The sequence below is a fragment of the Phenylobacterium sp. genome, assembly GCF_035475775.1.
GTDB lineage: Bacteria > Pseudomonadota > Alphaproteobacteria > Caulobacterales > Caulobacteraceae > Phenylobacterium.
Genome location: NZ_DATIMC010000011.1, coordinates 1 through 55,497, shown reverse-complemented (window position 1 = coordinate 55,497; position 55,497 = coordinate 1). Strand labels below are relative to the sequence as shown.

The 55,497-nt window shown below is 70.6% G+C and carries 54 protein-coding genes, 1 tRNA gene and 1 pseudogene (1 of these 56 only partly in view); 23 read left to right on the top strand and 33 right to left on the bottom strand.

Translation table 11 applies throughout. The annotated features are described in order from the left end of the window. The 9 genes in view from VLI41_RS01755 to VLI41_RS01715 are tightly spaced (at most 16 nt apart) and all read right to left on the bottom strand, a layout consistent with a single transcriptional unit that may run on beyond the window. Nucleotides 1–932: the 5' portion of a substrate-binding domain-containing protein gene (locus VLI41_RS01755; RefSeq protein ID WP_325266332.1), read on the bottom strand. The gene continues 46 nt to the left of window position 1, outside the view; the window shows 932 of its 978 coding nt (coding positions 1–932); its start codon is at nt 930–932; its stop codon lies beyond the left edge, outside the window. A 10-nt stretch (nt 933–942) separates the two neighbouring features. Further along, nucleotides 943–1,728, bottom strand: a complete 786-nt coding sequence (locus tag VLI41_RS01750) for an ATP-binding cassette domain-containing protein (protein WP_325266331.1) — start codon at nt 1,726–1,728, stop codon at nt 943–945. Then, nucleotides 1,725–2,768 carry an ABC transporter permease gene (locus VLI41_RS01745; RefSeq protein ID WP_325266330.1) on the bottom strand — a complete coding sequence of 348 codons (1,044 nt, stop codon included), beginning with the start codon at nt 2,766–2,768 and terminating at the stop codon, nt 1,725–1,727. The genes VLI41_RS01750 and VLI41_RS01745 overlap by 4 nt, the downstream gene beginning before the upstream one ends. 16 nt (nt 2,769–2,784) lie before the next feature. Beyond that, nucleotides 2,785–3,585, bottom strand: coding sequence for an inositol monophosphatase family protein (locus tag VLI41_RS01740; RefSeq protein ID WP_325266329.1), 801 nt, complete (start codon nt 3,583–3,585; stop codon nt 2,785–2,787). Then, nucleotides 3,585–4,931, bottom strand: coding sequence for an MFS transporter (locus tag VLI41_RS01735; protein WP_325266328.1), 1,347 nt, complete (start codon nt 4,929–4,931; stop codon nt 3,585–3,587). The genes VLI41_RS01740 and VLI41_RS01735 overlap by 1 nt, the downstream gene beginning before the upstream one ends. Next, nucleotides 4,928–5,740: a 5-deoxy-glucuronate isomerase gene (iolB, locus tag VLI41_RS01730; RefSeq protein WP_325266327.1), complete on the bottom strand. Its 813-nt coding sequence runs from the start codon at nt 5,738–5,740 to the stop codon at nt 4,928–4,930. The genes VLI41_RS01735 and iolB overlap by 4 nt, the downstream gene beginning before the upstream one ends. A 1-nt stretch (nt 5,741) precedes the next feature. Continuing rightward, entirely contained in the window at nt 5,742–6,641 is a 900-nt protein-coding gene (iolE, locus tag VLI41_RS01725) for a myo-inosose-2 dehydratase (protein ID WP_325266326.1), read from the bottom strand. A gap of 2 nt (nt 6,642–6,643) precedes the next feature. After that, a complete protein-coding gene (gene iolD, locus VLI41_RS01720; RefSeq protein ID WP_325266325.1) occupies nt 6,644–8,479 on the bottom strand; it encodes a 3D-(3,5/4)-trihydroxycyclohexane-1,2-dione acylhydrolase (decyclizing) in 1,836 nt (611 codons plus the stop codon). Beyond that, nucleotides 8,476–10,401, bottom strand: coding sequence for a bifunctional 5-dehydro-2-deoxygluconokinase/5-dehydro-2-deoxyphosphogluconate aldolase (locus VLI41_RS01715; protein ID WP_325266324.1), 1,926 nt, complete (start codon nt 10,399–10,401; stop codon nt 8,476–8,478). Before VLI41_RS01715 ends, iolD begins: the two co-directional genes overlap by 4 nt. Before the next feature lie 94 nt (nt 10,402–10,495). Here VLI41_RS01715 and VLI41_RS01710 point away from each other — a divergent pair, with 94 nt between their 5' ends. Together VLI41_RS01710 and iolG are read left to right on the top strand one after the other, a co-directional pair. Continuing rightward, a complete protein-coding gene (locus VLI41_RS01710) occupies nt 10,496–11,494 on the top strand; it encodes a Gfo/Idh/MocA family protein (RefSeq protein WP_325266323.1) in 999 nt (332 codons plus the stop codon). Further along, nucleotides 11,491–12,477 carry an inositol 2-dehydrogenase gene (gene iolG, locus VLI41_RS01705; protein WP_325266322.1) on the top strand — a complete coding sequence of 329 codons (987 nt, stop codon included), beginning with the start codon at nt 11,491–11,493 and terminating at the stop codon, nt 12,475–12,477. The genes VLI41_RS01710 and iolG overlap by 4 nt, the downstream gene beginning before the upstream one ends. Before the next feature lie 42 nt (nt 12,478–12,519). Here iolG and VLI41_RS01700 read toward each other — a convergent pair whose 3' ends face one another. From VLI41_RS01700 to VLI41_RS01695, 3 genes and pseudogenes are all read right to left on the bottom strand, one after another. Next, on the bottom strand, nt 12,520–13,122 hold the full coding sequence (locus tag VLI41_RS01700; protein WP_325266321.1) for a DUF416 family protein: 603 nt from the start codon (nt 13,120–13,122) through the stop codon (nt 12,520–12,522). 109 nt (nt 13,123–13,231) lie between these two features. Then, nucleotides 13,232–13,843: pseudogene (locus tag VLI41_RS16810) on the bottom strand (RHS repeat-associated core domain-containing protein); the annotation flags it as partial. 15 nt (nt 13,844–13,858) lie between these two features. Then, complete coding sequence (locus VLI41_RS01695) at nt 13,859–14,476, bottom strand: hypothetical protein (RefSeq protein ID WP_325266320.1); 618 nt, start codon at nt 14,474–14,476, stop codon at nt 13,859–13,861. A gap of 59 nt (nt 14,477–14,535) precedes the next feature. Here VLI41_RS01695 and VLI41_RS01690 point away from each other — a divergent pair, with 59 nt between their 5' ends. Both VLI41_RS01690 and VLI41_RS01685 read left to right on the top strand, forming a co-directional pair. Beyond that, the gene (locus tag VLI41_RS01690) at nt 14,536–14,871 is read left to right on the top strand and encodes a Gfo/Idh/MocA family oxidoreductase (RefSeq protein ID WP_325266339.1); all 336 of its coding nucleotides are present in this window, start codon (nt 14,536–14,538) and stop codon (nt 14,869–14,871) included. Between the two features lie 148 nt (nt 14,872–15,019). After that, on the top strand, nt 15,020–16,270 hold the full coding sequence (locus tag VLI41_RS01685) for a hypothetical protein (protein ID WP_325266319.1): 1,251 nt from the start codon (nt 15,020–15,022) through the stop codon (nt 16,268–16,270). Here the strand turns inward: VLI41_RS01685 and VLI41_RS01680 are convergent. Both VLI41_RS01680 and VLI41_RS01675 read right to left on the bottom strand, forming a co-directional pair. Next, entirely contained in the window at nt 16,267–17,352 is a 1,086-nt protein-coding gene (locus VLI41_RS01680) for a serine hydrolase domain-containing protein (protein ID WP_325266318.1), read from the bottom strand. The two genes, VLI41_RS01685 and VLI41_RS01680, sit on opposite strands and share 4 nt — an antisense overlap. A gap of 20 nt (nt 17,353–17,372) precedes the next feature. Continuing rightward, the gene (locus VLI41_RS01675) at nt 17,373–18,164 is read right to left on the bottom strand and encodes a helix-turn-helix domain-containing protein (RefSeq protein WP_325266317.1); all 792 of its coding nucleotides are present in this window, start codon (nt 18,162–18,164) and stop codon (nt 17,373–17,375) included. A 128-nt stretch (nt 18,165–18,292) separates the two neighbouring features. Here VLI41_RS01675 and VLI41_RS01670 point away from each other — a divergent pair, with 128 nt between their 5' ends. The 5 genes from VLI41_RS01670 (at nt 18,293) to VLI41_RS01650 (ending at nt 24,020) form a co-directional block, all read left to right on the top strand. Further along, nucleotides 18,293–19,090, top strand: a complete 798-nt coding sequence (locus tag VLI41_RS01670; protein ID WP_325266316.1) for an alpha/beta hydrolase — start codon at nt 18,293–18,295, stop codon at nt 19,088–19,090. Between the two features lies 1 nt (nt 19,091). Beyond that, on the top strand, nt 19,092–19,874 hold the full coding sequence (locus VLI41_RS01665) for an SDR family NAD(P)-dependent oxidoreductase (protein ID WP_325266315.1): 783 nt from the start codon (nt 19,092–19,094) through the stop codon (nt 19,872–19,874). Between the two features lie 168 nt (nt 19,875–20,042). After that, a complete protein-coding gene (locus tag VLI41_RS01660) occupies nt 20,043–20,984 on the top strand; it encodes a peptidylprolyl isomerase (protein ID WP_325266314.1) in 942 nt (313 codons plus the stop codon). Further along, a complete protein-coding gene (locus tag VLI41_RS01655; RefSeq protein ID WP_325266313.1) occupies nt 20,981–21,991 on the top strand; it encodes a HupE/UreJ family protein in 1,011 nt (336 codons plus the stop codon). The genes VLI41_RS01660 and VLI41_RS01655 overlap by 4 nt, the downstream gene beginning before the upstream one ends. Before the next feature lie 43 nt (nt 21,992–22,034). Then, nucleotides 22,035–24,020: a DUF3604 domain-containing protein gene (locus VLI41_RS01650; RefSeq protein WP_325266312.1), complete on the top strand. Its 1,986-nt coding sequence runs from the start codon at nt 22,035–22,037 to the stop codon at nt 24,018–24,020. 69 nt (nt 24,021–24,089) lie between these two features. On the opposite strand, the gene VLI41_RS01645 is transcribed toward VLI41_RS01650, so the two are convergent. The 4 genes from VLI41_RS01645 to VLI41_RS01630 all read right to left on the bottom strand — a co-directional run bounded on the left by VLI41_RS01645 (nt 24,090) and on the right by VLI41_RS01630 (nt 29,460). Then, on the bottom strand, nt 24,090–26,318 hold the full coding sequence (locus VLI41_RS01645; protein WP_325266311.1) for a TonB-dependent receptor: 2,229 nt from the start codon (nt 26,316–26,318) through the stop codon (nt 24,090–24,092). 493 nt (nt 26,319–26,811) lie between these two features. Then, a complete protein-coding gene (locus VLI41_RS01640) occupies nt 26,812–28,218 on the bottom strand; it encodes a hypothetical protein (protein WP_325266310.1) in 1,407 nt (468 codons plus the stop codon). 202 nt (nt 28,219–28,420) lie between these two features. Beyond that, complete coding sequence (locus tag VLI41_RS01635; RefSeq protein ID WP_325266309.1) at nt 28,421–29,299, bottom strand: DUF6538 domain-containing protein; 879 nt, start codon at nt 29,297–29,299, stop codon at nt 28,421–28,423. Between the two features lie 85 nt (nt 29,300–29,384). Continuing rightward, a tRNA-Ile gene (locus tag VLI41_RS01630) sits at nt 29,385–29,460 on the bottom strand. A gap of 109 nt (nt 29,461–29,569) precedes the next feature. Here VLI41_RS01630 and VLI41_RS01625 point away from each other — a divergent pair. After that, nucleotides 29,570–30,298 (top strand): SIMPL domain-containing protein, encoded by a 729-nt coding sequence (locus VLI41_RS01625; RefSeq protein WP_325266308.1) that lies wholly within the window; start codon nt 29,570–29,572, stop codon nt 30,296–30,298. 10 nt (nt 30,299–30,308) lie between these two features. On the opposite strand, the gene VLI41_RS01620 is transcribed toward VLI41_RS01625, so the two are convergent. Together VLI41_RS01620 and panD are read right to left on the bottom strand one after the other, a co-directional pair. Further along, on the bottom strand, nt 30,309–30,761 hold the full coding sequence (locus tag VLI41_RS01620) for a hypothetical protein (protein ID WP_325266307.1): 453 nt from the start codon (nt 30,759–30,761) through the stop codon (nt 30,309–30,311). Continuing rightward, nucleotides 30,761–31,117, bottom strand: a complete 357-nt coding sequence (gene panD, locus VLI41_RS01615) for an aspartate 1-decarboxylase (RefSeq protein ID WP_325266306.1) — start codon at nt 31,115–31,117, stop codon at nt 30,761–30,763. Before panD ends, VLI41_RS01620 begins: the two co-directional genes overlap by 1 nt. Nucleotides 31,118–31,282: 165 nt before the next feature. Between panD and VLI41_RS01610 the strand changes: the two genes are divergently transcribed. Both VLI41_RS01610 and VLI41_RS01605 read left to right on the top strand, forming a co-directional pair. Further along, nucleotides 31,283–31,822: a YbhB/YbcL family Raf kinase inhibitor-like protein gene (locus VLI41_RS01610; RefSeq protein ID WP_325266305.1), complete on the top strand. Its 540-nt coding sequence runs from the start codon at nt 31,283–31,285 to the stop codon at nt 31,820–31,822. Between the two features lie 79 nt (nt 31,823–31,901). Continuing rightward, a complete protein-coding gene (locus VLI41_RS01605; protein WP_325266304.1) occupies nt 31,902–33,152 on the top strand; it encodes a serine hydrolase domain-containing protein in 1,251 nt (416 codons plus the stop codon). 30 nt (nt 33,153–33,182) lie between these two features. Here the strand turns inward: VLI41_RS01605 and VLI41_RS01600 are convergent, their stop codons facing one another. Beyond that, nucleotides 33,183–33,551, bottom strand: coding sequence for a hypothetical protein (locus tag VLI41_RS01600; RefSeq protein WP_325266303.1), 369 nt, complete (start codon nt 33,549–33,551; stop codon nt 33,183–33,185). A 153-nt stretch (nt 33,552–33,704) separates the two neighbouring features. Between VLI41_RS01600 and VLI41_RS01595 the strand changes: the two genes are divergently transcribed. Beyond that, nucleotides 33,705–33,929, top strand: coding sequence for a flagellar basal body rod C-terminal domain-containing protein (locus tag VLI41_RS01595; RefSeq protein ID WP_325266302.1), 225 nt, complete (start codon nt 33,705–33,707; stop codon nt 33,927–33,929). A gap of 30 nt (nt 33,930–33,959) precedes the next feature. On the opposite strand, the gene VLI41_RS01590 is transcribed toward VLI41_RS01595, so the two are convergent. The 4 genes from VLI41_RS01590 to crcB all read right to left on the bottom strand — a co-directional run bounded on the left by VLI41_RS01590 (nt 33,960) and on the right by crcB (nt 36,281). Then, the gene (locus VLI41_RS01590; protein WP_325266301.1) at nt 33,960–34,796 is read right to left on the bottom strand and encodes a DUF6644 family protein; all 837 of its coding nucleotides are present in this window, start codon (nt 34,794–34,796) and stop codon (nt 33,960–33,962) included. Beyond that, the gene (locus VLI41_RS01585; RefSeq protein WP_325266300.1) at nt 34,793–35,425 is read right to left on the bottom strand and encodes a DUF6644 family protein; all 633 of its coding nucleotides are present in this window, start codon (nt 35,423–35,425) and stop codon (nt 34,793–34,795) included. The genes VLI41_RS01590 and VLI41_RS01585 overlap by 4 nt, the downstream gene beginning before the upstream one ends. A 114-nt stretch (nt 35,426–35,539) precedes the next feature. Next, nucleotides 35,540–35,881, bottom strand: coding sequence for a DUF190 domain-containing protein (locus VLI41_RS01580; protein WP_325266299.1), 342 nt, complete (start codon nt 35,879–35,881; stop codon nt 35,540–35,542). Between the two features lie 4 nt (nt 35,882–35,885). Continuing rightward, the gene (crcB, locus tag VLI41_RS01575) at nt 35,886–36,281 is read right to left on the bottom strand and encodes a fluoride efflux transporter CrcB (protein ID WP_325266298.1); all 396 of its coding nucleotides are present in this window, start codon (nt 36,279–36,281) and stop codon (nt 35,886–35,888) included. 71 nt (nt 36,282–36,352) lie between these two features. Between crcB and VLI41_RS01570 the strand changes: the two genes are divergently transcribed. Then, complete coding sequence (locus tag VLI41_RS01570; protein ID WP_325266297.1) at nt 36,353–37,561, top strand: MFS transporter; 1,209 nt, start codon at nt 36,353–36,355, stop codon at nt 37,559–37,561. A 36-nt stretch (nt 37,562–37,597) separates the two neighbouring features. Here the strand turns inward: VLI41_RS01570 and VLI41_RS01565 are convergent, their stop codons facing one another. Next, nucleotides 37,598–38,053, bottom strand: a complete 456-nt coding sequence (locus VLI41_RS01565) for a DUF6152 family protein (protein WP_325266296.1) — start codon at nt 38,051–38,053, stop codon at nt 37,598–37,600. A gap of 138 nt (nt 38,054–38,191) precedes the next feature. Beyond that, the gene (locus tag VLI41_RS01560) at nt 38,192–39,076 is read right to left on the bottom strand and encodes a hypothetical protein (RefSeq protein ID WP_325266295.1); all 885 of its coding nucleotides are present in this window, start codon (nt 39,074–39,076) and stop codon (nt 38,192–38,194) included. Between the two features lie 135 nt (nt 39,077–39,211). Here VLI41_RS01560 and VLI41_RS01555 point away from each other — a divergent pair, with 135 nt between their 5' ends. Then, nucleotides 39,212–39,832: a TIGR02466 family protein gene (locus tag VLI41_RS01555; RefSeq protein WP_325266294.1), complete on the top strand. Its 621-nt coding sequence runs from the start codon at nt 39,212–39,214 to the stop codon at nt 39,830–39,832. A 5-nt stretch (nt 39,833–39,837) separates the two neighbouring features. Here the strand turns inward: VLI41_RS01555 and VLI41_RS01550 are convergent, their stop codons facing one another. The 5 genes from VLI41_RS01550 to VLI41_RS01530 form a co-directional block, all read right to left on the bottom strand. After that, a complete protein-coding gene (locus VLI41_RS01550; protein WP_325266293.1) occupies nt 39,838–40,899 on the bottom strand; it encodes a 2OG-Fe(II) oxygenase in 1,062 nt (353 codons plus the stop codon). A gap of 179 nt (nt 40,900–41,078) precedes the next feature. Continuing rightward, entirely contained in the window at nt 41,079–41,333 is a 255-nt protein-coding gene (locus VLI41_RS01545; RefSeq protein ID WP_325266292.1) for a hypothetical protein, read from the bottom strand. A 30-nt stretch (nt 41,334–41,363) separates the two neighbouring features. Then, nucleotides 41,364–43,304, bottom strand: a complete 1,941-nt coding sequence (gene rpoD, locus VLI41_RS01540) for an RNA polymerase sigma factor RpoD (RefSeq protein ID WP_325266291.1) — start codon at nt 43,302–43,304, stop codon at nt 41,364–41,366. Nucleotides 43,305–43,773: 469 nt separating this feature from the next. Then, on the bottom strand, nt 43,774–45,408 hold the full coding sequence (locus tag VLI41_RS01535; protein ID WP_325266290.1) for an acyl-CoA dehydrogenase family protein: 1,635 nt from the start codon (nt 45,406–45,408) through the stop codon (nt 43,774–43,776). 127 nt (nt 45,409–45,535) lie between these two features. Beyond that, nucleotides 45,536–48,496 carry a class I SAM-dependent DNA methyltransferase gene (locus tag VLI41_RS01530; RefSeq protein WP_325266289.1) on the bottom strand — a complete coding sequence of 987 codons (2,961 nt, stop codon included), beginning with the start codon at nt 48,494–48,496 and terminating at the stop codon, nt 45,536–45,538. Between the two features lie 176 nt (nt 48,497–48,672). Between VLI41_RS01530 and VLI41_RS01525 the strand changes: the two genes are divergently transcribed. From VLI41_RS01525 to VLI41_RS01515, 3 genes are read left to right on the top strand one after another with little or no spacing between them, the layout of a single operon-like run. Further along, a complete protein-coding gene (locus VLI41_RS01525) occupies nt 48,673–48,921 on the top strand; it encodes a DUF4160 domain-containing protein (protein ID WP_325266288.1) in 249 nt (82 codons plus the stop codon). Next, complete coding sequence (locus VLI41_RS01520; protein WP_325266287.1) at nt 48,914–49,309, top strand: DUF2442 domain-containing protein; 396 nt, start codon at nt 48,914–48,916, stop codon at nt 49,307–49,309. The genes VLI41_RS01525 and VLI41_RS01520 overlap by 8 nt, the downstream gene beginning before the upstream one ends. 47 nt (nt 49,310–49,356) lie before the next feature. Beyond that, on the top strand, nt 49,357–49,530 hold the full coding sequence (locus VLI41_RS01515; RefSeq protein ID WP_325266286.1) for a hypothetical protein: 174 nt from the start codon (nt 49,357–49,359) through the stop codon (nt 49,528–49,530). Nucleotides 49,531–49,576: 46 nt separating this feature from the next. On the opposite strand, the gene dnaG is transcribed toward VLI41_RS01515, so the two are convergent. Continuing rightward, on the bottom strand, nt 49,577–51,487 hold the full coding sequence (gene dnaG, locus VLI41_RS01510; protein ID WP_325266285.1) for a DNA primase: 1,911 nt from the start codon (nt 51,485–51,487) through the stop codon (nt 49,577–49,579). Nucleotides 51,488–51,692: 205 nt separating this feature from the next. On the opposite strand from dnaG, the gene VLI41_RS01505 reads away from it, so the two are divergent. The 5 genes from VLI41_RS01505 to VLI41_RS01485 form a co-directional block, all read left to right on the top strand. After that, complete coding sequence (locus VLI41_RS01505) at nt 51,693–52,448, top strand: enoyl-CoA hydratase/isomerase family protein (RefSeq protein WP_325266284.1); 756 nt, start codon at nt 51,693–51,695, stop codon at nt 52,446–52,448. After that, nucleotides 52,448–52,780 carry a DUF7508 domain-containing protein gene (locus tag VLI41_RS01500; protein WP_325266283.1) on the top strand — a complete coding sequence of 111 codons (333 nt, stop codon included), beginning with the start codon at nt 52,448–52,450 and terminating at the stop codon, nt 52,778–52,780. Before VLI41_RS01505 ends, VLI41_RS01500 begins: the two co-directional genes overlap by 1 nt. An 8-nt stretch (nt 52,781–52,788) precedes the next feature. Beyond that, nucleotides 52,789–53,955, top strand: a complete 1,167-nt coding sequence (locus tag VLI41_RS01495) for an acyl-CoA dehydrogenase family protein (RefSeq protein WP_325266282.1) — start codon at nt 52,789–52,791, stop codon at nt 53,953–53,955. Further along, nucleotides 53,955–55,157 (top strand): CoA transferase, encoded by a 1,203-nt coding sequence (locus tag VLI41_RS01490; RefSeq protein WP_325266281.1) that lies wholly within the window; start codon nt 53,955–53,957, stop codon nt 55,155–55,157. Before VLI41_RS01495 ends, VLI41_RS01490 begins: the two co-directional genes overlap by 1 nt. Before the next feature lie 113 nt (nt 55,158–55,270). After that, on the top strand, nt 55,271–55,497 hold a 227-nt coding region (locus VLI41_RS01485), incomplete at its 3' end, for a hypothetical protein (RefSeq protein WP_325266280.1).

Here is a 55,497-nt window from a genome sequence, read left to right as displayed (position 1 = left end):
CTCCTGTCGACGAAGTAGGGGCCGGTCAGCACCGCGGCCCCGCCGCCCAGCACGTTGCCGTTGGTCTTCTGCAGCCACAGCGAATCCACCGCGAGATAGCCCTGCAGGTAGGGCTGCTGGTCGATCGCCCATTGCAGCGCGCCGGAGCGGATGACGGCGGGGATCTGCGGGTTGGTGTCGAAGGTCGCCACCTTGGCGCGGCTGCCGGCGTCCTTGACCGCATCGATCGCCGCCAGCGCGAACGGCGCGCCGAGCGTCACCACGAGATCGATCGAGGGGTCCTGCCGGAGCTTGGCGGCGATGGTCGAGCGGACCGAGGGCATGTCGGTCCCGAGCACGTAGAGCTTGTCGTAGCGCCCCGAGCCGAAGCCGCGCTTCAGCCCGTCGCAGCGGGCCTCCAGGGCCACGTGGCCCTGCTCCTGGGAAACGCAGAGGAGGTGCTTCGCGCCCTCGGCGGCGGCGCGCCGGCCCGCGATCTCGCCGGCCAGGTCGTCGTCGGAGCCGAAGTAGCTGAGCGCGCCGTCCGCCTTCCACCGGTCGATGCCGGCGTTGAACACCACGACCGGCGTGCCGGCCGCTGCCGCCTTGCGCACCGCCGGGCCCACCGCGTCGGGCTTGGCGAGGGTGACGGCGATGGCGTCGATCTTGCTGTCGAGAGCGTTCTGCACGAGCGTCGCCTGGCCGCCGCCGTCCGGATCGCTGGCGTAGCGCAGGGTGACCCTGTCCTTGGCCGCCGCCGCCTCGGCGCCGCGCCGCACGATGTCCCAGAAGGTGTCGCCGGGTTGGGCGTGGGTGATCATGGCGATGGTCATCGGCGAGGCGGCGGACCTGGCGACCGCGGCGCCCTTCCCGCCCCTGGCGCTGCAGCTCGCGAGCGCCAAGGCGGCCAGCGCCGCCAGGCCGACGGGTGCGAGTTTCCGTTTGCGGTCCATCAGCGCCTCGTCATCCGGGGGTCCCCTCGCCCAGCGCCTCGGCCAGCCGGTCGAGCTCAGCGCCGCCGGCCATCCGGCGGGCCAGCTCGTCGACCCCGATCTCTTCCCTGGCGAAGCAGCCGTGGCTGCGGCCGCGCTGCAGCAGCAGGAAGCGGTCGCCCAGCGCATGGGCGTGATGCGGATTGTGGGTGACCAAGACCACGCCCAGGCCGCGCGCCTTGGCGGCGGCGATGTAGCGGAGCACGACGCCGGCCTGCTTGACGCCGAGCGCGGCGGTGGGCTCGTCGAGCACCAGCACCCGGGCGCCCACGTCGATGGCGCGGGCGATCGCCACGCACTGGCGCTCGCCGCCCGAGAGCGCCCCGATCGGCCGCTCGACGTCGGGCAGGTCGACGCCCATCCCGGCGAGCTCGCGGCGCGCGATCTCGCGCATCGCGGCCACGTCCATGCGCGCCAGAGGACCGCGGCCGATCAGCCGCTCCCGGCCCAGGAAGAAGTTGGCCCAGACCGGCATCAGGGGCGCGATGGCGAGGTCCTGGTGCACGGTGGCGATGCCGAGCGCCAGCGCCTGGCGCGGCGAGGCGAAGCGCACGGCTCGGCCATCCACCTCGAGGCGGCCCTCGTCGGGCGCATGCAGCCCGGCGATGATCTTGATCAGCGTCGACTTGCCGGCCCCGTTGTCGCCGAGCACGCAGGCGATCTCGCCGCCCGCCACCTCCAGGTCGACGCCGGCGAGCGCGGTCACCGCCCCGTACCGCTTGCCGATGCCCGTGAGGCTGAGAAGCGGCGGGCTCATCGGCGCAGCGCCTGCCAGCGTCGCACGCCGGCGTTCAGCAGGATGACGATCAGCAACAGCGCGCCCACGAAGAACTTGAACCAGTCCGGGTTCCAGCCGGCGTAGACGATGCCCTGGGTGGTCATGCCGAAGATCAGCGCGCCCAGCACCGCGCCCCAGGCCGAGCCGGCGCCGCCGGTCAGCAGGCAGCCGCCGACCACCGCGGCGATGATGTAGTAGAACTCCTTGCCGACGCCCTCGCCCGACTGGACCGTGTCGAAGGCGAACAGCTGGTGCATGCCGACGAACCAGGCGGCGAAGCCGACGCCCATGAACAGCGCGACCTTCACCCGGCGGACCGGCACGCCCGCCGCCCGCGCCGCGGCCGGCGCGCCGCCGACCGCGAAGATCCAGTTGCCGTAGCGCGAGCGCCGCAGGAGCCAGGCCGCGCCCCCTGCGAACGCCAGCCACCACAGGACCGTCACGCGCAGCCCGATCCCGCCCACGGCGAGGCTGGAGGCGAACAGGGCGCGGGCGGCGGCGAAGCCGTCCATGTCGGAGATGTCGTGGGTGGCGACGCTGCCGGTCGCCAGCCGGGTGACGGCGAGGTTCAGCCCGCCCAGCATGAAGAAGGTGCCGAGCGTCACCAGGAAGCTCGGGATGCCGGTGCGGATCACGACGAGGCCGTTCAGGGCCCCGATGGCCAGGGCTGCGATCAGCGACAGGCCCACGCCTGCCCAGACGTTGGCGGTGAGCTCGAAGCTCAGCATCGAGGCGAGGAGCGCGGCGGAGACCACCGCAACGCCCGCCGACAGGTCGAACTCGCCGCCGATCATCAGGAGCGCCACCGCGAGCGCCGGGATGCCGTAGATCGAGCTGACGTAGAGCACGCTGGCCAGCGAGGCGAGGTCCCGGAACGGCGGCGCGACGGCGAAGAAGAAGGCATAGACCGCGATCGCGCCGACCAGCGCGCCGGCTTCGGGGCTCGCCCAGCGCCGGGCGGCGCGCCCTGCGGGGGCGCTGGCCTGCACGGCCGGCGTGTGCCCGACCTGCGCCGTCATGGCGGGCGCGTCCCGCTCACGGCTGGGCCTCCTCGATCGGGCGAAGCACCTCGAGCAGGGCCGCGTGGATTCCGGGCGTCGCGTTCAGGCAGGCGCCGCCCATCAGGTCGAGCGGGCCGCCCAGCGTGTCGGTGACGACGCCGCCCGCCTCACGCACCAGCACCGCGCCCGCGGCCATGTCCCAGGCGGCGACGGACTGCTCCCAGTAGGCGTCGAACCGGCCGCAGGCGACATAGGCGGTGTCCAGCGCCCCGGCGCCCAGGCGGCGCACATTGGTGACGCGCGGCGTCAGCTGGGCGATCTCGTGGGCGAACTGGGCGTGGCGCGGCTTGCTGGAGAACGGGATGCCGATGGCGACCACCGCGTCCTCCAGGCGCGCGACCTGCGAGACGCGGATCGGCTCGCCGTTCAGGAAGGCGCCGCAGCCCGCCTCGGCCCAGAACATCTCGCCGGACATCGGCGCGTAGGTGACGCCTGCCACCACCTCGCCGGCGCGGGCCAGCGCCACATTGACCGCGAACAGCGGCACGCCGCGCAGGAAATTCACCGTGCCATCCAGCGGATCGACGACCCACAGATGCTCCGGATCCTCGCCCGCGACCGCGCCGCCCTCCTCGCCGAGGAAGCCGTAGGCCGGCCGCGCCTGATGCAGCAGGCGCTGCAGCGTGGCCTCCGCCCGAAGGTCGATCGCCGAGACCGGATCGGCCGGGCGCTTGAACGTCACCTCCACGTGGGCGGCGGTTGCGAAATCCTGGCGCAGGCGCTCGCCGGCGATGCGGGCCGCCTCGATCATGATCTCCAGCAGGGCCGAGGCCATCAGTCCCTCAGCCTGGCGCGCCAGAGGCTGGTGGCGAGCACCAGGGAGACCACCGAGCCGCCGATCCAGAAGGCGATGGCCGGGCCGAAGTCGTAATGCCGGACGCCGCCCACCAGGGTCGTGCCACGGTCCACCAGCACGCCGGAGACCTGCTCCTGGATGGCCGCGCCGAGATAGCTGAACACCCCGATCAGGCCCATGGCCGCGCCGGCCACCTTCTTGGGGCAGATGTCGGTGGCGAACAGGCCGCCCACCGAGGTCACGAGGCCGGTCATGCCGAGCCCGAACAGGATCATGCCGGCGAGCAGCACGGGCGTGTTGCTCGGGCCGAAGAAGATCACCCCCAGGCCCGCCAGCTCCATCAGCCCGAACAGCAGGTTGGCCGGCGGCCGGCGGGCGCCGAACAGCCGGTCGGAGATGTAGCCGAAGGCGATCGCGCCCACGATCCCGGCCATGGTCGAGGCGAACAGCAGGCTGCCGGCCGCGGGCAGGCTGTAGCCGCGCGCCTCCTGCAGGTAGAGCACGCCCCAGCTGTTCATCGCGTAGCGGGTCACGTAGATGGCGGCGCTGGCCAGCGCGAGGATCCACACCGTCGGGATCTTCAGGATCGAGAGCTGGGTGGCGAGCACGCCCGCCTCCGGCTTGGCCGCGGCGGGGCCCTCCCAGTGGTCGTTGCGCCAGTCGGCCACCGGCGGCAGCCCGAGCGTGGCCGGCGATTCGCGGACCCAGGCGTAGACGCCGGCGGCGACCAGGATGCAGAGCGTCGCCGGCACGAAGTAGCCGAACCGCCAGCCGAACACCGCCACGATCGAGCCGATCACCAGGAAGTTCAGCCCCTCGCCCAGCGAGTGGGCGGTGCTCCAGACGCCGTACATCCGCCCACGCTCGCGGTTGGAGAACCAGGCGGTGAGCGCCACCACGCTGGCCGGCGCGGCGATGCTCTGGAACCAGCCGTTCAGCCCCCAGAACAGGGCCGCCGGCAGCACCGCGGTCGAGCCGCCCATGCCGAAGTTGCACAGCGCCGAGGCGAAGATGCCGAAGGCGAGGAACCGGCGCACGTTCACGTGGTCGGACAGGAAGCCGTTGAACAGCTTGCCGAAGGCATAGGCGAAGAACAGCGCCGAGCCGATCTGGCCGAGCTCGGTGGCGGTGAAGATCCCGTGGTCGATCAGGGGCTTCTTCACCACGCCGATGGTCAGCCGGCAGGTGTAGGAGAGGCCGTAGCCCAGCGTCAGGGCGACCATCAGGCGGAAGCGGTTCCGGCGATAGAGCGCATCGACGCTGCCGTCCTCGACGGCGGACGGGCTCGCGGCGGTGGGCGCGAACAGGGCCGCGAGCGCGTTCACGCCGGCGCCTTTCGGGCGATCCAGTCGTGGGCCGGATCGTTGCGGAAGATCCACCGACGCTCGGGCCCGGCCATGACGTTCAGGTAGTAGAGGTCGTAGCCGTGCGGCGCGCCCACCGGATGGTAGCCGCGTGGCACCATGACGACGTCGCCGTCCTGCACGGCCATGGTCTGATCGAGGCTGCGGTCGTCGGTGTAGACCCGCTGGAAGGCGAAGCCCTGCGGCGGGTCGAGGCGGTGGTAGTAGGTCTCCTCGAGCGCCGTCTCCTGCTCGGCCGTCGCGGTGTCGTGCTTGTGCGGCGGATAGCTCGACCAGTGGCCGCCCGGGGTGATCACCTCGACCACGAGCAGGCTCTCGGCGGGCTCGCTCTCCGGCAGGATGTTGCGCACGTGGCGGGTGTTGGTCCCCTGCCCGCGCACCTCGCGGCTCATCCGCCCAGGCGCGATCGCCCGCGGCGCGCCGCCGCCGGTTCCGGGCGCGGTGCAGACGGCGAGCTCGACGGGGGTCCTGGCGGTGACGGTCCAGCGCGCGCCGGCCGGCGCATAGACCGCGCCCGGCGCCTTGTCCTCGAAGACGCTGGCGCGGCCGCCCAGCCCTGCGAAGCTCTCGCCGCCCACCGCGATGTCGGCGGTTCCGCTGAGCACCACGAGGCAGGCCTCGCGGCCCGGTTCGCCGCCCTCGGCCCGCGCGCCCGGCGCCAGCTCGACCGCCTTGAAGCCGACGTGACACCAGCCGGCGCTCTCAGGCGTCACCTCCACAACCACGCCTGTGGGATCGGGCGCATGCTTGCGGACCAGGAGGTCGGTCATCTCAGGCAGCCTTCTGCAAGCCGGCGGCGGCGGCGGCGCGCTCCAGCGTCGCCAGGCCCAGCTTAGCGTACCGGCGCGGATCGGCGAGCGCCGGATCCTGTTCGGCCTCGACGACGATCCAGCCGGCGTAGCCGATCTCGGCCAGCGCCCGCATGAGCTCGGCGAAATCCAGCGCCCCGTCGCCGGGCGCGGTGAACATGCCGGCCAGCACGCCGTCCAGAAAGCTCGCGTCAGCGGCGCGGACGCTCGCGAACACCTGCGGCCGCACGTCCTTGCAGTGGACGTGGGCGATCCGCTCGGGGTGGGCGCGGATGACCGCCGCGGGATCGATGCCGCCCAGCGCCGCGTGGCCGGCGTCCAGCGTCAGCCCGACCGCCTCGCCCGTGGCGCGCAGGAAGGCGTCGAGGTCCTGCGGGCGTTCGACCACGGTGCCGAGGTGATGATGATAGGCGAAGCGCAGGCCGTGGCCCGCGACATGCTCGGCGAAGGCGGTGAGCCGCCGGCCGAAGGCGGTCCAGTCCGCGGGATCGAGGCGCGGCGTGCGGCTGAGCGGGGTTCCGCGATCGCCGTGGATCGCATTGCTGGTCTCGGCGTGGATGAAGACGCGCGAGCCCATGGCCTTCAGCAGCGCCAGGTGATCGGCGGCCGCGGCGATCTCGGCCTCGACGTCGTGCGCCAGCAGGTTTCCGCTGAACCAGCCGCCGACCAGGTCGAGGCCGTAGCCGGCCAGCAGCGGCTTCAGCGCCGCCGGATCGCGCGGGAACTTGCCGCCGAGCTCGATCCCGGCAAAGCCCAGGTCGCGGGCGTCGGCGAGCGCCCTTTCCACGGGCGTGTCGCCGCCCAGCTCGGGCATGTCGTCGTTGATCCAGGCGATCGGGCTGACCCCGAAGCGGACGGGCACGGTCAGTCCCCCCGCCGCTGGCTCTGCAGGGCCGCCTCGTAGGCCGACCGCGCGGCGCGCACCTCGGCGCGCTCGGAGACCTCGGGGACCGCCACGTCCCACCAGGCGCCGCCGGCCTCGGTGGCGAGGCTCGGATCGGTGTCGATGACGATGACGTGGGTGCGATCGCTGGCCCTTGCCCGCACCAGGGCGGCCGGGAGCTCGGCGAGGCCGGCGACATGCTCGGAGGTCGCGCCGAGGCTGGCCGCGTGGGCGGCGAAGTCGATGCGGGGCGCGGCCTCCTCGAAGAGGTTGTTGAATGGCGCGCCGCCGGTCGCCTGCTGCAGGCGGCCGATGCAACCGAAGCCGCGGTTGTCGAGCACCACGATCACCAGCTTGGCGCCCATGGCCACCGAGGTCGCGATCTCGGAATTGAGCATCAGGTAGGAGCCGTCGCCGACCATCACGACCACCTCGCGATCGGCCTCGGCGAGCTTGACCCCCAATCCGCCGGCGATCTCGTAGCCCATGCAGGAGTAGCCGTACTCCAGATGATAGCCGCCGGGCCGCCTGGGCCGCCATAGCCGGTGCAGCTCGCCGGGCAGGCCGCCCGCGGCGCAGACCACGACAGCATCGGCCTCGAGGCCGCCTTGCACGGCCCCGATCACCTGGGCGTCGGACGGGCGCTCGGCCCTGGTGGCCGCCATGGCTCGGTCCGCTTCCGCGGTCCAGGCCGCGACCGCCTGCGCATTGCGCGCGGTCCAGCCGGTCGGCGCGCGCCAGTCGCCCAGCGCCGCCGCCAGTCGGTCGAGAACCATTCCCACATCGCCGACGACCGCGAGCGCGCCGTGCTTGTGGGCGTCGAAGGCCGCCACATTGACCTGCGCGAGCCGCCGCCCGGGGTTGGCGAACAGGGCCCGCGAGCCGGTGGTGAAATCCTGCAGCCGAGTGCCGAATCCCACCACCACATCGGCCTCCGCGGCCGCCGCATTGGCCGCCGACGTGCCGCTCACCCCGATCCCGCCCAGCGCCGCCGGATGATCCCAGGCGAGCGCGCCCTTGCCGGCCTGGGTCTCGGCGACGGGGACGCCGGTCCGGGCCGCGAACGCCGCGAGCGCCGCCTCGGCGCGGCCATAGAGCACCCCGCCACCGGCCACGACCAGTGGGGCCTTGGCGCCGCGCAGCAGATCCGCCAGGGCCGCCACCTCGCGCGGACCGGCGGGCGGGCGGCGGATGGCCCAGGTCCGCCGCCGGAAGAAGCCCTCCGGCCAGTCGCAGGCCTCCGCCTGCACGTCCTGGCAGAAGGCCAGCGTCACCGGGCCGCACTCGGCCGGATCGGTCAGCACCGCCAGCGCCCGCGGCAGGGCGGCGAGCAGCTGCTCGGGCCGGGCGATCCGGTCGAAGTAGCGCGAGACCGGCCGGAAGCAGTCGTTGGCGCTCACGGTCCCGTCGCCGAAGGCCTCCACCTGCTGCAGCACAGGGTCGGGGCCGCGGCCGGCGTAGACGTCGCCCGGCAGGAACAGCACCGGCAGCCGGTTGACGTGCGCCAGGGCGGCGGCGGTCACCATGTTGGTGGCGCCCGGGCCGATCGAGCTGGTGCAGATCATCGCCCGCTCGCGCCGCATCTGCTTGGCGTAGGCGATGGCCGCGTGCGCCATGGCCTGCTCGTTGTGCGCGCGGTAGGTCGGCAGGCTCTGGCGGGCGGCATGGAGCGCCTCGCCCAACCCCGCGACGTTGCCGTGGCCGAAGATCGCCCAGACGCCGGCGAAGAACGGCGTGGTCCCGCCGTCCAGCTCCACGTCCTGCGCTGCGAGATAGCGCACCGCGGCCTGGGCGGCCGTCAGGCGGAGCGTGGTCATGCCGCCTCGCCCACCGCGGCGCGGGCCCGCCGCCAGGTCTCGACGAGGCGGCCGAAGCGCTCGGCCAGCGTCCGCACGGCGGCGGCGTCATCGATCTCGCCCGCCAGCCACGCCCGCGCCGCAGCCCCCCAGACGGTGCGGCCCACCGCGAAACCTTTGACGATCGAGCAGCCTGCCGCGGCGGCGAAGGCGGCGGCCAGCGCCTCCATCGGCTGCGAGAGGCCAAGCACGAGGACCCCGCGGCAGCAGGGATCGGCCGCCTCGATGGCGGCTTCGATATTGCGCCAGGCGGCGGGGTCCGTGGCCGGCTCGAGCTTCCACCAGTCGGGCTTGATACCGTTCGCGTAGAGGCGCTCGATCGCGCGCGCCGTGGTCCGGGCGTCAGCCGGCAGGTCAGCGGGCAGGACGATCTCGACCAGCAGCTCGTGGCGGGTCTTGCGGCAGGCGTCGAACAGCCTGAGGAGCTGTCGCTCCTGGCGCGCCCGCAGCTCCGGCTCATCGTCCGGATGGCTGCGGACCAGCACCTTGACGATGTGGGTGAGCGGCCATTCGGCGAGCTCCGTCGCCACGTCGGCCGTGCTCTCGAACGCCAGCGGCCGCGAGCCCGGAACCTCGATCGGCCGGCCGGTCCAGTAGCGGAAGTCCGCGGCCTGGCAGAGGGCTTCGAAGCCATGCCGCCCGTCCAGCAGGATGCCGAACCGCGGGTCGCCGCCGGCCACCTGGTCGAGCGCCCGCAGCGCCAGGCGCTTGAAGTCCGAGATCGCCGAGGCGCCCGCGCCCAGCTCCTGCGCCAGGGCCTCGAACTGGCTGCGGTGGTCGATGGCCAGGACCATGAGCTCGTCGTAGGTCCCAGATCGCGTCGTCGCCCAGTGGATATGCTCCAGCTCGGCGTCCTCGCGCAGGCGATGCGGCCGGTCGGGTCTGGCCAGGAAGGCCTGCATCTCCGGCCAGGTCGGCATGGCCGGCGCGCAGCCATGGCGCGAGACGACGATCGCCCCGGCCGCATTGGCGAGCTCGCAGCAGCGCTCCAGGGGCTCGTCGCGAAGCCAGCCGCGCAGGAACCCCGCCATGAAGGCGTCGCCCGCCCCCAGCACGTTGAACACCTCGACGCTGAAGCCCGGCCCCGTCACGCCCTGGTCGAGGCTCGGCGGGATCGCCCCCGGGAACGCCGCGCAGCCATGCGGCCCGCGCTTGCAGACGATGAGCGCGGGCGTCCGCTCGCGGATCGCGCGCAGCGCGGCCATGGTGTCGGTCGAGCCGCCCAGGATATGGATCTCCTCCTCGGTGCCGACGATCAGGTGGCAGAGCGGCAGCACCGCCTGGAGAGCCGTTGTCACGGCCGCGTCGGCCACGAAGCGGTTCTCGCCCGCCTCCCTGGCCGTCAGCCCCCAGAGCACCGGGCGGTAGTCGACGTCGAAGACCACCTTGCCGCCCGACGCGCGGGCGAGCTCGGCGGCGCGGACGGAGCAGGCGCGGACGCCGGGTTGCGACAGGTGGGTGCCGCTGATCAGCACGGCGCGGGCGGCGCGCACCTGCGCCTCGTCGACGTCGGCCTCGCTCAGCGCCATGTCGGCGCAATTGTCGCGATAGAAGATCAGCGGAAAGGTCTCCCGGTCGCGGATGCCGAGGATCACCAGCGCCGTCGGCCGCGCCGGATCGGTCAGCACCGAGGCGACGTCGAGGCCTTCACGCGCCAGCTGCTCGCGGATGAAGCGGCCCATGTGGTCGGCGCCCACGCGGGTGAGCAGGGCGCTCCCAAGGCCGAGCCGCGCCGCGCCGACGGCGGTGTTGGTCGGACTGCCGCCGACGTACTTGGCGAAGCTCGCCATGTCCTCCAGCCGGCCGCCCACCTGCTGGCCGTAGAGGTCGACGCTCGACCGGCCGATGGCGAGGAGGTCCAGCGTTTTGCCGTCCTCGGCCAAGTCCGTCCTCCTCCCGCGACGCTCTGCGGCGTCCTGGCGACCATCCGGGACACGGCTTCTTGTCACGGTCAAGGTCCGGTCCCTACAAGGGGCGATGCACAGGATCGCCCAGATCGGCGCGGGACGCATGGGCTCGGTCCATCTGCGCAACGCGGCGCGAAATCCCCGACTGGATCTGGCCTACCTGGTCGATCCGCGGCCGGACGCGGCTGAGATCGCCGCCTCGGTCGGCGCGCGGCTCGCCAGCCTCGATGAGGTGCTGGCCGACGCAGGCGTCGAGGGCCTGATCGTCGCCGCCTCGGCCGATGCGCACCTGGCGCTGGCGCGCGCCGGGCTGGCGGCCGGCAAGGCGGTGTTCTGCGAGAAGCCGCTGGATCTCGACCTCGCGACGCTGAAGAGGGCCGAGGCGGAGTTCATCCGGGCGAAGGCGCCGCTGTTCGTGGCCTTCAACCGCCGCTTCGATCCGCACTTCCGAGCGCTCGCCGAGCGCCTCCAGGCCGGCGAGATCGGCGAGCTGGAGAGCCTGCAGATCGTCAACCACGACCCCGCCGCCCCGCCCGCGCACTTCATCCCGACCAGCGGCGGCCTGTTCAAGGATTTCACCATCCACGACTTCGACACCGCCTCATGGCTCGCGCCCGAGCCGTTCGTCGAGGTGTTCGCCTGGGCGAGCTGCCTGGTGGACCCGGCGATCGCCGCGGCCGGCGACGTCGACACCGCCCGCGTGCTGCTGCGCGACGCCAAGGGGCGGCTGGTGGTGATCAGCAACACCCGCCGCTCCGGCTGCGGCTACGACCAGCGCATCGAGGCGTTCGGCTCGGCCGGGATGGCGCGGGCCGGCGACTTCGGCCGGGACTCGGTGGAGGTCTGGGGCGAGCCGGGCGCCAAGGCCGCGCCGCGCCATCCGGGCTTCATGAGCCGCTACGCCGAGGCCTACCGCAACGAGATGGAGCACTTCGCCGACGTGCTGGCGGGGGCCGCGCAGCCCGCGACCGGCTATGCGGCCAGCGTGCAGGCCCTGGCGCTCGCCGAAGCCGCGGCCCGCTCGGTCGCCACGGGCGCGCCGGTGCGGCTGGCGGAGGCGCGGGCATGAGCCCCCGCGAGCTCGCCCTGATCGGCGCCGGCCGGATCGGCCAGATCCACGCCGCCAACATCGCCGCCCATCCGGACCTGGCGCTCGCCTGGATCGTCGATCCGGTGGCCGAGGCCGCCGAGGCGCTGGCCCGCCGGACCGGCGCCCGGACGGGAACGCTGGAGGCGGCGCTCGCCGATCCGGAGGTCGCCGGGGTGGTCGTCGCCAGCGCCACCGACACCCACCTCGACATCTGCCGGCGGGCGCATGCCGCGGGCAAGGCGATCTTCTGCGAGAAGCCCCTCGACCTCGACCTGGCGCGGGCGCGACAGGCGGCGGCGGAGCTCGCGGGCGCGCGCCTGCTGCTGGGCTTCAACCGCCGCTTCGATCCCAACTTCGAGGCGCTGAAGGCGCGGCTCGATGACGGGAGCATCGGCGGGCTCGAGACGCTGCAGATCACCTCCAACGATCCCGGCCCACCGCCCATCGCCTACGTCGAAGTCTCGGGCGGGCTCTTCAAGGACATGGCGATCCACGATTTCGACATGGCCCGCTGGCTGATGGGCGAGGCGCCCACCGAGGTGTTCGCCTGGGGGAGCTGCCTGGTCGATCCGGCGATCGGCCAGGCCGGCGACGTGGACACCGCCCGCACGGTGCTGAGGACCGCCTCGGGCCGGCTCTGCGTGATCGCCAACTCCCGCCGCTCCGGCTTCGGCTACGACCAGCGGATCGAGGCCTACGGCTCGGCCGGCATGGTGCGCGCCGACAACGTCACCGAAAGCACCACCCGCGTGTGGACGGAAACGGGGGCGCAGGCCGACCGCTTCCAGAACTTCTTCCTGGAGCGCTACCGCGAGGCCTACCGCCAGGAGATGGCGCACTTCGCCGAGATCGTGTGCGGCCGCGCCGAGCCGCGGATCGGCTACGCCGACGGCCTCGCCGCGCTCGCCCTGGCGGAGGCCGCCGCGGAGTCGGTCAGCACCGGCGGGGTGGTGCGACTTTGACAATCCACTGCCGGTACGCGGCCACTCCAATGTTAATACTCGTCATATGGCAGCGAATTGAGCCAAACGCCGAAGATCATCTACGGGTAGCGCGCTCGCTGCGGTGGACCTTTCATGAAGTTCGCGCGCAAGATCAGGCAACATTTCGTCAGTCGAACGCACCAATACATCTACGTCAATGCATTGTCTCTCAAGTTCCATCTGAACAACTGGATGAGAGAGGACATTTCTTTCGACCACGTCGGTGAATTCTGTAATGTTGAATGACAATCCAGCGAATCGATCCACGGTTTCATACAGTCTTCTGCCACTGTAAACTGCGTTCTGCACGCCCAGGCCTGAGGCCGCTTGAATGGCGTAAGCGGTGGCTGCCAATGCGTCATCGATGACACAATGACCAAAGGTGAGGTTAATGTCCTCGTCAGGAATGGCGGCGACCAGTTGAATAGCTAGGGCTTTCCATTCGGCTTGCTCCCCGACCTCAACGAAATTCCATAGTCTATCAATGGCTGGTCTGAGCAAGTTACCACCAAGAGGGGCAATCTCTTCTTGGCAAGTTTCATATGGCGCTAGAAGACGAGAAGCACAACACGCCGCAAACACTACACTAGCTTTCTGACTTACAGCCGCCAGTTGCGCTTTCAATATTTCTTCTCGGAATCGCAACATCTCCGCCTTACTCAGCCGCCGCCATTAACAACCGGCGGTGGCCTGGGCTGGGAATTTTTCGGCCATTCCGCTGTACGTGCGCCAGTCAAGCGTCCCCCAGACACTTTTCAATAGCTTGGGCGCAGGCAGGGCAGATTGCGCGACTCGTGCCCAATGCCTGCGGCTTGGCACCTATCGCAGCTGCATGCTCCAAAGCAGTTACTTCCGCATGTTGTTCCTTCAGCTTGGCTGCGGTCTCGCCCGATTTTAGCATGGCGCGCTGAGCTGGCGCTAGGTCATGGCCGCCGGCCGCGACTACACGTTGCCCGCCAGACGTTACGAGTACAGCAGTCGTTCGTTTCGATTGCGCAATATCGTCAAGTGCCCCTTGGATTTCGCCGGCGCGCGCAGCAGCTTGCTCGGCTGTCATAGTTGCGGCCCGGCCGCCGGAAACGACAGCGGCCCCAGGCAGCTCGGCAAAAGCGCCACCCTGGATTCCATCCCAGAGCTCGCCCGCAACCCCTCGGACGTAATCCTGGCCGTTGTCTTCGCGCCCGCCAGACAGTGCCAGCCAGAAGTCTTGCGATAATGTTAGGCCGGAAAGGCCGTTCGGATCCGTCTTGCTCTCAGGGTCCTCTCCTACATAGGCATAAAGATTAGTGTCGCCCGCCTCGTAGCCGATCGGGTCCGTCTGCAGGAACCGTCCGAGCGCGGGCGAATAGAGCCTGGCCTTTTAGTAGTAGAGGTTGCTCTCGGACCAGAACGCCTGGCCGGTGTAGCCGAACCTCGGCATGTTGGCGGTGGAGGATTCTCCGTAGGGTCCGTAGTTGGCGGTGCGGTTGATGCCCGTACCCGTCACCACGCCTGACGCATCCGACCACGCGATGATCGAGCCTTCGCGATCGGCGTGCAGCCAGTAGGGCGTGGTCCCCTCGTACCAGACGATCGGTTCGTTCTGCCCCGGCACGTAGACATAGCGCCGAAGCGGAGGGTTGGCCGGGTTGCCGCCGGAGGAAATGAGGCCGTTTGCGTTGTACTCGGCGATCAGGTGATCGCCCTCCTCGAGCATGTACACCTGGCCCACGACGGAGGTGTTGCGCGCCCGGATGCGGCCCAAGGGATCGTAGGCTTCAATCGTGGTCACCGGGCCCGTCGGAATGCCCGTCAGCCGGTTCTCGTCGTCGTAGGTGTAGGTCCGGACGCCATCTTTGGTCAGGTTGCCATTGGAATCGTACCCGCCCGCGAGCGTCGTGAACCGCGAGACGCGGTTCAGCCCATCGGCCGTGTCGTTGGTGGCGGTCGAGGGCTGGCCTTTCCAGACGAACGGATCGAAATGGGTGAGCGAGGACACTTGTCCAGCAGGGTGACCCGGAAGCGCGGCCGCACGCCCGCGGGCCAGAGTAAAGTGCACTGTCACGTGGTCGGGGGCGCTGCGATAGCCGCCGCTCCGGCTTCGGCTACGACCAGCGGATCGAGGCCTACGGCTCGGGTGGCATGGTGCGCGCCGACAACCTCACCGAGAGCACGACCCGCGTGTGGACGGAAACGGGGGCGCAGGCCGACCGCTTCCAGAACTTCTTCCTGGAGCGCTACCGCGAGGCCTACCGCCAGGAGATGGCGCACTTCGCCGAGATCGTGCGCGGCCGCGCCGAGCCGCGGATCGGCTACGCCGACGGCCTCGCCGCGCTCGCCCTGGCGGAGGCCGCCGCGGAGTCGGTGCGCACGGGCCGTCCCGTGCGCCTCTGAGCCGGCCAGGGCGGGCGCTCGGCGCGAGGGATTGCCCGGATCTCCGCTGGATGCGACGAAGCCGCGAAGACGCATGGCGGAGCGCATGAGGAGACGAGGTGGAGCGGGCCCATCCCGAAGGGGGTTGCTGGCAGGGAGCGCGGCGGCGATGACGGCCGGCCCGCCCGGCGCGGCCGCCCCGGCGTCCAGCGTGTTCGCCATCCAGCCGATGACTCACGACCTCGACCGCTACCTGGCCTTCGGCGTGAAGCGTTCGGGGGGCGCGGGCGACCAGGCCTGCGGCGCATGGCTCGAAGGTGAACTGAAGACGGCCGGCCTGCGGGTCGAGCGCCAGGTCTTCGAGGCGCCCTATTTCGAGGCCGACACGGCGACCCTGGAGGCGGGCGGAGCCCGCGCCGCGGTCATCCCCCAGCCGATCGTGAGCCCGACCGGACCCGGAGGCCTGGCCGGTCCGCTCGCGGTCCGTGCGCCCTGGACCACGCCGGAAACCCGCTGCGACGACGCGATCGCCCTTGTCGTCCTCCCCTACCGCCGCTGGTCCACGGCCACGGCGCCGGATGTCAAGGGGCCGGCGCTGGCCGCCTTCGCCGCCGGCGCGGCCGCAGTCATCTTGGTGACCACGGGACCGACCGGCGAGGCGATCGCGCTCAATGCGCCGGCCGAGCCGCTGTTTCCCGGGCCGGTGGCGATCCTCGCCCCCAAGGACGCGGCTCCCTTCCTGGCGGCGGGGCAGCGGGGCGAGCGAGGCAGACTGACCGTCGCGGGCCACGGCGGGCGCAGGCCCGCGTTCAATCTCGTCGGCCGGCTGGAGCGCGGGGCGGGGCGGCCGCTGGTGGTGTCGACACCGCGCTCGGGCTGGTTCGGATGCGCCGGCGAGCGGGGCGGCGGCGTCGCCGCGTGGCTGGCCCTGTTGCGCTGGGCGCCGGCCGCCCTGCCGCGCCACGACCTGGTGTTCCTGTGCACGTCGGGGCACGAGTACGAGAACCTCGGCTCCGGCGGCTTCCTGGCCGCCGCGGCGCCGCCGCCGTCCGAGACCGCGCTCTGGCTGCACCTGGGCGCGAACGTCGCCGCGCGCGACTGGAACGCGCTCGCGGCGCTGACACCGCTGCCGGGCGCCGATTCGCAACGCATCCTGATGGTGACCGAGGATCTCGCCGGCGTGGCGGCCGAGGCGTTTCGCGGGCAACCTGGGCTGGAGCGGCCGTTCATCGCCCATCCGGGGCGCTCGGCCGGCGAGCTGACCGGCATCCTCGCGAAGGGCTATCCGCGGGTGGCCGGCGTGTTCGGCAGCCACCGCTTCCATCACGTGGCGTCCGACGACGCCCGCTGCTTCGCGCCCGAGGCGACACTGGCCGCCGCGGTCGGCTTCCGCGAGCTCGTCGCCCGCGCCCTGGCCTAGGCGCGTGTCGCCGAGGCGCACACCGCGGCCAGCAGGGTCGCGAGCATGGCCGGCGCCGGCGCATATCCCTGGCGGATCACCACCAGATCGCGCGAAGGCGCGACCATGACCGCCTGGCCGCCGGCCCCCAGCGCCGCAAAGGCGTCGCGCGGCGCGCCCTCGAAGATGTAATGCGGCGCCTGTTCGCTGGGCGCCGCGCCGCGGCCGGGCTCGGCGTTCTCCCACCACAGCAGCCCGTAGGCCGGATTGAGCGCCTGCGAGGGTGAGACAGCCGCGCGCATGTAGGCGGCGCTGACCAGCTGGCGATCGTTCCAGCGGCCGCCGCGCAGGGCGAACAGGCCGAACCGCGCCAGGTCGCGGGCCGAGCACGAGGCCGTATAGTAGTTGGTCACCGGCCCCATCGCGCCCTGCCCGGCGCCGGTCACCCAGGTGGTGTCGGCCATGCCGAGCGGACCGATCAGCGTGCGCTGGGCGAAGGCCTGGAACGGTTCGCCGGTGGCCCGTTCCAGCACATGGTAGAGCAGGTGGAACATCGGCGTCGCATAGGCCCAGACGGTTCCCGGCGGCGCGATCTGCGGCGCGGCGGCGTCGAGGGCGAACTGGTCGCCCGTGATGCCGCGCACCTTCAGGCCGCGAATATCCAGCCCGCTGGTCATGGTGAGCAGGTGGCGCAGGGTGATCGCCGCCTTCGGCGTGCCGCGCCACGCCGGGATGAAATCGGCCGCGCTCTGCTCGAGGCCGCGGATCCTGCCTTCGTCGATCGCGACGCCGACCAGCACCGAGACCACGCTCTTGGCCGCCGAGGCGATCTGGTGCGGGGAGGCGGGCCCGGTCCCCTGCGCGTAGCGCTCGGCGACGATGCGTCCGCCGCGGAGCACCAGCAGGCCGACGCTGCGGTCCGCCATGGCCGCGTCCAGGGCGGCGGAGAGGCGCGCGGGGTCCATGCCGGCCTCACCGGGCGCGGCCTTGGCCCAGTCGGAAGCCCCCGGCCAGTAGGCGCCCCGGGCCGCCGCCTCTGCGCCCGACGCCGCGGCGGCCGCCAGACCGGCTCCCGTGGCCAGCAAGTCCCTGCGTGTCGGCATTGCGCGCCCTCGCCTGCGGCTCAGGCCGCCTCGGCGCTTTCGCAGAACCGCGCCAGCTTGGCTACGATCTCATCGGCCAGCTGGCGGACGGGGGCCAGGTAACGCTCCACCGCCTGGGCCTCGGTCATCGCCGACCGGTAGTAGAAAAAGGTCACCGCCCCGACCGGACTGCCGGTTTCGGGGTGAATCAGCGGCACCGCGAAGCTCTGGGTCGGATTGGATCTCGGGCGGCGGATGGTGGCGTAGCCGCGCGCCCGGGTCCGCGCCACGATGGCGGCGAGATGGCCGGCGTCCTCCTGGATCGCGAGCTCGTCGCCCGAGGCGCGCAGGACGCCCAGGATATAGCCGCGCTCCTCCTCCGAACAGAACGAGAAGTAGGCCCGGCCCACCGCGCTCTGGATCATGTGGACGCGGCGGTTGAGGAAATTCTGCTCGCGCGAGAAGGGGCTGATGTGACGCGTCGTGAACCGCACGACCATGCTGTCGCGCTCGGCGGTGGCCAGCGACACCTGCCATTTGTGCTGGCGGGTGAAGGCTTCCATCAGCGGACGGGCGAGATCGACCACCACGTCGCGATGGCGCAGGCCCGAGGAGAGCCGCAGCACGGCCTCGGTCAGGGCATAGCCGTCCCGGCGCGAGACCCTGACGACGTAGCCCGCCTGGATCAGCGTCTCGAGCAGGCGCACCAGCGAGGACTTCGGCAGCCGCGTCGCCTCGTGCAGCGCCGCGAGCGGCATGACGCGGCTCTGGTTCAGCGCCTCCAGGATCGCCAGCGCCTTGGCGACCGTGTGGACCTGAGCATCCTTGTCCATGACGAGCCGATCCGATCGAAGACCGATCACTCAAATTCCGCCTCTTGGAATAACGCCATTTCGTTTCGCGGAACAGCCGCGTTTCGGCTAGCTGTCGCGGCTGAACCGGCGCGGAGGGAGGACCGGAGGTGACGGGCCGCAGCGGTCATCTGCTCGCGCCGGACGGCGCCCGCATCGCCTGGCGCCTGGACGGACCTTCCGAGGCTCCGGTGGTGGCGCTGTGCACCATGGCCACCGCCGCGATGAGCATCTGGGACGGCCTGGCCGCCGACCTCGCCGACCGCTGGCGCGTGCTGCGCCACGACCGCCGCGGCGAAGGCGACAGCGACCCCGGCGCGCCCGAGACGCACAGCTTTGCGACCTACGCCCGCGACGCCCTGCTGGTGTTCGATGCCTGCGGCGCGCGCGCCGCGCACGTCTGCGGCATGGCCTTCGGCTCGCGCGTCGCGGTCCGCATCGCGCTCGACGCGCCGGGCCGGGTGCGGAGCCTCGCCCTGTTCGATGCGACCGCGGGGCCGCCGGCGCCGGATGCCGCGCGCAAGGCGGGCAGCGCGGAAGCGGCGCAGCTGCGTCTCGCGGCGGGCCTCGCACCGAGAGCCGTGGACCGGCTTTGGTTCGCACGCCGCGATCCGGCCGGCGCCGGGCTCGCCGCCCTGGCGCTGCGGCGCGAGCCGCCGTGGACCGAGGGCCTCTCCGCCATCGCCGCGCCCACGCTCGTGGCCTGCGGCGAACAGGATCCCAACCTCGCCGGCGCCCGGCGGATGGCGCGGGAGATCCCCGCCGCCCGCTTCGAGGCGATGCCGATGACCGGGCACGGCTCGATCCTGGACCGGCCCGATCTCGTGGCGCAGCTGTTGCGGCGGTTTCTCGAGGACGTGGAGGCCCGCGCCGATGGGGCTCGGGCCGGCCCGCCAGGAGGCGCTTGAGATGGAGACGGCGGTTGTCACCGGGGCGGGATCGGGGATCGGCGCCGCCGTCGCCGAGCGGTTCGCCCGCGGCGGCGCCCACGTGGGCGTCCTGGATGCGAGCGAGGCCGGCGCGCAGGCGAGCGCCGAACGCCTGCGCGCCGGCGGCCTGAGCGCCGAGCCGCTGGTCTGCGACGTCACCGACGCGAGCGCTGTCGAGGCCGCGATCGGCGGGCTGGCCGAGCGGCGCGGAGGCGTGGACGCCGCGGTCTGCGCCGCAGGCGTCGCCAGCCGGCACACCATTCCGCAGATGGACGCCGCGGCCTGGCGGCGGGTGATCGACGTCAACCTGACGGGCGCCTTCCTGAGCCTGAAATCGGTGGCGGCGCACGCGTCCCCGGCCGGCGCGTCGATCACCATCGTCTCGTCCGTGGCGGCCGAGCACGTGGCCTATCTCAGCGGCGTGCACTACGCCTCCAGCAAGGCGGGGATCACCGGCCTGGTGCGCCACGCCGCCTTCGAGCTCGGCCGGCGCAACATCCGGGTGAACGCGGTGGGCCCGGGTCCGATGTCCAACCGCATGGGCGGCGGATCGGTCGATGCGGCGCAGCAGCAGGCCGCCGCGCGCAACCTGCCGCTGCAGCGCGTCGTCGAGCCGGCTGACGTGGCCGAGGTGTGCTGGTTCCTGGCCAGCCCCGCCGCGCGCGCCGTGACCGGGGTCTATCTGCCGGTCGACTGCGGCTTCCTGACCAGCCGCGGCGCGGCCTACCAGCGCTACTTCGAGGCGCACGGCGAGGCGTTCTGATCGGACGCCGTTCCGCATGCCGGAACCCGGTGATCATTCGGCTGTCACGCTCCCCGGCGGGCGCTAGTCTGGCCTCGCCTTGGCTAGGCTGGCGCGGTCGGTTCGGGGGCGGCTCGTGGGCGTTCGATCTTCAGTCGCGACCGGACGCGTGACGACGGAAGTCGGGCGATGAGCGTGCTCGACACCCTGCGCGAGCGTCGGGCGGGCAACGGCGTGCGAGACCCAAGACCGCCGCCGCGCAAGCCGGCCGGCTGGCGCACCTTCGCGCGCGCGCTGCGCCGCATCGCCTCGGAGCCGCTGGTCCACTTCGTGGCGGCCGGTCTCGTGCTGTTCGCGATCGGGGAGATCTACCACCGCCAGACCAGTCTCTATCGGATCGAGGTCACGCCCCGGCACGTCGCGCAGCTGGCCAACGACTACGCCCTGCAGTTCGGGGCCCGGCCCGACCCGCAGACGCTGCGGCAGATCGTCGGGCGCGATGTCCACGACGAGATGCTCTATCGCCAGGGCCTCGCGCTGAAGCTCGACCGCGACGACGAGATCGTCCGCCGGCGGGTGATCCAGAAGATGCAGTTCCTGATGCAGGATCTGAACCCGCCGCCCGAGCCCACCGCCCCGCAGCTGCAGGCCTTCTACGACGCCCACGCCAGCCGCTACCTGACGCCGCCCCGGGCGAGCTTCACCCACATCTACTTCGCCACGGACGCCGGCGAGGCCGCCGCTCGGGCCCGGGCGGCGGCCGTCCTGCGGACGCTTCCGAGCGGCCTGACGCGGGCGCCGGAACGTGGCGACCCGTTTCCCGACCTCTACGACTTCTCCGCCTATGAGCCCGAGCAGGTCGATCGGCTGTTCGGGCGCACGCCGCTGGCCCAGGCGGTGTTCCAGGCGCCGGTCGGCCGCTGGCTCGGCCCCTACCGCTCCGGCTATGGCTGGCATTTGATCTACATCGATGCCCGGCAGCCGCCGACGCGGCCGCCGCTGGCGGCGGTCCGCGACCAGGTGCGCCTGGATTATCTGCAGGCGGCGCAGGCGCAGGCCAATGCGCAGGCGTTCGAGACGCTGGCCCGCCGCTTCACCGTGGTGGGCGACGGCCGCGAGACGGGCCGATGAGGCGCCGGATTTTCGCGCTCGCGCTCTTCCTGGCGCTTGGCTTCGCATGGGCGGCTTCGGCGCACGAGGTCAGGCCCGCCTACCTGGAGATCGACCAGACCGGCCCCGCCGCCTACCGCATCACCTGGAAACAGCCGGCGACGGGCGAGCTGGCGCTGCACCTCGTGCCGCACCTTTCGGGCGGCTGGCTCGAGCAGCCGCCGGCCGATGAGTACGCCGCGGCCGGGTTCGTGATCCGGACCTGGAACGTGCAGGCCAAGACGCCCGGCGCGCTGGAGGGTCAGACCCTCTCGGTCGAAGGGCTCGCAAACACGATCACCGACGTCTTCGTCCGCATCCGGCCGTCCGACGGGCGCGGATTCGACACCATGCTGCGGCCCGAGTCGCCGAGCCTTCGCGTTTCGCTGCGCTCCGCCGCCCCGGTCGGAGTCGCGGCCTTCGTCCTGCTCGGCATCGAGCACATCCTCACCGGCGCGGACCACCTGATGTTCATCCTGGGGCTGGTGCTGATGGTCCGCGACCGCTGGACCCTGCTGAAGACGGTCAGCGCCTTCACCATCGCCCACAGCCTCACGCTCGCCGCCGCCGCCCTGGGCCGGATCGCGATCCCCAATGAGCTCCTGGATGCGCTGATCGCGCTCTCGATCCTGTTCGTCGCGCCCGAGGCCCTGCGAGCCCAGCGCGGCGAGACGAGTCTCGCGATCCGCTATCCCTATGTCGTGGCGTTCGCCTTCGGCCTCCTGCACGGCGCGGGCTTCGCCAGCGGCCTGACCTCGCTCGGCCTGGCGCGGCACGACCTGCTGATCGCCCTGGTGCTGTTCAACATCGGCGTGGAGATCGGCCAGCTGATGTTCATCGCGTCGGTGTTCGCCGTCCGGCGGGGGTTGCGCCTGCTCGTGGCGAGCTGGCCAAGGCCCCTGGCGCTCGCCCCCGCCTACGCCATCGGCGGCTTCGGAGCCTGCTGGGCCATCCAATGCAGCGTCGCCTTCTTCGGGTTGGCGTCATGAACCCTCGGGCCGCTGCGCAACGTCAGACAAGGGGAGACTGCCTGTGAAGCTCGCTGCGCTGCTGATCGCCTCCGCCTCCGCTCTCGCCCTGGCCGGCGGCGCGTTCGCCGTTTCCCAGAATGGTGCGGGCGCGGCCAAGGCGCGGCCCCTGCCGCATCATGCGGAGACCTCGACCGCGCCCAATGCGGCCTACCGCACCGACGTGCCGCCGCAGGCGCGCCGCGCGTTCTTCGGCGAGCTCCACCTGCACACGGCGATGTCGCTGGACGCGTGGACGTTCGGGACCCGGCTATTGCCCGACGCCGCCTACAAGTTCGCCCGTGGGCAGACGGTGATGGTCCCGGCCGAGCAGGTGGCCATCGAGCAGGGCCTGCACGCGACCGGCGACGTCCCCGCCCGGCGCGCATGGCCGCTCGACTTCGCGGCGGTGACAGATCATGCCGAATACCTCGGCGCCATGAATCAGCTCGCCGATCCCAACAGCGCCTTCTCGAAGAGTCCGACGGGCCAAAAGCTCACCTCCGCCGGACGTGGCGGGTTCATGATGGTGGAGCGCATGTCGCGCAGCCCAGGCACCCCCGCCAACGCTGACCTGAAGGCCGCAGCGGCGGCGTCCAACGGCTGGGCCCGCGAAATGAAGGCGGCGGACGACAACTACCAGCCCGGCAAGTTCACCACCTTCGTGGCCTACGAGTGGACGGCCACGGCAGGCTACGGCACCCACATGCACCGCAATGTGATCTTCAACGCCGATCACGGGCCGACGCCGTTCACGGCCATCCAGTCCGACCATCCCGAGGATCTCTGGAAGTACCTGGAGTCGGTGCGCCGGCAGGGCATCGACGTGCTGGCGATCCCGCACAACGCGAACCTCAGCGACGGCCACGACTTCGACTGGAACATGTCGGACGGGCGGCCGATCGACGAGGCCTACGCCCTGGAGCGGGCGCTCAACGAGCCCCTGGTGGAGATCGCCCAGACCAAGGGCGATTCCGAGACCACCCCGGAGCTCTCGCCTGAGGACGAGTTCGCCAATTTCGAGATCATGGACCGCATCTACCGCGGCGAGACCAAGCCCAACCAGCATGGCTCCTATGTCCGGGAGGCCTGGGGGCGGGGGCTGGTGGTCCAGGCCAAGGTGGGCGCCAATCCGTTCAAGATGGGCGTGGTCGGCGGCTCGGACATCCACAACGGCCTGACCGCCAGCGACGAGAACGCCTACGCCGGCCGGATCAGCGGGCTCGACCCCAAGACCATGCTCCCCCGAGGCGCCGCCGCGCGCGCCGCGCTCGGCATGAACGAAGCCGCCCCGGGCGTCCGGCCCAGCGGCCAGCGGGAGAACGATCCGCTGCAGTTCAGCGCGCCCTCGATCACTGGCGTCTGGGCGGAGGAGAACACCCGCAATTCGATATTCGCAGCGCTGAAGCGCAAGGAGACCTTCGCGACGTCGGGCACCCGCATCCGGCTTCGGATGTTCGGCGGCTGGGGCTTCGATCCCGTCTTGGTGCGCAAGGCGGGCTGGGTGTCGCAGGCCTACGCGCAAGGCGTGCCGATGGGCTCGGACCTGCCGGCCAAGCCCGCCCGCGCCGGCGCGCCCCGCTTCGTGCTGCAGGCGATCAAGGATCCGGACGGGGCCAACCTCGACCGCATCCAGGTGATCAAGGTCTGGCTCGACCATGGCGGCTACAAGGAGAAGGTCTACGACGTGGCGCTCTCCGGCGGCCGCAAGCCCGACGCCAGGGGCCACGCCCCGCCGGTGGGGAACACCGTCGACCTGAAGACCGGCAAGTACACCAACGCCATCGGCGCGGCGTCGCTGATCCGCGTGTGGCAGGATCCCGACTTCGACCCCGAGGTCCCGGCCGTCTACTACGCCCGGGCGCTCGAGATCCCCACGCCTCGCTGGACCACCCTCGTCGCGCTGCGGAATGGCCTGCCGATCCCGAAGCGCGCGCCGGCCACCATCCAGGAGCGCGCCTGGTCTTCGCCCATCTGGTTCACCCCCGCCGGCTTCCACGCCGGGTCGTGAGCGGCGCCGATTGCAGGGCTCGGGCCGGATGCCGGCCCGAACCCCGCTGACGCGGTCAGCTCGCGGAGATCACCAGCGGTAGCTGATCTGCGCGCCATAGGTCCTGGGCTCGCTCCAGCGTCGCGCGCTGGTGGCCTCGAAGGTCAGATAGGTCACGTCGAACAGGTTGTTGGCGAACAGCGCCGCTTCGATGTGGTCGCGACGCACGCCGGCCCGCAGGTTGACGATCTGATAATCGTGCAGCTCAGGCGTCTGCTCGATCTCCTGAACCCCGCCCCAGCGCGCCGAATAGAGCAGGTTCGCGAACCCGACGGCGCCGGCCGGGAGCGGATGGCTGTAGTTGACGTTGGCCGAGGCCAGCCACTTCGGAAGCTGCGGCGGCAGGTCGCCGCTGAATTCGCCGCTGGTGATCTTGCCGCTCTGGCGCGAGCCGCCGACCGTGGCGGTGAGGTCGCCGCCGGCGATCGGCAGATTGATCGTCGCCTCCGCCTCGAACCCCCAGAGTTGCGCCTCGCCGCCGTTGGTCGCGAACGGGGTCGCGGCGACGGGACAGGCCGGATTGGTCGCCTTGCAGCCATTGTCGGTCTGGATGATCAGGTTGGATACGTCGGTCCAGTAGGCGGCGGCGGTCAGGTAGATCTGGCGCACCGGATTGCCCTTGGCGCCGACCTCGTAGGTGGTCGTCTCCTCGTTGCCGTAGCTGACCGGGATCGGGATCGGCTGCAGCGGGTTGCCGAGATTGCTGTTGAAGCCGCCGGCCCTGAAGCCCGTGCCCACCTTGGCGTAAGCCATCCATTCCGGGGAGACCTTGTAGGCCCCGGTGAGCTCGTAGGACAGATTGTCGGGGTTGAAGCTGGCGTCCACCAGCTTGCCCGCCACGGCGACCAGGCCGGGGTTGCTGAACTGATTGGCGTCGAAGTGCTTCTCGTCCTTGGTGTAGCGCAGCTCGCCCGTCACGCTGAGCTGGTCGGTGAAGTCATACTCCAGGCTGCCGTAGGTGGCCCAGGAGTCGAGGGTCTGAGCGGATATCGACACGGTCCCGGTCGAGGGGTTGGCCTTGGTGGGCGTGCGCGTCGTGGTGATGGTGTCCCCGTCCTGCAGGTGCAGGTACTCGGCGCCGAGCAGCCACTTCCAGCGCGTCCCGAAGTCGCCGGTCATATACAGCTCCTGGTTGAAGCTGCGCGTCCTGCCGTGGTTCTGCTGGGTACCGTTGGTCTCCAGCGAGACGCCGGGCGCGAGCAGGCCGGCGGCGCGGATCTGCGCCAGCAGCCCCGGATCGATGATGTCGTTGTCGAACTGCTGCAGGTCCTTGCGTTCGCGCCACAGGCTGATCCAGGTCAGCGTCCCGAAACCGAACTGGTAATGCGAAGCGAACTCGACGTCGTTCACCTGATCGGTGTCGGAGTCCTCGAAATTGTGCGGCCGCTCGAACATCGGCTCGATGAAGATGCCTCTGGGCTCCGACGGGTTCGGCTGGACCCAGAGTTGCAGGTTGAGCGCCGGATACTTGTTCTTGGCGTGCTCGAACATCAGGTTGGCGTCGAACGGCCCGTTGTCGTAGCGCAGCTGCGCCCGGTAGGCGTAGGTCGACTGGGCGTCGATGTACTTGTCGAGGTCCGGATTGAAGTAGAACCCCTTGGCCTGCTTCATGTCGTCGGCGCTGAACCGGAACGACAGGTGCTCGGTGAGCGGCTGGTTCAGCACGCCCTCGAACTCGGTCAGGCCGACATTGCCCGATTTCGCACTCAGATAGCCCGAGGAGGTGGGGGTCGGCCGCGCCGTGATCACATTGATCGCCCCGCCCACCGCGTCGCGGCCGTAGAGCGCGCCCTGGGTGCCGCGCAGCACCTCGATCTGGCTCACGTCGAACAGGTCGAAGCGGCTGAAGGTGCGCCCGCCCTGGGCGCCGCCGCCCACGTAGGCCCCGTCGCGATACAGGCCGACGCCGCTCTCGGCGCTGGTGCCGCGGCTGGTGCCCGAGCCGCGAATCGAGATCTCGGAGGTGAGCGGCGTGCTGGTGTCGCCGAACGCCACGCTCGGCAGGGAGGTGACCAGGTCCTTCACCCCCTGCAACCCGCCGCGCTGGGCGATTTCCGAGCCTTCCACCACGCTGGCGGACACCGGCACGTCGCGCAGGCGCTCGTTGCGCTTGCGCGCGGTCACGATGACCTCGCCGACCTCGGTGGCGTCCTGAGGCGCGAGCCGGGCCGCGGCCGTCTGGGCCTTCGCCTCCGTCGCCCCGCCGATCGTCGCCAGCGCCAGCACCGAAGCGCAGGCGAAAAGAGCATTCCGCACCATCTGCCTCCCCCTTCCCAGTCTCCGAACCCGGAGCCGGTCGCCGCGACGTTCGCGCGGCCGCCGGCCGCATCGGGGCGCAAGCCGCCGGAGACACGTTCTGGGCGGAGGGAGCCACCCGCCGACCCTTCGCCAAGGCGGCGAAGATGCTCCGGCGAGCCTGCACCGCAGTCGTCGCCAGCTTCCTGAACGGCAGCCAGGGTAGCGGACGGGGCCGTCCGGCCGCAGGCGGAAACTCCCGTCATTCCGCGCCGCGGAATTCAGGCGCCCCGCCACGCGCTGTGTCTTGCGGAAGCGCATGGCGTCAGCGGACGCCGGCGGAAACCCCGCTGGTGGGCCCGGCAGGAGCTTGGCCACACCTGACAACCTGCGAACAAAAACAGCTACTTAGACATCCATCACACGCCCAATGTGGTACATGGTTGTGTCACAGACGGGAAGCCTCGAACTCTATCGCGCTTAGGGCCACGGCGCACAACGACCCCGCCGCAGCCCTCTACGCGATCACCTCCGCGTGCCGACGTCTAAGGAACGCATCATTGTCCGGCCTACGCTCCCGACTAACATTGCGCAGCATCGTTCTAAGATCATCGTCGTCCAACACGATGACGTAGTGCCCGCGATGAGACGCGGCGTCTTTGCAACGCTCAACGAAGCGCGCTTTGTCGTCAAATGATCGGCAGCACAACAGGCCCAGGAAGCCCCTGACGTGGGAGAACCTCCCCGTAAGCTGGTCGAGTTCGGGGTTGGCAATGTCCTGACGATAGTTCTTGCACTCAACCGGTATCTCGATTGCTCGCATTTGCGGCGACCGCAGCGCCATGTCGAAAAACCCATCTCGCGCTGCGTTGGTGTAGGCGATATCGATGCGCTTGCGACCCTGGTCGATCTCGCGCTCCTTCACCGGCCGGATAAGGTCTGGGAAGAAAAGGAAGGTGAGCGCGCCGACGCAGAAGGCGTGGTACTCGCTCGCATGAGCGTTCCCCGGCGGGATTTGGCTCAGTGCCTCACATAGCTGCTCGGCATACTCAGCTTCATCGAACTGCTTCTCAAAGTCCTCGGCCTCAAGCGCGCCCTTCGCACCGGCAATCCGCTTGTAGAGAGCAAGTACGTCGGGGTGCTCTTCGGCGAACTCCGCCAAGGCCGGCTTCGATTTGGGATGGTGCTCTTTGACATCCTTCTTGTAGACCTTCCGCTCGCCCGATCTCAAGACTGAAACAAGGGCTTGCCCTGCCCTTTGATATTCCTGCTGAAGGTAGGTCACCATGTGGTTGTTGTAGAACTCTTGGGAGTTCAGGGTTAGTACCCTTCGCACCGAAAACTTCGGAACGAGGATCACCGGATGACCCTCTACCATGAGAGTTTCGCGTGGCCCCTGGACCCAATCCTCTCGGTTCGGGTCCCAGATTGGAGCCAGCGCAATATTTCGCTCCAACGGCATTCCCCAAAGGTTTGCTTGAGCGCGCGTGTATTCTAGGAACGGGCCTCGCAAGATGTTGGAAGTAAGGTCCGAGATTTTGTCCGATCCGATCCCTTCAATGAACAACTCGGCCTCGGCCAACTCTGAGAGCAATCCGGTTTGGACAGCCCGGCTATTCCTGAGCGCATCGAGAATTTGAAGCGCCTGCTCGCGTCCAATCCCACGCCCGCGTGGCGTGCCGCTCGACATGCCGAGGTAGGTTTCGCCCATCTCATGCAGGTGTGAGGCGAGATGTTCGGCGCGGGCGTCTTGCCCCTGCCGAAGAGCATTGATCAGGGCGCTAAAGAACGATCTGAGGTGTCGGCTGCACTCCGAGGACCACGCATCGCCGCGAATGTCGATTGCATAGGGATCAACGAATAGACGAGTGTCACAATCCGTATCTATGTCTACGAAATCGAGTTCGGCCTGCCGGTTATGCAAGCCAGCCCACGCAGAAATTCTCACTATGGCCGCCCCCTACAAGCGCTCTGATATTGAGGGCTATGCGACCGCGCCGGTCAATCGCTGCGAAAGCCTTCCTTGAGCCACCCCGATAGAGGGCGGCTGCCCCCTCAAATAATGAACTAGCGCCGCTTCACAGCGAACCCGCAGACATTTTCGACGACACAAATGCCGGACCACATTATGCGGCTCGGCGAGGGGCAAACCAACCCGCTCTGGTGCGCTGCACCGAGCCAGCAACGGACAGCACCGCCAGCGTATGTTCGATGCGGTCGCGCGCTCGCTTTCCCAGCCGGCCGGAGTAGTGCCGAGCAAGCGCGCTTGCATCGACCGGACGCCCTTCGCTGCGCAGGGCCTCTAGCAACGACGATGCGAGTTCGGCGGGGCTCGCTGGCAGTTCTGGCAAGCTGGTTTCAACCTGAAGGTCAGCCTCGATCTGTGCATCCAGGGCGACGGGGGCACCTGCCGCGATTTGGAACTCGGGACGGAGCCACTTCACGTCCCGTGCGCGCTCCTCCGCCTGCCGTTCCAAGTTCAAAGCTATCAGCCGTTCCAGGACGGTTCGTTCGTCGTCTAACGCGGTCCAGCCGTAAGCCGCAGCGACTGCCTGATCGAGACGATTATGAAGCTCGTGGATGATCCCGACACATCCACGATCATGGGCATCCCGTTCGCGATCCGTAAGAGGCTCTCCGCGCACTAGCTTTTCGCGCACGTTGTAGAGCCCGGTCATGGTCAAGTCGTCCTCTCGGCTGAGCACATCCCTGCGGAGCGTATCCAGTTCCTGCCCAAGGTCGCGAATAGCCGTTCTGCGCGCGTCGTCCGCGGTCGGAAATGGGAACGGGAAGAAGGTGCGATTGCTATTGTAGCGTGGTCGATCTTGCAGAGTGCCGCCGGCATATCGACACCAGATGTGATGGATGTCCGATGTGTCGAGGCTGAGGCGAATTTGTTCGCGCTTCTCGATGTGTTCGAGGTCCACAGGAACCCGCTTCCGCACATAGTAGGTGCTGCCGCGCAGGTGGAGACCAGGATATCTCGCCAACTCGATGTCGCCCATTGTGCCACGGTAATGTGTCACAGGCCGATCTGAGAAGCTGTTTCTCGTCAGAGAGTTGTAAGGAAACAACCCTCTAAGGCGTCGCTGGTGGGCCCGGCAGGACTCGAACCTGCAACCAGACCGTTATGAGCGGCCGGCTCTAACCATTGAGCTACGGGCCCCCGCAGCGTCGGCGCTCCCGGCGGTTAGCATGCGCCGGGGGGCGGCTTAAAGCTTACGTTCAGGCGCGCCGCGCGAGCTTGTCGGCCAAGCTTTCCAAGGAGACCGCCCATGAGGGCCATGATCTGTGCTGGCGCGCTCGGCGCGCTCATCGCCGCCGCCGCGCCGCCGGCGCTCGCCCAAACCGCCGCCTCGGACGCCGAGGCGATGTTCCGGGCCACCACGCTCAGCCTCTCGGCGGAGGGCGAGACGAAGGTTGCGCCGGACCTGGCCAGGATCAGCCTGGGCGTCACCGACCAGGCGGCCACGGCCGCCGAGGCGATGCGGGTCGACGCCGCGCAGATGGGCCGGGTGATGGCCGCCGTGCGCAAGGCCGGCGTCGCCGAGCGCGACGTCCGCACCGCCCAGATCTCCGTCAGCCCGCAGTACGCCTACGAGCAGGGCGCGGCGCCGCGGCTCACCGGCTACCAGGCCGCGAACCAGGTGATCGTCACCGTCCGCGACCTGGGCAAGCTGGGCGCGATCCTCGATGCGGCGGTGGCGGCGGGCGGCAACGAGGCGGGCGGGGTCAGCTTCGACCTCGCCGACCGCACCCCCGCCGAGGACGCGGCGCGGCTGGCGGCGGTGAAGGCGCTGCAGGCCAAGGCGGAGCTCTATGCGCGGGCGACCGGCTATCGCATCGTGCGGCTGGTGAGCCTGAGCGAGGGGGAGGCCTCCGCCCCGCCGGTCCCCCTCCCCATGGCGCGGGCTCGCCTGCAGGCCGCGCCCGTCACCCCAGTCTCGCCCGGCGAGCTGGAGGTGCGGGTGAGCGTGGCCGGGATGTTCGAGCTCGGCCGCTGAGGACGGCGGCCTAGAGCCCCACGTCCTGGAAGCCGCTTTCCAGGCGGTCGGCCATCATCATGCCGGGGAAGCTGCGCTTGCCCTCCATGACCGCCGCATAGACCAGGCCCTTGCCGGGGATCGGGCCCGAGGCCCAGCCCACGCCGCGCGAGGCGTCGGCGCTCGAGGAGCAGCTCAGCCGGCGCGGCTTGCCGTCCTTGCGGGTCGCCTCCAGCAGGTCCTTGACGGTGCGCGCGCCCGGGCCCTCGCAGGAGGGCAGCGTGCGGGCGCAGACGGTGGCGGTGTTGTAGCGGTAGACGATCTTGCCGCTCGCCTGCTCGGCGATCAGCACGCAGGTGGCCGGATCGCCGATCGCCTGGGAGACCGCATCGTCGAGCTTGTCCTTGTCGACGCCCTTCGGCGCGCCCGGCGCGCAGGCGCTGAGCGTCAGGCCGATCACCCCCAGGACGAGGGTCCGGCGCATCAGGCCGCCTGCTTGATCTCGTTGCCGTCGCCCAGCAGCACGACGCTCGGGGCGTAGTTGCGAGCCTGCTCGGCGGGCATCAGCCCGTAGGCGACGATGATCACCTTGTCGCCCTTCTGCACCCGGCGCGCGGCCGCGCCGTTGACGCCGATCACCCGCGAGCCGCGCGGCGCCTCGATGGCGTAGGTGGTGAAGCGCGCGCCGTTGGTGACGTTGAGCACGTCCACCTGTTCGTGCGGCAGGATGCCGGAGGCCTCCAGCAGGTCGCGGTCGATGGCGATCGAGCCTTCGTAGTCGAGGTCCGCCTGGGTCACCGTGGCCCGGTGCAGCTTGGCCTTGAGCAGAGTGACGAACATCGCGCGCAGACCCTCCGACGCCGCCCCCGGCGGCCGGGCGGGGATATACGCACCGCGGCGGCCGGGTTCAACGCCGCGCCGCAGGATGTCGCGGCCGGGCGCGGCGGCGAAACCATCCGCGGCCCCGCCGGTTAGGGCGCGTGGGGGCCCGATCGGAGACGCGCCATGCCCGAGCATTCCGGGGAATCCATCACCATCATGAAGGTCGACCCGATCCTCGAGACGGGGGTGGTCGTGACCTGCCCGGCGCAACGGCCGGACGGCCGCCTGGCCGACCAGTATTCGGCCTACCACGACAACATCTCCCCGCCCCTGCAGTGGACCAACGTCCCCGACGTGAAGGCCTGGGCGGTCGTCGTGGAGGATCCTGACGCGCCCAGGGAGCAGCCGTTCCTGCACTGGATGATCTGGAACATCGAGGGCGGCATCACCGCCTTGCCGCAGGGCATCCCCAACGCGGCGCGGCCGGTCACGCCGCAGGCCGCCATCCAGGGCAAGAACGACAACGGCTCCTACGGCTGGTTCGGACCCAGGCCGCCGGCCGGCCACGGGCTGCACCACTACTTCTTCCAGGTCTTCGCGCTCGACGACTTCCTGCCGATGGACGAGGACACCCCGCTCGAGGAGCTGCTGAACGCCCTCAAGGGCCACACCATCGCCAAGGGCGAGATGGCCGCCACCTATGAGGCGCCGACCCGCCAATAGCAGCCCTTGACGCGCCCTGCGTCAGCTTGCGCAATGCCAGGTGAACACGGGTAAGGCGCAACGCGGGAGCAGCAGGGCGATGTACGGCGACGAACAGGCGGGCGGTTTCTCCGCCGAGAAGCTGGCGCAGGTCCCGCCGATGCTGCAGGGGATCGTGGATGCGGGCGACCTCTCCGGGTTCGTGACGCTGATCTGGCGCAAGGGCGAGATCGCCCAGCTCAACACGCTGGGGCTGCGCGACATCGCGGCCAAGGCGCCGATGACGCGAGACACCTTGTTCCGCATCGCCTCCATGACCAAGCCGGTGACCTCGGTCGCGGCCATGATGCTGATGGAGGAGGGTAAGCTGCGCCTGGAGGATCCGGTGAGCCGCTGGCTGCCGGAGCTCGCCGAGATGCAGGTGCTCGACGATCCGACCGGGCCGCTCAACAAGACCCATCCGGCCCCGCGCGAGATCACCGTCGAGGACCTGATGACCCACCGGGCGGGGCTGGCCTACGGCTTCACCTCGATCGGCCCGATCGCCCATGCCCACGAGGCGAAGCTGGGCTCGCCGCTGGTCAACCGCATGACCCCCGAGGCCTGGCTGCAGGCGCTGGGCGCGCTGCCGCTCAGCTACCCCCCGGGCGAGCGCTTCCACTACAGCCACGCGACCGACGTGCTGGGATTCCTGGTGGCGCGGATCGAGGGCAAGTCGCTGGGTGAGGTGCTCCGCGCGCGAATCTTCGCGCCGCTGGGCATGGTCGACACCGACTTCTGGCAGCCCGCCGAGAAGCGCGGCCGGATGGCGAAGCTCTACAAGGCGCCGCCGGAGGGCGGACCTCTGGAGGACGTCTCCCTGCCGATGGGCGACGAGCGCCCGGCCTTCGAAGGCGGCGGCGGCGGGCTGATCTCCACGGCCGACGACTACCTCAAGTTCGCCCGCATGCTGCTCGGCAAGGGCGAGGCGGACGGCGTGCGCCTGCTGAAGCCCGAGACCGTCGGGCTGATGACCACCAACCGGCTCACGCCGGCGCAGCGGGCGATCCCGTTCATGGGCCTGCCGTTCTGGGCGGCGCAGGGGTTCGGGCTCGGCCTGTCGACGATCATGGAGCCGGAGAAGCTCGAGTTCATGGGCGCGGGCTCGAAGGGCAGCTTCGGCTGGCCGGGCGCGTTCGGCACCTGGTGGCAGGCCGACCCGGCGCAGGACCTGGTGATGATCTACCTGATCCAGAACTCCATGCCGCTGGAGCCGGAGGCCGTCTCGCAGCTCGCCACCGGGCAGCGGATGGGCGGCCGCGCGGCCCTGCCGATCTTCCAGAAGCTCACCTACGCCGCGCTCGGCGAATAGCCGGGCTCCCGGCGCGGCGCGGGCTGAGCGTCAGCCGCCGGCCCGCGACTGGCGCGGGGCGACGCACATCGGCTGGCCGCGGAACGTGGCGCCGACGATGCTGCCGTGCTGGATCGCCGCGCGCCGCGCCTGCTCGAGGGCGGCGCTGTCGCCCGGCGGACTGACGCCATCGGGGCAGACCGAGGCGATCACCCGCTGGCCGCCCGACAGGCACTGGCAGATGTCGTACGACTGGTTGACCCGGCTTGCCTGGGCGCGGCAGCGCACGGGCAGCGTGCGCCCGGCGACGTCGACGCAGATGACGGCGGTGGACGGCGGGCTTTCGGTCACGGGCTGGGCGGCCGCCGCGCCGGCGAAGACGCCGGCCGTCAGGCCCAGGAGCGCGGTGCTGATGCGCATGGTTGATCTCCTCGCGTCCCTCTCCGCCCCAAAATAGCGCACGACGGCCAACCTCGCTGCATTGCAATCGCAAGATGAGCGGCGCGTTCACCACGCTTGCTTCCGGTGGCTTAACCGCGCCGGCTTAGGCTGGCCGCCGAAAGCGAGGGTCGCATGGATCCGATCACGGTCGCCCGCTACGGCATGTTCGCCGCCGAGCAGCGCTTCGCGGCCTCGGCCGCCCGGACCGCGCGCATGGGCGAGGACGCAAGCGTCGATCCGGCCCAGGAGATGGTCGAGCAGATCCAGGCCCGGGAACAGTTCACCGCCAGCCTGGACGTCGTGAAGGTCGCCGACGAGATGTGGCGTTCGCTTCTCGAGGTCCAGAAGGGAAGCTGACGGACCGGAGCTTCCGCTTCGCCGCGCAGCTCACTCGAAGGCGATCCAGCGTCCCGCGGCGGCTCCGGTGACCCAGACCAGAATGGTCGACCAGGCGATCAGCTTGGCGAGCGCCGGCGTCGCCTTGTTCCTGGCCGCGACGTAGGTCTGCGTCAGCGCCGCGCCGGCGATCCAGACGACATAGATCCAGGTGAACACCTTGTTCACCGGATCCAGATGCTTCAGGTCGAAGGGGTCGCCGTAGGTCACGTGCGTGACCCACTGGTGGACGGCGACGATGACCAGCAGGCCAATGAGATATATCCACCGGAGCCGCGCCTGCGCCGCGATCAGCACGATCAGGGCGGCCGCCGTGATCACGTGGTAGAGACCGACGTTGATCAGCGTGCCGGTGGCGAAGACCAGCAGGCCGGCGAGCCAGATGAGCCCGCCCACGACGAACCACAGCTTGGCGGAGGTGGAGACCGCGCCATCCGCGCGCGCCACCGGCCGGCTCGCGCCATAGGTCAGGACGACACCGCCGGCCAGGGCGCACATCTTCACCACAAACGCCGTGGAGTCGTAGAGCTTCTCGGCGTTGGCCATGCCGATCAGCACGCCGGAGACCACGATCCCGACAATGCCCAGGTCCTGCCATCGCCGGAGATTTCGGTAGATCTCGGAAGGCGGCTCCTCGGTGATGCCCCGCCCGATCAGGCGCAGGTTCATCAGGATCGCCGTCCCGCCCAGAAGCGTGAGGGAGACGATGTGCAGCACCTCCCAGTTCGCATACTGCGGCTTGACGATGTAGGCCGGCCAGACGTTGACCAGGTTCATCACCCAGGGGCGGAGCGCGGGGAAGAAGAGCTCGAAATTGATCTTGGTCATGAGCGGGCGCCCTTGATCGCGATCTGGGCGGACTTCTCGTAGGCGCCCTTTTCGGAGGTCTTGCAGTCCTGCAGCACGTTGGCCCAGTGCGGGATCGGCTTGCCGCATTCGAACCAGTCATATGGGATGAAGCGGCCCAATCCGATCACCAGGAACCAGGAGACGAGCGAGATGATCGCCGAGGTCCGCGCCGCGCCGGGCGGGGTGGGCGCGTTGTCCCATGCCGACTGGCCGCGCTGAACCTGCGAGTGGAAGACCGCGATGTTGATCATCGCCAGGACGAGGAAGATCATCTTCGCCCGGAACCACAGATTGTGGTAATAAAACATGGGCTTGGCGTAGAACAGGGCGAGCCCGGTCGCGAGCAGGATCAGGAACCCCGCGATGGTCAGCGGCAGCACGCGATCGCTCACCACGGACACCGGGGTTTTCCGGAAGGTGGCGCCCAGCAGCCGCAGGTCGACGACGAAGATGGTGCCGGCGAACAGCATCAGCGCCAGCAGGTGGGTCCCTTCCAGGATGCCCCAGAAGTTCAGCGAGCCCAGCAGCGCTTCGCTCCACGACTGGGCCGCGTCGCCCGAGCCCTTGCCGAGCCCGTGCTGTAGCCAAGTCAAGAACTGGTTGATCAACGAATCCCCCAATATTTCCTTATTGAAATCAATGACGCCCAGGAGTCGGCTTGTGGGAGGTCTCATAGCCGATCGGTTTCGCAAGCGCCATTCCGCGGGAAGCTGCGGGTTCGATCAGGCCTCGTCCGAGGCGCCGTAGCGCAGGACCTGCACCCGCTCGGTGGTGGCCAGCCCCGAGCCGATCATGGCCTCCAGGGTGGGCAAGAAGGCCTCGATGCGCGCGGCGGCGTCGACGATCTCCACGACCACCGGCAGGTCGTCGGAGAGGTCGAGGATCTTGGCGCTCTCGATCCGGCCCGAGCTCCCATAGCCCATCATGCCGCGCAGCACCGTCGCGCCGGCCAGACCGGCCTCGCGCGCCGCCCGCACGATCGCCTCGTAGAGCGGATGATGCCGGTGCCGCTCGCGCTCGCCGATGAAGATGCGCAGGAGCACCGCGTCATGGCGGACGGGCATGGCCTCAGGCTCCCTTGAGCTGGTTGATCAGCGCGCCGGTCACATAGCCGAGCCAGACGCCGGCGAGGCACAGCACGAACGAGCCGGCGATGTTGCCGACGGCGGCGGTGAACTCGCCGCCGCGGATGAGGTTCAGCGTCTGCAGGCTGAAGCTCGAGAACGTGGTGTAGCCGCCGCAGACCCCGATGGTCACGAACAGCCGCGCGTCCGGGGGCATCAGCCAGCGGCCGTCGGGGCCGGTGAGCGTTGCGAAGGCGCCGATCACGAAGGAGCCCGCGACGTTGACCAGCAGCGTCCCCCACGGAAAGGTCTCGCCGAACGCATGCGCGGCCGCGCTCGAGCAGGCGTAGCGCGCCATGCTGCCCAGCGCGCCTCCGAGCGCGATCCAGAGATAGGTCAACACCGCTTGGACCCCTCCCCTCGCTCGGATAGACGATCGCGAGAGTCCCGTCGAGCGGAGGGAGACCGGCGATGACCGAGACCGCCATGCGGCGGGAGCGGGTGCTGCGGCAGATCCCGTCGGGGATCTGGGCGCTGGGCTTCGTCTCGCTGCTGATGGACGTCTCCTCGGAGATGATCCATGGCCTGCTGCCGGTCTATCTGGTGGGCGTCATGGGCGCGTCGGCGCTGGCGGTGGGCGCGATCGAGGGCGTGGCGGAATCGACGGCGCTGATCACCCGCATCTTCTCCGGCGTGCTCTCCGACTGGCTCGGCAAGCGCAAGCTGCTGGCGGCGCTGGGCTACGGCCTGGCGGCGGCGAGCAAGCCGATCTTTCCGCTCGCGAACAGCCTCGGCTGGGTGGTCGCCGCCCGGTTCATCGACCGCATCGGCAAGGGCGTCCGCGGCGCCCCGCGCGACGCCCTGATCGCCGATATCGCCCCGGAGAAGCTCAGGGGGGCGAGCTTCGGCCTGCGCCAGGCGCTGGACACGGTGGGGGCCTTCCTGGGGCCAGGGCTCGCCGTGCTGCTGATGCTGGCGAGCCGCAACGATTTCCGGCTGGTCTTCTGGTGGGCCGTCCTGCCGGCCGTGCTCTCGACGGCGCTGATCGTCTTCGCCGTACGCGAGCCGAAGGTCGCGCGTGCGAAGGGCGCGGCGCGCTTTCCGCTGAGGCCGTCGGAGCTCAGGCGCCTGGGGACCCGGTTCTGGATCGTGGCGGCGATCGCCGCGGTGTTCTCGCTGGCCCGGTTCAGCGAGGCCTTCCTGATCCTTCGGGCGCGGAGCGACGGCCTGGGCGAGGCCTACGCGCCGCTGGTGCTGGTGGTGATGAACCTGGTCTACGCGCTCTCGGCCTACCCCGCCGGCGCGCTCTCCGACCGGCTCGGACGGCGCGGCGTGTTCCTGGCCGGCATCGCCCTGCTGATCGCCGCGGACCTGACCCTCGCCGCCGCCGGCACGCTTGTCTGGGTCGCGGCCGGTCTCGTCCTCTGGGGCCTGCACATGGGCTTCACCCAGGGCCTGCTGAGCGCGCTGGTCGCCGACACCGCGCCGGCCGACCTCAGGGGGACGGGGTTCGGCGCGCTGAACCTGGTGACCGGCGTGGCCGCGCTGGCCGCGAGCCTGATCGCCGGCGCGCTCTGGGACCGCGTGGGGCCGCAGGCGACGTTCGGCGCGAGCGCCGCGCTGGCGCTCCTGTCGCTGATCGGGGTGGGGCTCGGCGCGCGGGCGCTGAAGGCGCCCTGAACGGACCGGGAGGCCGCGCAGGCCTCCCGCCAGAGACTACTTCTCGGTCGGATCGGAACCGTCCTTCGGCGCGCCGGTTCCCGAGGAGCCCATGAACACCTTGCGGCCGTCCGGGAAGGTCACGTCGCGGCCGTTCGCCTTGCAGATCGGCGTGCAGGAGTGGTCCTTGGACTGGTAGCCGCGCACGATGATCTCGGTGCCCGGCTTCAGCGTGTTCCGGTCGATCCCGGCGCGCAGCAGGGTGTTGGGCGTGCCGCCCTCGACCATCCACTCGTGCATCTGGCCATCGGGGCCGACCGCGTTCAGGTGCACCCAGGCGTGCGGATTGATCCACTCCACCTTGGTCACCTTGCCGCGCAACAGGACCGGGGCCTTGCCGTCGAATTCGGCGGAAAAGGCGTGGTGGGCGGACGCCTGGCCGACGCCCAGGGTCGCCGCGGCCAGCAGGCCGGCGCCGATCATCGTGGGAACAATAAAGCGACGAGAATTCATTATGCGCCTCCAGCGCCGATGCTTGGGTCTTCTACGGTCTCAGCCGGGGCCCGAGAGCTCGCGGCCGTGGGTTGGGCTAATGGCCCGCATGACGCGGGTCTTCCTACATCATGGCTTCCCTAAGGTACATGCGGCCGATCAGGGCAGCGGGTTCTTCCGCAGGTGGCCGTACATCAGCTCCTCCACGAACTCGACGCACTTGAACTGGTTGAGCCGCGCGTCCTCGCCGACGTGCTTGTAGAGGTTCATGCTGATCTTCCACGGCCGCGTGAAGGTCGCCGGATCGGTGATCTCCGCCTCGTAGCGCAGGGTGAGCGGGCTGGTCGGCGTCCAGCGCTCGACCACCTTCATGTCGGCGGAATGGAAGTTGCCGGCGCGGTCGAACCAGGTGGAGTCGTTCTGGCCGGTGACCACGATCACCAGGGTGTCGCCTTCCCAGTGCGCCACCGACTGGCCCATCCAGGAATCCACCGGCGCCGGGCCCGGGTCCTTGAACAGGATGTTGCGCACCGCGCCTGCGTACTCGTAGGCGATGAGCATCTGCTTGTCGGACTGGAAGATCTGGAAGGGCAGGCTCATGTAGTTGGCCCGCGGCACGCCCGGCAGGTAGCACTTGATCTCGGGATCCTTGTGGATCCAGTCGGCGTGGTTCGCGTCGCGGGTCTTCCTGGCTTCGGGCGTGTAGGGGATGGTCCCGCCTTCCACCACGCCCAGTCCCGCAGGCACCGCGCCCACCGCGCCCAGCGCCAGCACCTCCTTGGCCGGCACCGGCCCGAACGGGCCCGGGCGCATCTGCAGGGCGGCGCTCGCGGCGTGCGGCTCGATGTTCCAGTTGGCGGTGTTCATCACCTGCCAGACGCCGTTGAGGTCGGGGTGGATCCTGTCCGGCCCGCGCGGCGCCCGGTAGGCCAGCGCCTGGGTGGTGTGCCTGACCTGCTGGGCCTTGCCCTTGGCGGGCGCCGCCAACGCCTGGCCGGCCACCATCACGCCCGCGATCGCCACGGCCGCCGCAAACCTCTTCATCGTCGCAGTCCCCCCAAACCTCCGCCTCATGCCCCGGCGGAGCCGTTCATCGATTCAATGCTCTAGCGGAGCTCGGCGGCAAGCGCCAGCCGAGCCGGCTTTGACAATCCCTGATCGGGCGTCTAGCGCCGATGCATGGCGCTGCGCCCCCTATTCGCCACTCCGGTCTATGAAGCCTCGCTTAGCACGGGGCGCGAGTTCGAAAATTTCAACGCCGAATTAGAGGCCGCCTGCCGGATGCTGGCGGCCGAGGACAAGGCCGGCCAGGCCTGGTCGAAGGCGCACGGCTATGGCGGCTACACCTCCTACGCCTCGCTGGACGACCTGCCGCGCCGGGCGAGCGTGTTCGCCGAGCTGAAGCGCAAGCTGGACCGCCACGCGCGCGCCTTCGCCGAGGCGCTCGCCTTCGACCTGGGGCGGGGCCGGCTGGCGATGGACAGCCTCTGGGTGAACCTCTTGAAGCCGGGCGCGGCGCACTCCGGCCACATCCATCCGCACAGCGTGATCTCGGGCACGGTCTATGTGCGGGTCCCGCCGGGCGCCTCGCCGCTGAAGATCGAGGACCCGCGGCTGCCGCTGATGATGGCCGCCCCGCCGAAGCGCGCCGACGCGCCGGAGGCCCAGCAGAGCTTCGTCTACCTGCGCCCGCAGCCGGGGACGATCCTGATGTGGGAAAGCTGGCTGCGGCACGAGGCGCCGGCCAACGCCGCCCGCTCCGAGCGGATCAGCGTCAGCTTCAACTACGGCTGGCGATAGCGCGCTCAGGCCTGCGCCGCGCCGACCGCCAGGCTCGAGGCGTGCGCCGCGCGGATGCGCGCGCCCTCCTCGTCGTAGAGGAACGGAAGCGTCGCGTAGCGCCGCCCGCGGGTCACCGGGGTCGCCTCGTGCAGCAGGCTGCAGGAGAACACCACCGCCCCGCCGGTGGGCGGCCGGTAGGTCCTGGAGCCGAACTCCGGGAACCGCAGGTCGCCGCCTTCGAATTCCTCGGCGTTGAGATTGATCGAGACCGCGAACTTGCGGTGCGCCGTCGCCGGCGTGGTGTTGTCGCGGTGCGGCCGGAAATAGCCGCCGTCCTGCGCGTCGTAGCAGGCCACGATGAACCGCTCGATGCGGGTCACCCGAAACTGGAAGGCCTTCATGATCTCCGGCGCCAGGCGGGCGGCGATCCGGCTCCGCAGGCCTTCGACCAGCGATCCCTCGGGGATGGTGGCGTCGCTGCGGCTCTTGAAGTCGTCCAGCACGCCCACGGTCTTGCCGCCGATCTGGCGCATGACGCCCGAGGGCGTGCCGCCGATCTGGTCATAGAGCGCGATCAGCTCGCGGCAGAACCCCGGCTCCAGGACGCGCGGAACGATGAGCACCGGGGCGTGCACGGGCGCGCCCGCGTGGCCTTCGGCGGGGCCCAGGGCGCGCAGGGCCGCGAACGCGGCGCCGATATCGGCCAGCGGACCGCCGGTCAGGATCCTGAGGCTCGGATCGATCAGCACCCACTCCGGCCGCACCTGGCCGTCCGCGCCGGCCGCGCCGTAGAGCCGGCGGATCTCGCCCTTCCAGTCGCCGAACCAGCGCAGGCCGTTGGCGGCGTCGGCGACGCGCCGGAAGCTCGCCTCGTCGGGCAGCACGCCGAAGGCCAGCACCTCGTCGTCGCGGAGCCGGTCGCGGTGGGCGGCGATCTGCGCCAGGGCGGCGTCGCGCTCGGGCGAGGGCGGCGGCAGGAAGGCCAGCAGCACATAGCGGCCGCCGACGCTGCCGAAGGCGAACTTCGGGTTCACCGGCGAGATGGCCGAGAACAGCGGCGCAGGCGTGGCGGCGGGCAGGCCCATCGCCGTCCCTCTAGCGAATATCGCCGCACATGGACACGCCGTCAGGTGACGCAGGCGGGGCGGACGTTCATGCTCACCTGTGTTCGCGGCTGTGCAGCAGCCTCATGACGAACACCTCGTCCGCGAGGACGACGTAGCGGACGAGGAACGCGCCCGGGGAGACAGTCTGACCCTAGAGCTCAAGGCTCGCCGGCCAGGCGCACCTTCACCGCAGCATCAAATCCAGCCAGGCCCTCTTCCACCGAGTGGGAGACGCCGGAGGCCTGATACTCGGCGACCAGCCGGAGATCCTCTTCGTATCCCCGATCGCCCGCCGAACGCGCCAGCACCTCCGCCGCATAGACTTCTATCGGCTCGCCGGCGGCCGCCGCGGCTTCGTGCAGGCGCCGCAGCGTCGCATCATCGAGCCGAACCGTGAGTTCGCCGTCCGCCATCGGCGATGCTGAGCGTCGGATGCCCGCCGGTCAACTGTCGAGGAAGCTGCGGAGCTTGCGCGAGCGCGAGGGGTGCTTGAGCTTGCGCAGCGCCTTGGCCTCGATCTGGCGGATGCGCTCGCGGGTCACCGAGAACTGCTGGCCGACCTCTTCCAGGGTGTGGTCGGTGTTCATGCCGATGCCGAAGCGCATGCGCAGCACCCGTTCCTCGCGCGGGGTCAGCGAGGCGAGCACGCGCGTGGTGGTCTCGCGCAGGTTCGACTGGATGGCCGCATCGATCGGCAGGATGGCGTTGTTGTCGGGGATGAAATCGCCGAGGTGGCTGTCTTCCTCGTCGCCGATCGGCGTCTCCAGGCTGATCGGCTCCTTGGCGATCTTCAGCACCTTGCGCACCTTCTCGAGCGGCATGGCCAGCTTCTCGGCCAACTCCTCGGGCGTCGGCTCGCGGCCGATCTCGTGCAGCATCTGGCGCGAGGTGCGGACGATCTTGTTGATCGTCTCGATCATGTGCACGGGGATGCGGATGGTGCGCGCCTGGTCGGCGATCGAGCGGGTGATCGCCTGGCGGATCCACCATGTCGCGTAGGTGCTGAACTTATAACCGCGGCGGTACTCGAACTTGTCGACCGCCTTCATCAGCCCGATGTTGCCCTCCTGGATCAGGTCCAGGAACTGCAGGCCACGGTTGGTGTATTTCTTGGCGATGGAGATCACCAGGCGCAGGTTCGCCTCGACCATCTCCTTCTTGGCCTGGCGGGCCTCGCGTTCGCCCTTCTGCACGGTGTGGACGATGCGGCGGAAGTCGTCGATGGCGACGCCGGTCTCCTGCGCCAGCGCGCCGATCTCGGAGCGGATGTCGGCGATCTGGCCGTGGTCGTTCTCGGCGAACTTGGTCCAGCGGACGCCCAGAGCCTTCACCTGGCCGCTCCAGTCGGGGCGCATCTCCGCGCCGAGGTAGGCCTTCAGGAATTCCGAGCGGCTGATGCCGTAACTGTCGGCCAGGCGCAGGAGGCGGCCTTCCAGGCCCATCAGGCGCTTGTTGATCGCATAGAGCTGCTCGACCAGGGCCTCGATGCGGTTGTTGTTGAGCTTCAGGGTCTTGAGGTGAAGCACGATCGCGGTGGTGGCCGCGTTGTAGGCCTTGCGGTCGGCCTCCGGCAGATCCTCGCCCTTCAGCTTGTGGAGGACCAGCTTCTCCTGCAGCAGGCGGAAGTTCTCGAACTCCGCGGCGATGGCGTCGAGCACGGCCATGACGCCCTCGCGCAGCTCGGCCTCCATGGCCGAGATGGTGGGGCCCGCGCCGTCGTCGAAATCGTCTTCGCTTTCGCCCTCCGGCGCGCCCTCGACGGCCTCGGCCTCCTCCTGCTCCTCGGCGGCGGCCATGTTGGCCTCGCCCGCGCCAACCTCGCCGTCGGCCTGGGCCTGGCCGCCGTAGGTCTGCTCCAGATCGATGACCTCGCGCAGCAGGATGCGGCCCGACGCCAGCTCCTCGCGCCAGACCATGATCGCCTCGAAGGTCAGCGCGCTCTCGCACAGACCGCGGATCATGGTGTCGCGGCCGGCCTCGATGCGCTTGGCGATGGCGATCTCGCCCTCACGCGAGAGCAGCTCCACCGAGCCCATCTCGCGCAGGTACATGCGCACCGGATCGTCGGTGCGGTCGTAGGCCGGCTCCTTGGCCGTCTCGACCAGCGCGGTCTCCTCGCGCACCGCGACCTCGCCGCCGTCGGCGTCCTCCTCGGACTCCACGACGTTGACGCCCATCTCGCTGAGCATGGCCAGCGTGTCCTCGATCGCCTCGGAGGTGACCTCTTCGGACGGCAGGACCTTGTTCAGCTCGTCCATGGTGACGTAGCCGCGGGCCTTGGCCTGCTTGATGAACTTCTTGACCGCGGCGTCCGTCAGATCGAGCAGGGGGCCGTCGCCGCCCTGAGTTTCCGGGGTCTCCGCTTCGGCCGTGGTGGTGCTCATCGAAATCTCCGGGTTCGGCGGGGCGCGCCGGGGCTCAGGGCGCGGGCCGAAGGTGGTGAGGACGTCTCAACAAATGAGGGGCCGCGACGATACGACCCGCGCTTCCGTCGAAATGTTCCCGTTCTGATCGCGCGCGCCGTCGTCCGGGGTCCGTTTCAGGCGCAGGGGGCCGACGCACGGCCTCGCCCCGCGCCGCCATCCCGAGGACGGCGAGCGGCCGCGAACACGGGGATTCCCGCACAACGAGGGAGACATCATCGGCTCGAATGAGGGGCGCGCCCGCAGTGCGCGACGGCCCGGTCGATGTCTTTCGTACGCGCGCTAAATCCGCAGGCCGGAGATGGCGTCGCAGAACGCCGGTGTCAAGGGCGCCCGCGCCGCAGCTCCCGCCGCATGGAAAACCCAAGCGCCTGAACCGCTTAGGGCATTTGGTCGCAGCCGGGACATGGACACGCCATGCGAGGTCCGCTCACGTCGCGAGCGTCGCGCGGGCGATGAGCGCGTCCTCGTCGATCGCCGGGCCGCCGGCCCCGAGCGTCAGGCTGGGGGCGTCCAGCCGCCGCGCGGCGAAGCCGTCCGCCGCCGCGGCCGGCGCATGGCGGGCCAGGACCGCCCAGGCGAGGCCGAGCGCCAGGCGCTCCACGGCATGGCGGGCTTGGCCCTCGGGGACGCTCCCGGAGAGCAGGGCCTCGGCCTCCGCCGCCGCGCCCGCCGCGCCGCCGGCGGCCTCCCGCAACTCGCCCACCAGCGCCTCGCGCGCGTCCGGCTCGCGGGCCAGCGCGCGCAGCAGGTCGAGGGCGATCACGTTGCCGCTGCCCTCCCACACCGCGTTGAGCGGCGACTGGCGGAAGATGCGCGCCATCGGCGTCTCCTCGACGTAGCCCGCGCCCCCCAGGCACTCCAGCGCCTCGGCGGCCACGGCCGGGGCGCGCTTGGTGACCAGGTACTTGGCGAGCGGCAGGCCGATGCGGGCGAGCGCGGCCTCGCGGGGATCGTCGGCGCGGTCGAGCGCCCGGGCCAGGCGGAAGGCGAGCGCCGTGGCGGCCTCGACGTCGAGCGCCAGGTCGGCCAGCACGGCGCGCATCAGCGGCTGGTCGATCAGCCGGCGCTGGAAGGCGGCGCGGCCCTGCGCGTGGCGGATCGCCAGGCTGAGCGCCTGGCGCATCTGGGTCGCCGAGCCGATCACGCAGTCGAGGCGGGTGAGCTGCACCATCTCGATGATGGTGCGCACGCCGCGGCCCTCCGGCCCGACCCGCCGGGCGTAGGCGCCGCGGTACTCGATCTCCGCCGAGGCGTTGGAGCGGTCGCCGAGCTTGTCCTTCAGGCGCTGGATCTCGATCGCATTGCGCTCGCCGTCGGGCGTCCAGCGCGGCGCGAGGAAGCAGGTCAGGCCCCCCTCCGCATAGGCCAGGGTCAGGAAGCCGTCCGACATCGGCGCCGAGCAGAACCACTTGTGGCCCACGAGCCGGTAGCCGCCGTCGGCCTGCGGCTCGGCGCGGGTGGCGTTGGCGCGCACGTCGGAGCCGCCCTGCTTCTCGGTCATGGCCATGCCCAGCGTCGCCGCCCGCTTCTCAGGCGCCGGGATGACGCGCGGATCGTAGGCCTCGGCGGTGACCCGCGGGACCCAGGCCTCGGCGAGCGCAGGCTCGGCGCGCAGCGCCGGCACGGCGGCGTAGGTCATCGACATCGGGCAGCAGACCCCGTAGTCGGCCTGGCCCATCAGGAACAGCAGCGCGGCGTGGAGCGCGTGGCCGCAGGCGGGCGTCGTCCAGGCCGCTCCGGAGACGCCGGCCTCCAGCCCCAGCGCCATCAGCCGGTGGTAGGCGGGGTGGAACTCCACCTCGTCGATCCGGCGGCCGAACCGGTCGAACGCGCGCAGCGCCGGCGGGGCGGCGTTGGCCTGCGCGCCCCAGGCCTGCGCCTCGGCCGAGCCGACCCGCTCGCCGAACGCCCGCAGCCGCGGGGCGTGCGCCCCCGCGCCCGACCAGGCGCAGGCCGAGCGCAGGATCTCGTCGGCCGCGAACAGGTTCACGTCCTCCAGCGGCGCGGACTGGTTGACGACCTCGTGGGTGGCGAGCCGCGTGCGCGGATTGCGATGCGACATGGATCGGGCCTCCCGGCCACCCCTGGGGTCCGAACGCATGGCGGCCCGATCGGTGCGCCCCCGGGAGCATCGGCGATAGCCCTCCTCCTCGATAGAGGAGGGGGCGTTTCACGGGCGGGCGGCGGCCCTACCGCCCCGCCGCGGCCCGCTGCTGGTTGAGCGCGAAGAGGCGTTCGAGGATCGCCTCGTCGGCCAGGTCCGCGGGCCAGCCGTAGGCGGCGGCGACGGCCGCATCGAGCGTCCTGTGCGCCATGTCCAGCCAGGCCGGGCGCTCATTGTAGAGATTGGTCAGCGTGCGCGCCTTCAGCGCCTTGGCCGCCGCTTCGTCCTTCGGGCGGATGCGCTCGGGATAGCCCGCGACCACCTCGGGCTCGCGGACCACGAGGTCCGGCGGGTTCAGCCAGACTTGCCGCAGCTCGTCGAGCCTGCGGGCCGCTTCGGCGATGGCCTGGGCGCGAGGGTCGGCTGCATAAGCCTCGGCCGGCAGGTCGGGCGTCAGGCCGTCTGGGAAGGGGAAGGTCTCGAAGGTCGTTGAAGGTGTGTAGCGGGGGTCGTTTCCAGCCCCAAGCCAGGTACCCAGCCGTATGGCCCAAAGTTCATGCATCCGGCTCTGCAGGACCCCGAAGATCACCTCGCCATCGTCAGCGACCACGATGAGCTGATGGTCCGGACAGACAGCGGTCGGCAACCCCACAAAGAACCGATGTTTGGAGACAGTCGGCGTTGCAAGGTAGCGCGGATGGCCTTCCAATTTATTCCACATGGACGGCCTCGGCTCCACGTGCCGCCACCAGTTGAGCCGGTAGGCCTCGCGGTTGTTGCGCTCCCGCTCGGGCTTCACGTGAAGCAGCAGATGCCGGAACGGCGCCTCGTAGAGCGCCGCCTCCGCCTCGCTCATCTGCCAGCCGAAGTCGATGATCCACTTGTCGGCCGGCCGCCGCGTCACGTCCATGCCGTTGCGCCAGGGCTTGAGCACGTCGCTGTTCGGACGGCCGTTCGGATTGAGCGGCAGGCGCAGCCATTCGCGCGCGAGCTCGCCCGGAATGTCGAAGGCGCCCCCTTTGGTGTCGCCCATGAAGGCGACCCCGGCGTTCTCCTTCAGGCGCGCCGCCTTGGTCAGGTCGAAGGCGGCCGAGGTGAGGTCCGAATTGATCTGCGCCGCCACGCGGCCGTCCATCCGCCGCTCGGTGAACCCCGCACCGAAGCCCAGCATCGAGACGCGCACGGCCGCGCCTTCCAGCACCCACGGCTCGTCCGCCCAGGCCTCCCACATGGCCTCGGCGTCGCAGATCGGATCGAGCACCCGCCGGTTCGCGCCGCCGCGGATCGAATTGGTGGTGACCAGCCCCGCGCGCACGGCGCGGCCGGCCTGGATCGCCCGCCAGGCCTTCTCCACCCAGTAGGCCACGAGGTCGGCCTCCGCCGGCACCCGCCCGCGATAGGCGGAAAACAGCCGCTCGACGGCCGCATCGCCCAGGTTCTCGCGCATCCGCTTGCCGCCCAGGAACGGCGGATTTCCGATGATGGCGTCGGCGGGCGGCCACTCGGCCTCCGAGCCGTCGGGGTTCAGCAGGGCGTCGCGGTTCTCGATCTGGTCGAGGGTGGAGAGCACCGGGTCGGGCGGCGGCCGGGTGGCCTTCTTCAGCGTCCATTGCAGGTAGCCGATCCACAGCGTGAGGCGGGCCAGCTCGGCGGCGTAGCGGTCGATCTCCAGGCCACGCACGCACTGCAGCCCCACCTGCGGCAGGAAACCTCTGAGCCCCAGCCGCTCGGCGTCGACGATGGCCCGCTGCTCCAGGTCCATCAGCTCGTGCAGCGCGACATAGAGGAAGTTGCCGGAGCCGCAGGCCGGGTCGAGCACGCGGAACGCCGCCAGCCGGTCGAGCCAGGCCTGCACCCGGTCCCTGGCGGCGCCATAGGCGGCGTCGCGGCGCCTGGCGATCTGGGTCAGCTCGCGCCGGCGCTTCGGCTCGTCGGCCTTGGCGGCGGCCGGATCGGCCCGCATCTGGACGGCGGCGCGCTCGTGCACCGCCTTGCGCGCGGCCTCCGCCTCGTCGATCCGCGCCACCTCTGCGCGGACCTCGTCCAGCGCCGCCTGCCACTCCGCAGCCAGCGGACGGACGATCGCCGGCTCGACGATCTTCAGGATCTTCTCGCGGTCGGTGTAGTGGGCGCCCAGCGCCGGCCGCTCGCGGGTGGCCTTGAGCGCCTGCTCGAACAGGCTGCCGAACACCGAGGGGTCGATCTCCGACCAGTCGTGCTCCTCGGCGGTGTCGGCGATCAGCTTGAGGTCGGGGGTCTCCAGCGGCAGGGTGGCCGCATCCTCGAACAGGCCGCCGTTGAACCAGCGGATCAGGTGCTCGCCGAAGAAGGTGTCGCCCGGCCGCGCCATGCGGTCGAACAGCTCGCGAAGCTGGGCCTGCGCCGCCGCGGGCTTGAGCGCGACCGCCTTCACCGTGCGGGTGAACAGGTCCTTCGGCAGCAGGCCCGCGTCCTCGGCGAACATGCAGAACACCAGGCGGTTCAGGAAGTGGGCCACGGCGCGCGGATCGTGCCGCCGCTCCTGCAGCCTGCGGCCGAGCTCGCCGAACCGCTCGGCGGCCTTGGCGGTCAGCTCCTGCGGGCTGAACCGGGGCTTCAGCTCCTCCGAGCCGTCGAAGACGACGCGCAGCAGGTGCAGCTTCGCCGGGTCGAGCAGATCGCCCAGCGACAGCTCGAGCTTCCTGGAGACGGTGTTCGTCCAGTTGGTGTGAACGACGATCCGCTCCATGTCGGAGACGACCAGATAGGGCGGGTTCTCCAGGTCGAGGGCGTAGGCCTGCAGCTGGCGCAGCGCCGCGTTCAGGTCCCGGTGCTTGCCCTTGTACTCCCAGCCGAAGCAGTGCCGCCGCCAGACGTCGGCCCACCCGTCGCCGCCGCCGACCTTCTCCGCGCCGCGTTCGAAGCAGTAGTGGTCGCCCTTCGGGTCAGCCTCCGTGGGGGTCGGCACGCCCAGGATGGCGCACAGGTCGTTGAAATGCGACTGCGAGGCCTGCCGCTCGCGCAGCTCGCTGTCGCTCCACTTACGGACGAACTCGGCAGGCGTCATCGCATCCCCGACTCGTCCGACAGCTTAGCGCCCGCGACGGTGCGCGCCATGCGGCGCCGGCGGCTCGGGCTGCATCCCGGCCTGCTCCGGGATGAGCGGGGGACATGGCGCAAGCGCTGCACGAGCCTTGAATGCAAGAACCTAGACATCATCTAGGTTCTATGGGACAAGCGGCGATGGCGACGGTCTTCAGGAGTCACCGCCGATACAGGGTGGCCGTTAATTCCAATGATCATCCGCCCGCTCACGTGCATGCGTTCGGCAAGGGTTGCGAAGCTCGCTTCAAACTCAACTGCCCCGATGGCCCGATCGAATTCTGGGACGCCGAGGGTGATTGGACGTTGAAGCGCCTCAACGAGCTCGGGCTGGAAGTCGCCGCCAACATCGACGAATGCTGCAAGGTCTGGAGCGACATCCATGGCTGAGTTCAAACTGCTGGATGAGGCGTCCTTCAAGAGAGGCGTCAACCGCAAGCGCCGCCGCCCCCTTCCCTGCGCGGTCTCCGCGCGCTTTGACCGCAGGTCTCATCGGGTGATCGTGCGCCTCGACACGGGCCTGGATTTCTCGTTCGATCCGCGACGGACGCAAGGCCTCGCCGAGGCTCCGGCGGAAGACCTTATGGGCGTGACCGTGGAAGGCGTCGGCAGCACGCTCCACTTCCCTCGCCTCGACGCCGACTACGCCGTGTCCGGCCTGCTCGAGGCCTTCCTTGGACCCCTGGACTGGACTCGGCGGGAGGCGCGGGCGCAAGCCTCGCGCGAGAACGGCAAGCGTGGCGGCCGGCCCAAGAAGGAAATCGGCGTCACCACCTGAGCGTCACCGGCCGCGACGACAGGCTGGGCCGCAGGAGCATGCTCGCGATGGGCCACGAAAAGAGGTTTGGCGCGGCCCTGAAGAAGGGGACCGAGCAGGACGCGCTCAGCGGCTGGCGCAAGCTGCTGCGATTCCGCCCCGGCGCGCGAAAGGCCGCCAAGAACAGCTTCAACAGGCGGGTCCGTCATCAGCAGGTCGAGCCGCCCACGTCCGACGAGTAGGCCCGCGCGCGATCGTCATGGCCGCCATGACGGATGAGGGGCGATCTCAGTGCGGCAGGACCGGCTCGGGCGGGGTCTCGGCGGCCCAGTCGGAGTTGATCAGGCGGCGCAGGGTGTCGCGCTCCGCCTTGAGCGCCAGAAGGGTCGTGGAATCCTGGTCGCGGGCGAGGTCCTGGGCGGCGGCGTCGACGGCGCGCTCCAGGCTCTCCAGCCGCATCAGCAGGTCGAAGGCCTGGCGCCACAGCGCATGCGCCCGCTCGCGGGCGGCGGCGGGATCGAGGAACGGCGCGGCGACGCCGGCCCGGCGGGCGTCGGCGTCGAGGCGCTCGATCAGCGCCTCGTCGAGGCCCCTGGCCTTCAGCCGGCGCAGCGCCGCCTCGGCGTCCAGGCCCTCGGCCTCGTAGCGGAGCTGGACGAGCTCGCGGGCGATCGCGTCGAGCTTCTCGTCGCCGAAGCCGCGGGCCCCGACCAGCTCGATGGAGGCGTCGATCACCGCCGGATCGCGCACCGCCGCCAGCGCCAGGGCGGCGGCGAGCGGCTTGGCGGAGGCGCGGAGCTGGCGGGCGGCGGCGCGGCCCTGCGGCGTCGCGCCCTGCGGGGCGGCGCGCCGCCGGCCCTCCCAGCCGCGGCGGGAGAGCTCGCGGGCCGCAGCCCCCACGGTGTAGACCGGCTCCCGGGTCGGCCAGAGTTGTTCGTAGCGGCCGAGCAGGTCCTCCTTGTAGGCGGCGGCGAGGTCCTTGTCGGCGATCTGGGCGGCGGCCTTGCGTAGCCTGGCTTTCAGCGCCGTGCGGCGCTCGGGGGTGTCCAGCGGCTCCAGGTCGCGCTCGCGCAGGAACAGCGCCTCGACAAAGGGCGTGGTCCTGGCGAGCTGGGCCTTCAGCGCCGCGGGGCCCTGCTCGCGCAGCACCTCGTCCGGGTCCTTGCCGCCCTCGACCAGGGCGAAGCGGAAGGAGCGGCCGGGGGCGAGCAGCGGCAGCGCCCGATCGATGGTCCTGGCCGCCGCCTGCCGGCCGGCGCGGTCGCCGTCGAAGCACAGGGTGGGTTCGGGGTGGTGGCGCCACAGCGCCTCCATCTGCTCTTCGCCCAGCGCCGTGCCCATGGCCGCGACCGCCGGGACGCCCGCCCGCTGGCAGGCGATGACGTCCATGTAGCCTTCGACGACGACCAGCGGCGGCGCCTCGCCGGCCGGCGCTGCGGCCAGCATCTTGCGCGCTTCGGAAAGGCCGTAGAGCTGGCGTCCCTTGTGGAAGGCGGCGGTCTCGGGGCCGTTCAGGTACTTGGCGCGCGCCTGCGGATCCATCGCCCGGCCGCCGAACGAGACCACCCGGCCGCGCGCGTCGAGGATCGGGAAGATGATGCGGTCGCGGAAGCGGTCGTAGGGCGCCCCGCCCTCCTCCGGCGCGATCAAGAGGCCCGCCTCGACCAGCTCGGCCGGGCGCGCGCCCTTGGCGACCAGGTAGTCCTTCAGCGCCGTGCGCCCGGCCGGCGAGAAGCCCAGCCGGAAGCGGGCCCAGTCGGCCTCGGGCAGGCCGCGCGTCTCGAGATAGGCGCGGGCCTCGCGCCCGGCGGGCCGCTTCAGCTCGGCCTCGAACCACTGGCAGGCGGTCTCCAGCCAGTCGAGCAGCCCCTGGCGGGTCTTCTCCTGCTCGGCGGCGCGGGGATCGACGGCCGGCAGCGGCACGCCCGCCTCGGCCGCCAGCCGCTCGACGGCCTCGACGAAGGAGAGCCGCTCGGTCTCCTGCAGGAAGCTGATCAGGTCGCCGGTCTTGCCCGACGAGAAGTCGAAGAACTGGCCCTTGTCGTCATTGACGTAGAAGGACGGCGTCTTCTCCTTGGTGAACGGCGACAGGCCCACGTACTCGCGGCCCTGCTTGCGGAGCTTCACCGTGCGGCCGATCACGTCGCTCGGCCGCAGCCGCGACTTGATCTCGTCGAGGAAGTGTTCGTCGAAGCGCAACGGATGCCCGCCCCCTGGAGGCGCCGCATCATAGCCCCCCAAGAGGGGCGCCCGGCAATGCGGCGCAAACTTCGCCGTCCATTCTGAACCGCGGAAAACGCGGAACGACGCGGAAGGCGCTTCGCGCCAGACCATCGAAACCACGCCGGCGCTCGCGCCTTCGGGCCGTGGCCGCTAGAACGAAGAAAACGAATGGCGGGAGGCGATGGAGACGATCCGGGTCGAGGTTCGAGGGCCGGTGCGGGAGGTGACGCTCGCGCGGCCGGAGAAGCGCAACGCGCTCGACGCCGAGATGCTGGGACGGCTCGAGGCGGCGTTCGCCGAGGCGCCTTCGCCCGCCGAGCGCGTGGCGGTGATCCGGGCGGAGGGGCCGGCCTTCTGCGCCGGCCTGGACCTGCGCGAGCGCCGCGGCGGGGGGCTGGCCTCGGGCGCGATCGAGGCGATGCTGCACGCGATCGAGCTCTATCCGCTGCCGGCGGTGGCCGTGGTGCAGGGCGATGCGATCGCCGGCGGTAACGAGCTCGCCCTGCACTGCGATTTCGTGGTGGCGAGCGAGACGGCGCGGTTCGGCATGAGCCTGGCGAAGATCGGGCTCGCGCCCTCCTGGTTCCTGGCCAAGAAGCTGCTCGAGGTGGCGGGGCCTGTGGGCGCGCGCGAGATGCTGCTGCTGGGCGACCTGCTGCCGGCCCGCCGGATGGCCGAGCTCGGGCTGATCCACCGGGCCGTCCCGCCGGAGGGGCTGGACGCGGCCGCGCGCGCCATCATCGAGCGCCTGGCCGCCAATGCGCCCCTGTCGCTCCGGGCGATGAAGGCGCTGCTGGTCCGGGCGATGGCGTTCCGCGAGGCGATTCCGCACGACGACGTCGACGCGCTGGTGGCCGCCGCCTCGCTGAGCGCCGATGCGCGCGAGGGCATGGCGGCGATGCTGGAGAAGCGCCCGCCGCGCTTCGAGGGCCGGTGATGGGCGTGCGCCTGGACAAGCCCTGGCGGGTGCTGACGGCCGAGGCGGTCGCCGACCTGCCGGCCGAATTGGGCGTCTTCCAGCTCGGCGATTCTGCGGGCGAGGTGGTCCGCATCGGCTACGCCGGCGGGCGCACCCTGTTCGGGCTGCGCAGCGAGCTCGAGGCGGCGCTGGCGAAGCGCGAGGCCGCGATGTTCCGCACCGAGGTCACCTCGCAATACATGAGCCGCTACGAGGAGCTACTGATGGTCCATGCGGCCGATCACGGCCAGCTGCCGCCCGGCAACGCCGCCGAGGCGCGCCGGCGGCTCGGCCGGCTCAGTCCCGGATAGGAGGCGCCATGGACTTCGAGCCCAGCGAGGAGCAGGCGCTGATCGTCGACCAGGTCCGCCGGTTCGTCCGCGAGGAGGTCTGGCCGCTGGAGGCGAAGCTCGATCCGGACGCCTCGCGCCTGGAGCCCGAGGACCACGCGCGGCTGGTCGGGAAGACCCGCGCCATGGGGCTCTACGGCCTGGGCATCCCGCCGGAATTCGGCGGACCCGACGTCGACATCGTGACCCAGACGCTGATCGCCGTCGAGACGGCGCAGCACCGGGCGGGGCTCTACTCCCCCTGCTTCGGCGCGTTCGGCGGGGCCGGGCTGGCGCAGCTCTACGAAGCCAACGAGGACCAGAAGGAGCGCTACCTGTTCCCCATGCTGCGCGGCGAGAAGCGGGGCTTCTTCGGGCTGACCGAGCCCTCCGGCGGCTCCGATCCGGCCCGCGCGATCCGCACCAAGGCGGTGCGAGACGGCGATACGTGGGTGATCACCGGGGCGAAGATCTTCATCTCCGGGGCCGACGGGGCCGACTTCGGCATCGTCTTCGCGCGCACCGACGCCGAGAAGGGCCGCGGCGGCATCACCTGCTTCATCGTCGACGCCGACACGCCGGGCTTCTACGTCCGCCGCGTGGTGCACACCCTGCGCTCCGGCCACTACGGCACCGAGCTGCAGTTCGAGGACGCGCGGGTGCCGCACGCCAACGTGCTGGGCGAGGTGAACCGCGGCTTCGCGATCGCCAACGACCGGCTGACGCGCCAGCGCATCCCCTATGCGGCCGGGTGCCTCGGCGTCGCGGTCCGCGCCCAGGAGATGGCGATCGCCTACGCCAAGCAGCGCGAGACCTTCGGCGCGGCGCTCTCCACCCGCCAGGCGATCCAGTGGATGGTGGTCGACAACGAGATCGACATCCGCACCGCCCGCTGGGCGATCCTGGCGGCGGCCTGCAAGGCGGCCCGGGGCGAGCCGTTCCGCACCGAGGCGGCGATGGCCAAGCTGCTGGCCAGCGAAGGCGCGAGCCGGGTGGTCGACCGCGCCATCCAGATCCACGGCGGCTACGGCGTGACCAAGGACCTGCCGCTCGAGCGCTGGTACCGCGAGATGCGCATCCGCCGGATCGGCGAGGGCCCGAGCGAGGTGCAGCGGATCGTCATGGCGCGCGACCTGTTCGACCAGGCGCTCTACTGATGGAGGCGCGGCCGCCGCCCCTCGCCGGGATCACCGTGCTCGACTTCGGCCAGGTCTATCAGGGCCCCTACGCCGGCCTGCTGCTCGCCAAGGCGGGCGCGAACGTGATCAAGATCGAGCCGCCGCGCGGCGAGCCGCTGCGGGTGCGCGAGGCGGTGGGCGGCGGCGCCTCGCTCCCCCTCGCCATGCTGAATTCCAACAAGCGGACCATCACGCTGAACCTGAAGAGCCCGAAGGGCGTCGAGCTGCTCAAGGCCATGGTCGTGAAGGCCGACGTGCTGCTGGAGAACTTCGCGCCGGGCGTGATGGACCGGCTGGGCGTCGGGGCCGAGGCGCTGATGGCGATCAATCCGCGGCTGATCTACGCCTCGGCGACCGGCTACGGCCTCTCGGGACCGGAGCGCGACAACCTGGCCATGGACATCACCATCCAGGCGGCCTCCGGCGCGATCAGCGTCACCGGCTTCCCGGACGGACCGCCGGTGAAGGCGGGACCGGCGATCGCCGACTTCCTGTCGGGCACGCACCTCTACGGCGCGATCGCCACGGCCCTGTTCGAGCGCGAGCGCACCGGCCGCGGTCGGCTGGTCGAGGTGGCGATGATCGAGACGATGTTCCCGACGCTGGCCTCCAACCTGGGCATGGTCCACAACAACCCCGACCGGCCGCTCGGCCGCACCGGCAACCGTCACGGCGGCTTGGCCATCAGCCCTTACAACGTCTACGCCTGCCGCGACGGCTGGTTCGCGATCATCTGCAACAACGACGACCACTGGGCCGCGCTGCTGCGCGCCATGGGCCGCGAGGACCTGGCGGGCGATCCCCGGTTCGCGACCAACGCGGCGCGCGTGGCGCACATGGCCGAGACCGACGCGGTGGTGGAAGCCTGGGCGGCGGGGCTGAGCCGCGCCGAGATCTTCGCCGCCACCGGCCGGCACAAGGTCCCCTCGGCGCCGGTGCGCGACCTGCACGAGGTGCTCGCCAACGATCACATGAAGGGCCGCGGGATGCTGGAGGCCATCGACCACCCCAGCCTCGGCCGTATCACGGTGCCGAACAGCCCGCTGCGCTATCACGGCACGCCCCAGCCCCCGGCCGAGCCGAGCCGCGCGATCGGCGCGGACAACCTCGAAATCTATGGCCAGCTCCTCGGCCTCGACGCCGCAGAGGTGGAGCGGCTGAAGGCCGATGGCGCGATCTAGACGTCCCCCAATTCCCCCCGCGACGTCGGCTCAGGCAGGCTTGATTTGAACTTCCGGGCCGAAGGCGCCATGTTCGCGCCCGTGAAGCGCCAGCGTTTCAAGGGGGTCGGCGCATGATCATGTGGGTGCGAGTGGTGGGCGCGCTGGTCCTGACCTGGGCGGCGCTCGGCTGTCTCGACTACTTCGGCGTCACCGCGCTTCTCGGCGGCCGTTCGGGGGACGACGTGCACAATCCCGTCCAACAGCAGACCTGGGCGCGCGACCTGTTCTGGTTCGCGATCTTCGCGGTGGTGATGGCCACGTCCCTGCTGGCCGCCGCCCGCAGAGGCGCGGTGCAGCT

Coding starts and splice junctions, on each gene's coding strand:
- VLI41_RS01750 (WP_325266331.1), bottom strand. CDS start 1,728: ATGAGCCCGCCGCTTCTCAGCCTCACGGGCATCGGCAAGCGGTACGGG.
- VLI41_RS01745 (WP_325266330.1), bottom strand. CDS start 2,768: ATGACGGCGCAGGTCGGGCACACGCCGGCCGTGCAGGCCAGCGCCCCC.
- VLI41_RS01740 (WP_325266329.1), bottom strand. CDS start 3,585: ATGGCCTCGGCCCTGCTGGAGATCATGATCGAGGCGGCCCGCATCGCC.
- iolB (WP_325266327.1), bottom strand. CDS start 5,740: ATGACCGACCTCCTGGTCCGCAAGCATGCGCCCGATCCCACAGGCGTG.
- iolD (WP_325266325.1), bottom strand. CDS start 8,479: ATGACCACGCTCCGCCTGACGGCCGCCCAGGCCGCGGTGCGCTATCTC.
- VLI41_RS01710 (WP_325266323.1), top strand. CDS start 10,496: ATGCACAGGATCGCCCAGATCGGCGCGGGACGCATGGGCTCGGTCCAT.
- iolG (WP_325266322.1), top strand. CDS start 11,491: ATGAGCCCCCGCGAGCTCGCCCTGATCGGCGCCGGCCGGATCGGCCAG.
- VLI41_RS01685 (WP_325266319.1), top strand. CDS start 15,020: ATGACGGCCGGCCCGCCCGGCGCGGCCGCCCCGGCGTCCAGCGTGTTC.
- VLI41_RS01680 (WP_325266318.1), bottom strand. CDS start 17,352: ATGCCGACACGCAGGGACTTGCTGGCCACGGGAGCCGGTCTGGCGGCC.
- VLI41_RS01675 (WP_325266317.1), bottom strand. CDS start 18,164: ATGGACAAGGATGCTCAGGTCCACACGGTCGCCAAGGCGCTGGCGATC.
- VLI41_RS01665 (WP_325266315.1), top strand. CDS start 19,092: ATGGAGACGGCGGTTGTCACCGGGGCGGGATCGGGGATCGGCGCCGCC.
- VLI41_RS01660 (WP_325266314.1), top strand. CDS start 20,043: ATGAGCGTGCTCGACACCCTGCGCGAGCGTCGGGCGGGCAACGGCGTG.
- VLI41_RS01655 (WP_325266313.1), top strand. CDS start 20,981: ATGAGGCGCCGGATTTTCGCGCTCGCGCTCTTCCTGGCGCTTGGCTTC.
- VLI41_RS01645 (WP_325266311.1), bottom strand. CDS start 26,318: ATGGTGCGGAATGCTCTTTTCGCCTGCGCTTCGGTGCTGGCGCTGGCG.
- VLI41_RS01635 (WP_325266309.1), bottom strand. CDS start 29,299: ATGGGCGACATCGAGTTGGCGAGATATCCTGGTCTCCACCTGCGCGGC.
- VLI41_RS01625 (WP_325266308.1), top strand. CDS start 29,570: ATGAGGGCCATGATCTGTGCTGGCGCGCTCGGCGCGCTCATCGCCGCC.
- VLI41_RS01620 (WP_325266307.1), bottom strand. CDS start 30,761: ATGCGCCGGACCCTCGTCCTGGGGGTGATCGGCCTGACGCTCAGCGCC.
- panD (WP_325266306.1), bottom strand. CDS start 31,117: ATGTTCGTCACTCTGCTCAAGGCCAAGCTGCACCGGGCCACGGTGACC.
- VLI41_RS01610 (WP_325266305.1), top strand. CDS start 31,283: ATGCCCGAGCATTCCGGGGAATCCATCACCATCATGAAGGTCGACCCG.
- VLI41_RS01605 (WP_325266304.1), top strand. CDS start 31,902: ATGTACGGCGACGAACAGGCGGGCGGTTTCTCCGCCGAGAAGCTGGCG.
- VLI41_RS01600 (WP_325266303.1), bottom strand. CDS start 33,551: ATGCGCATCAGCACCGCGCTCCTGGGCCTGACGGCCGGCGTCTTCGCC.
- VLI41_RS01595 (WP_325266302.1), top strand. CDS start 33,705: ATGGATCCGATCACGGTCGCCCGCTACGGCATGTTCGCCGCCGAGCAG.
- VLI41_RS01590 (WP_325266301.1), bottom strand. CDS start 34,796: ATGACCAAGATCAATTTCGAGCTCTTCTTCCCCGCGCTCCGCCCCTGG.
- VLI41_RS01580 (WP_325266299.1), bottom strand. CDS start 35,881: ATGCCCGTCCGCCATGACGCGGTGCTCCTGCGCATCTTCATCGGCGAG.
- VLI41_RS01570 (WP_325266297.1), top strand. CDS start 36,353: ATGACCGAGACCGCCATGCGGCGGGAGCGGGTGCTGCGGCAGATCCCG.
- VLI41_RS01565 (WP_325266296.1), bottom strand. CDS start 38,053: ATGAATTCTCGTCGCTTTATTGTTCCCACGATGATCGGCGCCGGCCTG.
- VLI41_RS01560 (WP_325266295.1), bottom strand. CDS start 39,076: ATGAAGAGGTTTGCGGCGGCCGTGGCGATCGCGGGCGTGATGGTGGCC.
- VLI41_RS01555 (WP_325266294.1), top strand. CDS start 39,212: ATGGCGCTGCGCCCCCTATTCGCCACTCCGGTCTATGAAGCCTCGCTT.
- VLI41_RS01550 (WP_325266293.1), bottom strand. CDS start 40,899: ATGGGCCTGCCCGCCGCCACGCCTGCGCCGCTGTTCTCGGCCATCTCG.
- VLI41_RS01545 (WP_325266292.1), bottom strand. CDS start 41,333: ATGGCGGACGGCGAACTCACGGTTCGGCTCGATGATGCGACGCTGCGG.
- rpoD (WP_325266291.1), bottom strand. CDS start 43,304: ATGAGCACCACCACGGCCGAAGCGGAGACCCCGGAAACTCAGGGCGGC.
- VLI41_RS01535 (WP_325266290.1), bottom strand. CDS start 45,408: ATGTCGCATCGCAATCCGCGCACGCGGCTCGCCACCCACGAGGTCGTC.
- VLI41_RS01530 (WP_325266289.1), bottom strand. CDS start 48,496: ATGACGCCTGCCGAGTTCGTCCGTAAGTGGAGCGACAGCGAGCTGCGC.
- VLI41_RS01525 (WP_325266288.1), top strand. CDS start 48,673: ATGGCGACGGTCTTCAGGAGTCACCGCCGATACAGGGTGGCCGTTAAT.
- VLI41_RS01520 (WP_325266287.1), top strand. CDS start 48,914: ATGGCTGAGTTCAAACTGCTGGATGAGGCGTCCTTCAAGAGAGGCGTC.
- VLI41_RS01515 (WP_325266286.1), top strand. CDS start 49,357: ATGGGCCACGAAAAGAGGTTTGGCGCGGCCCTGAAGAAGGGGACCGAG.
- VLI41_RS01505 (WP_325266284.1), top strand. CDS start 51,693: ATGGAGACGATCCGGGTCGAGGTTCGAGGGCCGGTGCGGGAGGTGACG.
- VLI41_RS01500 (WP_325266283.1), top strand. CDS start 52,448: ATGGGCGTGCGCCTGGACAAGCCCTGGCGGGTGCTGACGGCCGAGGCG.
- VLI41_RS01495 (WP_325266282.1), top strand. CDS start 52,789: ATGGACTTCGAGCCCAGCGAGGAGCAGGCGCTGATCGTCGACCAGGTC.
- VLI41_RS01490 (WP_325266281.1), top strand. CDS start 53,955: ATGGAGGCGCGGCCGCCGCCCCTCGCCGGGATCACCGTGCTCGACTTC.